This window comes from Rhodococcus sp. BE178 (genome assembly GCF_050433545.1).
Taxonomy (GTDB): domain Bacteria; phylum Actinomycetota; class Actinomycetes; order Mycobacteriales; family Mycobacteriaceae; genus Prescottella.
Window position 1 is genome coordinate 55907 of sequence record NZ_JBNPXA010000008.1, and the last position, 57671, is coordinate 113577.

Consider the following 57671-nt stretch of genomic DNA (forward strand, 5'->3'; position numbering starts at 1 on the left):
GGCGTACGACCTCGCGGTCCTCGCCGCCTCGGCGCAGCTGATCGGCGCCGGTCACGCGATGATCGAGACGGCCACCGAGTACGCCAAGAACCGTTCGCAGTTCGGCCGCGTCATCGGCAGCTTCCAGGCCATCAAGCACCACCTCTCGGACGCCCTCGTGGCCGTCGAGATGGCCACCCCGCTCGTGTACGGCGCGGCGATCTCCATCGCCGAAGGTTCCGACACCATCGCCCGCGACGTGTCGGCCGCGAAGGTCGCCGCCGCGAACGCCGCCTACGTGGCCTCGCGCAAGGCACTGCAGGTGCACGGCGCCATCGGCTACACGCTCGAGTGCGATCTGTCGCTGTGGCTGACCAAGACGCGGGCGCTGCAGTCCGCGTGGGGCACCGCCTCGGCCCACCGCGCACGGATTGCGAGCGCGCTGTGAGCGGCGTCGGAGTGTTCGCGGAGGAGCAGATCGAGCTCCGCAAGACGGTTGCCCAGCTGCTCGCCAAGCGCGCCGACCCGGCCGCGCTGCGCAAGACGCTCGAGTCGGGCGAGAGCTACGACCGTGGCCTGTGGGACGTGCTGTGCCAGCAGGTCGGTGTCGCGGCGCTGGCGATCCCGGAGGAGTTCGGCGGCTTCGGTGCCACGCTCGTCGAGCAGCACCTGGTGCTCGAGGAGCTCGGCGCCGCGCTGACGCCGTCACCGATGTTCGGTTCCGCAGTCCTGGCCGCGCAGGCGATCCTGGCGACCGGCAACACGGAAGCGTGCGAGCGCCTGCTACCCGGCATCGCCGAGGGCTCGTCGATCGCGGCACTGTGCTGGGTGGGCCCCGAGGGCCACTGGCGCAGTGACGAGGTCGCGTGCACCGCATCCGGCAGCGACGCCGACGGCTACACCGTCTCGGGCACCGCGCACTACGTGCTCGACGGCGCGCACGCCGACGTGCTCATCGTCGCCGCTGCGGTCGACGGCGCGATCGCGCTGTTCGAGGTGGACCCGTCCGCCGAGGGCGTCGCCCGCCGCGAGCTGCCGACGATGGACCTGACCCGGCCGATGTCGTTGGTGGAGTTCACCTCCGCCGCGGCGGTCCGGCTCACCGCCGACGATGCGACGGACGCGCTCGAGCGCGTCCGCACCATCGCGATCGTCGCGCTGTCCGCCGAGCAGGTCGGCGCCGCCGCGCGCTGCCTGCAGATGACGGTGGACTACAGCAAGGACCGCGTGCAGTTCGGTCGCGCGATCGGCAGCTTCCAGGCCCTCAAGCACCGCATGGCCGAGCTGTACTTCCAGGTCGAGACGGCCCGGTCCGCGTCGTACGCGGCGGTGTACTCGCTGAGCGAGGGCCTGCCCTCGGCCGCCGCCGACGCCGCGGTCGCGAAGGCGTACTGCTCGGAGGCGTTCAACATCGTCACCGGCGATTCGATCCAGCTGCACGGCGGCATCGCGATCACGTGGGAGCACGACGCGCACCTGTTCTTCAAGCGCGCCCACGGCAGCTCGCAGCTGTTCGGCCAGCCGGAGGAATACATCAAGGGCATGGAGTCGCTGGCGGGCCTGCCGGCCTGATTCCGTCCCCCATCAGCCGAGGGCCGGCCCGGAATTTCCGGTCCGGCCCTCGGCGTCATTCGGACCGCTCGTCTCAGTCCGCGGCCGGTGTCCAGCGGGCCGCCAGGGTCCGGTCGATCTCGCTCCGTCGATCCGGCGGAACGATCCCGGGAAGCAGCAGCGTGAGCATCTGGTCGATGCAGTCGTAGAGATCCGTCCGGGCAGTCAGCACATTCGAAACGATCTGCACGCCGGTGAAAGCCGAGACGATGAAGCGTCCGAGTTGGGCGGGAACGACCGTGTCGACCACGTCGCCCTGCGCGACGGCGTCCCGCGCGAGCCGCTCACAGCTGTCGATCCAGTCGAGGTAGGGCCGCTGGGGCCCACCGACGGCGCTCATCTCCAACGTGAGGCGGATCCCCGCTCGCACCACCGGATCCTCGACGATCGACCGGCCCATCTCGTAGCAGAGCATGACCAGTTGTTCGAGCGCGGGAGCACCGGTACGACCGATGGCCACGACCGCGTTCATCGAGATGGCGTGCTGTTCCTCGATGACGACACCGGCGAGGTCGTCCTTCGACCTGAAATGGAAATACAGCGCCCCTTTGGTGATTCCGGACAGGGCGACGATCTCGGCGAGACTGGCTCGTTCGTATCCCACGCGGTCGAACATCTCGGCGGCACCCTGGATGATCTGCTTCCGCGTGATCACCGCGCGCTCCTGTTTGAGCATTCAGCCGCACCCTTCGTCTCGCTTCTCCGACGGATTGCATCATTGCCGACGACAACGATTCGGGCCAGAGGCACCCCTGGCCGGGCGAAGCCGGTTCAGCCCCCGATCTCCTCGAGATACTGCGCGACGCCGTCGTCGTCGTTGCTCGGCAGCACCCGGTCGGCCAGCGCACGCACCTCCGGCAACGCATTCTCCGGGCACAGCGCGGTGCCGGCCCACAGCAGCATCGGCACATCGTTGACCGCGTCGCCGATCACCGCAACCTCATCGGCCGCAATGCCTCTCGCCGCGCAGAGCCGGGCGAGGGCGCTGGCCTTGGACACCCCGGACGCGGCCATCTCCACGTACGGCGCCCCCGAATGCGTCAGCTCCACGCCGTCGACGCCGGCCGCGACGGCGAGCCGGTACAGCTCGTGGCTGGGGACCTCCGGATGCCGGGCGACGATCTTGACCATCGGCTCCCCCATCCGCGGCAACTGCTCCTCGAGGATCATCTCGTCCAGGGTGCGGTGGTGGTCGGCGTAGTCGCAGAGCGCGGCGTACTCGGGTTCGGCGACGAACGTCGTCGGCCCGACGTTCGCGAACACCACGCCCGGTACGAGGGTGCGGACGCGGTCCATCGCGGCGAGTGCCTCGGTGACCTCGATCGAGACGGTGCCGGTGATCTCGGGGGTGCCGTCCGCCAGGTCGAGGGTGACCGCCCCGTTGGCGCAGATCGCCTCGCCGCGGAACCCGCACGAGCGGGCCAGTGTGTCCACCGAGTGGCGGGCGCGGGCCGTCGCCCACACCACCTCGATACCGGCGTCGCGTGCAGCGGTCATCGCGCGCGCCGTGCGCGGCGAGACCGTCCGGTCGGACCGCAGGAGGGTCCCGTCGAGGTCGGATGCCACCAGTCTGATTCGCGTCACCTGTGAATGATCCCAGCATCCCCACGGTGGTGGCCGCCCACGTCCGACCGCGCCTCTGTACACCCTTTTCTGAATACAGAATCGAATGTACTGTTGGGCCATGGAGACCCTCGTCCACCGTGACGCGCTGGCCCGGTTCGGCTACGCGTTGTCCGACCCCACGCGCGCACAGATCCTGCTGAGCCTGCGGTCGAGCCCCGGCTACCCGTCCGATCTCGCCGACACCATCGGGGTCTCCCGCCAGCTGGTGTCGAATCACCTTGCCTGCCTACGCGGTTGCGGACTGGTCGTCGCGGTACCCGAGGGCCGGCGCAGCCGGTACGAGCTCGCGGACCCGCGGATCGGGCACGCGCTCGGCGACCTCATCGGCCTCGTACTCGCCGTCGACCCGGCATGCTGCCCGGCCGCCGCGAGCGAGGGTTGCTGCTGATGGCGCCCGGCGTCGCGGTCTCGTCCGATCGACGGGCGGTCCTCGCGCGCCGCATCCGGTTCCTCGTCGCGGCCACCATCACCTACAACATGATCGAGGCGGCCGTCGCGCTCACCGAGGGCGCCCGGGTGTCGTCGGTGGCGCTGTTCGGCTTCGGACTGGACTCGGTGATCGAGGTGTCGTCGGCCGCCGCAGTGGCCTGGCAGTTCTCGGGACGCTTCCCGGAGGCACGGGAGAAGGTGGCGTTGCGGATCATCGCGTTCTCGTTCTTCGGTCTCGCCGTGTACGTCACCGTCGACGCCGTCCGCTCGCTGCTCGGTGTGGGCGAGCCACAGCATTCGACGGTAGGCATCGCGCTGGCCGCGGCGAGCCTGGCGATCATGCCGGTGCTGTCGTGGGCCCAGCGCCGGGCCGGCCGGGAGCTGGGGTCGCTGTCCGCGGTGGCGGATTCCAAGCAGACGCTGCTGTGCACCTACCTGTCCGCAGTCCTGCTGGTGGGGCTGCTGCTCAACAGCCTCGTCGGTTGGACCTGGGCGGACCCCGTCGCAGCGCTCGTCATCGCCGTCGTCGCGGTGCGTGAGGGCGTCGAGGCGTGGCGGGGCGACACATGTTGTCCCACACCGGCTGCCTCGCGCCCGGATTGCTGCGAATCGTGACGCGAATCGCCTGCGGCCGGCCGATGCGACGTGCCATGCTCCGCGCGTGAGCATCCGTTCCCTCGAAGAACTCGCCGCCCTCGAAGACCTCCGGCAGCTCAAGTACCGCTACTTCCGGACGTTGGATCTGAAGCGGTGGGACGAGTTCGCGGACACCCTGGCGGACGACGTCGTCGCCCGGTACGGGACGCACGCGCTGCGCGATCCACTGGTGTTCGAGGGCCGCGCCACGCTCGCCGGCTTCATGCGGGACTCGCTCGGTCCGGCGGTCACCACCGTCCACGTCGCGAACCACCCCGAGCTCACCGTCGACGGGTCGCGGGCGTCCGGCTCGTGGGCGTTCGAGGACACCGTCATCGTCCCGGACGCCAAGAGCGTCATCCGCGGCGCGGGCTACTACACCGACCGGTACCGGTGCGACGACGACGGCCGCTGGCGGATCGTCGAGACGTCGTACGACCGCATCTACGAGTCGATCACCTCGCTCGACGACACCCCGAGCTTCAAGTTGCTCTCCCACATGTGGGAGGCCGGTTCCCAGCAGGGCTGAGCCGGAGCTCCTAGCCTGGATCCATGACCACTCCAGAGATCACCCTGAATTCCGGAACAGTCATCCCCCAGCTCGGCCTCGGTGTGTGGCAAGCGACCAACGACGAGACCGAGCACGCCGTCCGCTTCGCCTTGGACGACGCCGGATACCGCCACATCGACACCGCCGCCGCGTACGGCAACGAGGAGGGCGTCGGACGCGGCATCGCGAACGCGTCGGTTCCCCGCGAGGACATCTTCGTCACCACCAAGCTGTGGAACTCCGACCAGGGGTACCAACCGGCCCTCGACGCATTCGACGCGAGCCTCGCGCGCCTGGGCGTCGACTACGTAGACCTGTACCTCGTCCACTGGCCGCTGCGCGACCGGAACACCCGCCTGCGCACGTGGGACGCGATGGAGAAGATCGCCGAATCGGGCCGCGCGAAGGCCGTCGGCGTGTGCAACTTCGAACCGCACCACCTGCAGGAACTCGTCGACCGCGGCGGCCTGCTGCCGGCCGTCGACCAGGTGGAGTTGCACCCGCACCTGCCGCAGCACGCGATCCGGGACTTCTCCGCCCTGCACGGCATCGCGGTGGAGTCGTGGAGCCCGCTCGGCGGCACCAGCAACTCCGGCTGGGGCAACGCGTCCAAGCCCAACACCCTGCTCGACGACCCGGTCATCACCCGTATCGGCGAACGCCACGGCAAATCGGCCGCGCAGGTCCTCATCCGCTGGCACCTGCAGAACGGACTGATCGTCATTCCGAAGTCCGTGCACGACAACCGGATCGCCCAGAACTTCGACGTCTTCGACTTCGAGCTCACCGACCGGGACCTCGCCGACATCGCCACCCTCGACGACGGCGTGCGCGTCGGCTTCCATCCGGACGAGATGAATCTCGGGGCACCCGCGTAGGCGAAAACCCCACGGTCGAGGCCGACCGGCGCGCACGATGTTCTCGCACCTCCGCAGGTTCGGGAAGGAACAGCGATGCGCCGTCGGTACCGAATTGCACTGGCCGCCACCTCCGCCGCCCTCGTACTCGGCCTGGCACCGGCAACCGCCGCCGCGACCCCCAGCGAGGGCGTCACCGGCGAGATCCTGGCCCAGGCCACGGTCGGCGGGCAGGACTACATCCTGCGCCGGATCACGATCGCACCCGGCGGCACCACGGGCTGGCACTTCCACGACGGCATGCTGTACGGCCTCGTCACGGAGGGCACGCTCACGCACTACAAGTCGGACTGCACCACCGACGGCATCTACAACGCCGGCGGAACCATCGTCGAGCCGAGCGGGCACGGATACGTCCACATGGGCCGCAATCTCGGCCCGACGCCGATGGTCCTGCACGTGCTGTACGTGAACCCGGTCGGCAGTCCGCTGTCCGAGGACGCACCCGCCCCGAGCTGCGCTTAGTCTTTCCGACTGCTCACCGACTGGCGGACAAACAGTCGGTTTCGATCGGGAGGGAAATCGTGAACGTAGGCTGCCCGATATGGGGGCTTCAAGGATTTTCGTGGGGATGACTGCGGTCGTACTACTGGCCGGTTGTGGATCGTCGGGCGACAACGCCACCACCGCGGCGCCGCAACCGACCACGCCGACGACCGTGCCCGACCTGGTGGAACCAACCTGTCTGGCCGGCAATCTCCTCGGATTCTCGGGTCTGCCCCAGACCGCGCCGCCCGTGCCCGACCCGATGCCGATCCCGGACGACTTCGCCCCGGTCCGCGTCGTCACGTGCGGAGACGACGGGGATGCCAGCGTCGCCGACGACCACACCGTCTCGTGGGTCGAGGAGCGTCGCGGGGGCGACATGACGGCGATCATCGCCGGCTACCGGCTCCCCTCCGAACCGCCCGACGAACAACCCTGCCGTATCGATCAGCCGACGCCACCGATCGTCTGGCTCGTCAACGAGAACGGACTCGGCCTGCGGGCACCGGGTCTGCCGACCGGCGAGTGCGGCGCGTTCAAGTGGGACGCGATCACCGCGATCCGTGCGCTGCCGCTCACCGAGCGGATCGTGCACCGGATCCCGCTGTCCCCGACGATGGAGGCCCGTTTCAACGGCGAACCGGGATGACCCGCCACGACCTCAACTATGCTGCGCTGCAGTAAATTTCACCGGCATCGCCTCGAGCCCTGACACGAAGTTCGCCGGCCGCCGCGACAGTGGCTCGCTCGTCGCCAGGGCAATGTCGGGCAGCCGGGCCAGGAGTCGCTCGAACATCATGTTCCCCTCGAGCCGGGCCAACTGGTTGCCGAGGCAGAAGTGGGTACCGAAGCCGAAGGCCACGTGCGGGTTCGGGGAGCGTCCGATGTCGAAGCGGTCCGGGTCGTCGAACACGGCCCCGTCGAAGTTGGCGGATTCGAAGAGCAGCAGCATCTTCTCGCCTTCCTTCAGGTCGGTTCCGAGGAACGTGGTGTCGCGGGTGAGCGTGCGGGCCATGTTCTTGATCGGCGACACCCAGCGCAGCATCTCCTCGATCGCCAGCGGAATGCCCGACGGATCGGCCACCAGTCGGTCGCGCTGATCCTCGTGCCGCATCAGCTGTTCCATGCCGCCGCTGAGGACATGCCGGGTGGTCTCGTCACCGCCGATGAGGATCAGCAGCGACTCGTTCACGATCTCCTGGTCGTCGAGTCGCCGGCCGTCGATCTCGGCGTGCACGAGGATGCTGATCAGGTCGTCGGTGGGGTTCTCCCGCCGCTCCGCGATGGTGCGGAACGTGAACTCGTTGAACGCGATGTACGCGTCCATCATCGCCTTCAGCTGTTCCTCGGTCGCGTTGCTGCCCAATGCCTTCACCAGATCGTCGGACCAGCGCAGGAACGTCTCGCGCTCCTCGGGCCGAACCCCGAGCATGTCGCCGATGACCGCCATCGGCAGCGGCGCCGCGAGGTCGGCGACGAAGTCGCACTCCCCCTTCTCGCACACCGCGTCGATCAACTGATCGCAGATCTCACGGATCCGCCCGATCTTCGCCTCCACCTTCTTGCGGGTGAAGCCGGTGTTCACGAGCCGCCGACGCTGCAGGTGTGCGGGGTCGTCCATGTCGATCATCTGCGGCAACGGGCCGGTCTCGGGGCGGATCCCGCCCGCGTTGGAGAACAGGCCCGGATCGCGCTCGGCGGCGATCAGCGCCGCATACGTCGTCGCGGCCGCCATCCCGTTCCGGTCCCGGAACACCGGTTGATGCGCCCGCATCCACGCGTACGCCGCGCGGGGGTCACCCAGTTCGCCGGCGTAGAAACGCCCGTCGAGCAGATCCGTGTCCTTCACGTTGTTCACGATCGTCATCCGGTGCTCCTCGGTCCGTACGGACAAACTGGAAGGCCTCGACAATCACCCAAACCTGCCCCGATAGTAGAACTTGTTCCTACTATCGGCGGGGTATCGGACACACGAGGGGAGACGTGATGAGTTCGGACGGCGTATCCGGGACCTTCACCGGACGATCGATCCTGGTCACAGGAGGTGGCAGCGGCATCGGCCTGGGCATCGCGCAGGCTCTCGTCGCCGAGGGTGCCCACGTCACGATCTGCGGCCGCAGCGCGGACAAGCTGTCGACCGCGGCCGAGAAGATCGCCGCGACCGGTGCGTTCGCGTCGGGCGGGTCGATCTCCACCGTCGCGGCGGACGTCACCGACGAGGCCGACGTCGCCCGTGCCGTGGCCCGCGCGATGGAGACCACCGGGCGACTGGACGGCGTCGTCGCGTGCGCCGGCGGCAACGAGACCATCGCACCCGTCACGCAGCTCGACGCCGACGCGTGGCGCCGCACCGTCGACCTCAACGTCACCGGCACGATGCTCACCATCAAGCATGGGGCCCGCGCGCTCGTCGCGGCCGGCGGCGGCGCGATCGTCGCGATCTCGTCGATCGCCGCCAGCAACACGCACCGCTGGTTCGGCGCCTACGGCGTCTCCAAGTCCGGCGTCGATCATCTCGTCCAGCTCGCCGCGGACGAACTGGGCGCCAGCGGGGTTCGCGTCAACGGCATCCGTCCGGGACTGACCCGGACCGATCTGGTCGCGATGATCACCGACGGCGGACCGATCCTCGACGACTACATGGCGTGCACTCCCCTCGCGCGAGTCGGCGAGGTGGACGACATCGCCGGGCTCGCCAAGTTCCTGCTCGGTCCGGAGTCCACGTGGATCACCGGGCAGGTGATCAACGTCGACGGCGGCCAGATGCTGCGCCGCGGACCCGACTTCACGTCGATGCTCGAACAGGTCTACGGCGCCGACGGACTGCGCGGGGTGGTGTCGGAGTGAGTGCGCATGAGGTGCTCGGCCGACGGGTCGACATGCCCGTCGAGATCCGCGCCGCCACCGCGTTCATGGCGATGTACTCGGTCCCGACCGCGGCCGCCCAGGCGCTCATCGACTACACCGGGCTCGAGATCCTGCAGTTCCGCCCCGGGCGCGGCCTGTGTGGCCTGGTGTTCGTCGACTACGTGGACGGAGACCTCGGCCCGTACAACGAATTCGGCGTCACGTTCATGGTCCGCAACCACCGCGGTCGGGGACGGTCGTCGGTGCTCGGCGACCTGCGGGCACTGGTCACGGGGCAGGCCGGCGCCCTCATTCACCAACTGCCCGTCGACGGCGAGTTCACCCTGGCCGCGGGCCGTGGGATCTGGGGATTCCCCAAGATCCTGGCCGACTTCGAGGCCGACCACACCAGTGACGTCCGCCGTGGCAAGGTCAGCCAGGACGGCCGGCTCATCGCCGAACTCACCGTCAAGCAGGGCATCCCGACACCCGGCGGCGGCGCCAACACCTCACTCGAGGCGTACTCGCACATCGACGGCGTCACCCGGCACACGGCCTGGGACATGAATCCAAGCGGCGTCCGGTCGCGGCTCGGTGGCGCCGAACTGCGTCTGGGTAACCACCCGATCGCCACCGAACTCCGGTCCCTCGGCCTGCCGCGGCGAGCGTTGATGACCACCACGATCCCCGACCTGCAGATGACCTTCGGGGACGCGGCGAAGGTCTGAACCGGGACGACACTCGACGGAAGAACCCTTGCGAAACGAGACCGACTGGTGTGTGCTTGAAGACTTGGACGTTTGATCAAGTAATGATTCTCGACCTCGCGCAAAGGACTTCGTCGTGACGATCAGTCGACGCACCGTGCTGGCCGGAGCCGCCGCCGCACCGGCGCTCGCAGCGGTTGCCGGTGCCACCGCACACGCTCTGCCCAGAACCACCGCCGCACCCGCGCGTCGCGCCGCCGACAGCCAGGGATTCCGGGTGGGCGTCGGCCTGTCCGACATGACGGGCCCTGTCGCCGAGAACGGCATGATGGGCTACTCGAGCTTCGAGCAGCGCGCGGAGGGTCTGCATCAGCGGACCCGGGTCCGCGCGTACATCTTCGCCGATGCCGACGACAACCGCGTCGTCTACGCATGCGCCGATACCTGCATGGTGTTCCAGGCCGTGCACGACGCGGTCCTGGCCCGGCTGGCCGCGAAGTTCGGTGGCCTCTACACCGAGAAGAACGTGATGCTCACGGCCGTGCACTCGCACGCGGCGTGTGGCGGTGCGTCGCAGGACTACGCGTACAGCCTCGCGACTCTCGGCTTCCAGCCGCAGGTGTTCGGCGCCGAGGTCGACGGCATGGTCGAGGCGATCGTCGCCGCGCACGACAACCTGGCCGCGGGTGTCGTCTCCTACGGACGCAGCGAGCTGAAGGACGCGAGCGTGAATCGTTCGCGTGCAGCATTCGATCGGAACCCGCAGCGCGACAAGGACTACTACCCGCTCGGAATCGACACCTCGATGCGGGTGCTCAAGATCAGCCAGGGCGGCGACAACGTCGGCGGCATCGGCTGGTTCCCCACGCATGGCGCATCGCTCACCAACAAGAACCACCTGATCTCGGGCGACAACAAGGGTGCGGCCGCGTACTTCTGGGAGCACGACGTCGCCGGCGTGCGCTACCTCGACGGTGCGCCCGGGTTCGTCGCCTGCTTCCCGCAGACCAACACCGGCGACATGTCCCCCAATCTCGACCTCGAGCCCGGACACGGCCCCACCGCCGACGAGTTCGAGAACGCGCGGCTCATCGGTGAACGTCAGGTGACCGCGGCCCGGACGGCGTTCAAGGCTGCGTCACCGCTGGCGTCGACCACCGTCGACAGCCGAATCATCTACCTGGACATGGCCGACCAGCTGGTGGACGGCAAGTACACGTCCGACGGGCAGCCGCGCCGCACCGCACCCGCGTGCGTGGGCGCCGCGATGGCTGCGGGTAGCACCGAGGACGGCCCCGCGATCGAGATCTTCACCGAGGGCACCCGCAACCCGCTGATCGACGCCCTCGGCGGCATCGACACCCCCACCCCGCAGTGGCTCGCCGACGCGCAGGCCCCCAAGCTGGTGCTGGTGCCCGTCGGCCTGCTGCCTCCGGACGGCTGGGTGCCGCACGTGCTCAAGATCCAGATCATCCGGATCGGCGACATCTACGTGGTCGGCGGACCGGCCGAGTTCACCATCGTCTCGGGCCTGCGGATTCGCCGCACCGTCGCCGAGGAACTCGGAGTCCCTTTGGAGAACGTCATCTTCCAGGGCTACGCCAACGCGTACTCGAGCTACTGCACGACGCCCGAGGAGTACGACGCCCAGCAGTACGAGGGTGGTTCGACGCTGTTCGGCCGCAACACCCTGCCCGCCTACCAGCAGGGGTTCGCGAAGTTGGCCGCGGCGATGAAGACCGGTGCCCAGGTCCCCCGCGGCCCGGCACCGCGCGACCTGTCCGGTTTCCAGCCCGGCTTCGGGCAGGACTTCCCGGTCGACGAGCCACTGCCCGGACGCGCGTTCGGTGACGTGGTGGTCCAGCCCGCCGGCAGCGCCGGGGTGGGCGATCAGGTGGCCGTCGAGTTCGTCACCGGACATCCCAAGAACGACCTGCACCGCCGCGGAACGTATTTCGAGGTGCAGCGCCGCGACGGCGGCCGCTGGGTGCGGCACGCCGACGACGGCGACTGGGCCACCAAGTACCGGTGGCGCCGCGAAGTCCTGGGCGCATCGATCGCGCGCATCACCTGGGACGTCCCGACCGGAACTCCGTCGGGCACGTACCGGATCCAGCACTTCGGCGACCGCAAGGCCCAGGACGGCGCGGTGTCCCCCTTCACCGGCACATCCGCGGAGTTCACCGTCCGCTGAGCCGCCTGTCGAAAGCTGAAGGGCCCCTTCGTGCGCTGTCGGCGCGTGAAGGGATCCTTCAGCCGTTCGGGGTCTCGAGAATCGTCTTGGCGTTCTCCAGATTGCCGTGCACGTCGCGGGCGTACAGCTTCATCGCGACCGAGTCGGCGAACTTGAACAGTCCCGGACTGGGCTTGGCGTCCACCTTGAACGTCACCCGCGTCGCCCCGTCGCCGTCCCCGTCGAAGTCGAGCTCGCGGGTGTACTCGACGCGCGAGTCGCGCGACTCGAACCCGATCCGCTTGTTCTCCTCGTACGCGGTGATCTCCTCCGTCGCCTCGACCTTCACGCCGGCAACCTTGAGAGTGGTCGACGCGACCGAACCCACCTCGTCGGGAGCACCGGAGACCATCCGGTAATCGACGACGTCGCTCGACCATTCGGTGGCCTTGTCCGGATCGGAGAGGTAGCTGAACACATCCGCGATCGGTCGGTCGATGACAACGGAATCGCTCATACTGAGCGTCTTGGCCATGGATCTCACATCCTCAACTGGAGGCGACCGTCGACGCGTCACGCAAGTCGTGAACACACCCGCGCCGATCAGGCACTCGGGTAATGGATTTCGCGGTACGCATACTGTTTCAGGAATGCGGTGACCGCCGGATCACGCGGCGCCCAGGGAGGCTACCTCACGTGTACCAATCCCAATCCTAGACCCGCACACCGCCCCGATGAAGGCCCCCAACGAGTTGGAGGGTCCCTTCACGCGCTGCGCGCGCATGAAGGGACCCTCCAACTCAACTCAGTGCGACGCCGCCACCTCGGCGCCGATTCCGGTTTCCGCGCGGACCAACATCTCCGCAAACTTCTCGTCGGCATCTTCGCGCGACTCGACCCGCCGCTCCCCCAGAAACGAGCCGACGACACAGGCCACCAGGCCGAGCGGCAGTGTGATGATCACCGGAAGCTGGATGTGCAGCGGCGCCGGACCACTGCCCATCCACAGGGCCTCGGTGAACATGAGGCTCACGATCGTCGACACCAGTCCGACGACAATGCCCCACACCGCGCCGGTGCTGTTGAACCTGCGCCAGTTCAAGCTCAGCAGCAGGCTCGGCAGGTGCGCACTCCCCGCGACCATGAACGCCATGCCCATGAAGTACGTGATGTTGGTGGTGTCGCCGATCGCCATAGTCAGCAGGATCGCGATGACACTGAAGCCGACCGCGCCGAATCTGGCGACCTTCGCATCCCGTGCGTCGCCGGCAGCAGTATCGGCGACGACATCCGTAGTGTTCCCGCGATCGCGGCGGGTCAGCGTCGGCCACACGTCGCGCGCGAAGGTACCGGCAGCCGAGATGACCACGCCTGCGACGACAGCCACGATGCTGGCGAATGCCACGGCGGAGACCAAGGCCAATGCAATGGAGCCGCCGACCGTTCCGACGCCTCCTCCGAGCTCGGTCACCAGGACCGGTGCGGCGAGATTGCCTCCTGCGCCGACACGTTCGGCACCACCGTCACCGAGCACGGCGGCGGCACCGAACCCCATCAGCACCACGACGAGGTAGAAGCCACTGCACAGTGCGACGGTCCAGCCCAGCGAGCGCCGAGCCGTCGCCGCCTCGGGCACGGTGAAGAATCGAATGAGGATGTGCGCCATACCGGCTGTGCCGAGCGCGAAGGTGAGGCCGTACGAGATGAGGTTGACGGCGCCACCCGACGCGAAGATCAGCCCGGGTGACAGGACCGCGTCACCGGCAACAGCGTGCTCGGTGGCATTCGACAGCACCTTCGGGAAGCTGAAGCCGAACTTCGACAGGATGCCCAGGCCGACGATCAGCGCCAGCACCGAGAGGATCGAGGACTTGATCACCTGCACCCACGTGGTGGCGAGCATACCTCCAACGAAAACGTATATGCCCATGAGGCTTCCAGCGACGATCACCGACAGCCAGAACGGGATCCCCGACACGGACTCGAGCAGCACTCCGGCTGCCACGAGCTGCGCGAGCAACACGAACATGCCGGTCGCGATGGTGCTGAACGCGACGACCACGCGGACCCGCCGTGCCTGTGTGCGGAACACCAGCACGTCCGCGAGCGTGTACTTGCCGACGTTGCGCATCTTCTCGGCGAGCAGAAACAGCACCGGAAGGAACGACACCACCGATGCACACAGGATCACCGTGCCGTCGACACCCTTGTAGAAGATCAGGCCGGTGGTTCCGAGGAAGCTCCCCGCCGAGATGAATTCGCCGGCGATGGCAAATCCGTTCTGCCACCCGGTGATCGAGCGGCCGGCGGCGAAGAAGCCGTCTGCGCTACGACTGCGACGTGAGGCCGCGAAGGTGACCCACAGGGTCAGCGAGATCACCGCCGCGCAGATGGCGATGGCGAGGAAGTCGGGTTCGCCAGTCATGCCGAACGCTCCTGTCGGTACGGGTCGATGGCCGCGAGTGCAGCGTCAGCCGCAGGCTGGATGTAGGTCCGGGTGAGGCGGAAGTACAGGTAGACCAGCACCCAGGTGCCGGCGAACTGGGAGAACATGAGCCACAGCGACAGCGGAACGCCCGCGATCGTACTACTCCCGAGCAGGTCGGGGAGGAATGCGAACCCCAGCAAGAAGACTGCGAGCATCACGATCGCCGCAGCACCGAGACTGTTCGTCACCACACTCCGGCGACGGCGCAGTTCGACGAACTCGGCGACGCTGAGTATGTCCGACCACCGCACGGACGCGGGCGCCCCCGGACGGTCGCCGTGGACAGGCGCGCTCACGGGTTGACCGCCGCGCGCCGGGCGGTGTCGAGCGCGAAGAGGTTCTCGTCCCAACCTTCGACGAGCGGGCCGAAGAAGTGGAAGCGCACCTGCTTGACGCGGTAAACCCAGCGGCCGTCGATACGAACCACCTGGTCCTCGTAGCGGCCGGCCGCGATCGACGGAGCGCCGTCAGTGACGCACGGCTGCCAGAGGAAAGATCGCACAGTTGCGCGGTCTCCGTCCAACTCGACTTCCATGTTGGTGATGAAGTGCCAGAACGACGTGAGACCGCCCGCGGCCAGACCGGCGAAGAACTCGCGCATCTCGGAGCGACCCTTGGGGTGCGACAGTCCGTCGAACTCGCCATCCTCGGTGAACAGGTCCATCAACTCGTCCCAATTGCCGTCGTCCAGGTGCCGGCAGTACCGAGCATCGAGCTGCCGAATAGCCTCGATGTCCTCCAGTCTGCGGATCCGGTCTTCGAGTCGGTCTTCGGAAGTGCTCATGGGGTAAGCCTCCTCGTGAGGGGTATGAGCATGGGATGGGGCAGATACCGACGCCCGTTGGTTAACGTGCGTTCATGTGAGGCAGACCATAAGACCCGTGGCCCGAGTTGGTCAAGACCCACACGACTGCCCTTGATCAGCGCGGGCGCACCGCTCTACCCTCCGAGACATGAACACTCGATCGGGCGCGAACGCCCTGACCAGGACACGCACCGCGGCACACGAGGGCGTCCGTGAGCGCATCCTGGAGACCGCGCTCGACGAGTTCTATGCGGCAGGCTTCCACGGCGCGACCATGCGAAACATCGCAACGCACGCCGGCTGCAGCGCCGCCAACGTCTATAACCACTTCGAGAACAAAGCCGAACTGCTGGTCGAGATCCTGAGGGCCGCCAGCGACGAACAGTTCACCGCCACCCGTAACGCACTACGAAAAGCCGGCCCCGAGCCGGCCGACCAGTGGCGCGCGGCTGTCACCGCCCACGCCCTCTACACCGCCCGCAACCAGCGGGCCTGCGTCGTCGCGAACACCGAGCTGCGCTATCTCGAAGAGGTCGACCGCAAACGCGTCGTCGGCTCTCGCGACGCACAGGAGCACCTGTTCGTGTCAATCGCCGAAGCGGGCGTTGCCCAGGGCGTATTCGAAGTTCCCCACGTTCACCAAGCAGTCACCGCGGTACTGACCATGTGCGCGGGAATCGCGCTGTGGTTCCGGATCGATGGAGCACTCTCGGCACAGGAAGTCGCCGACACGCACGGCGTTTACGCCCTCAACCTGGTCGGATACCGAACCAGCTGACGGACCGCCCGATCCTCCCGCCGAATTCGCCTGAGTTCGGGTCCGTTGACGCCTCATGCAGCCACATGCTCTACTTGGTTAACAAGCGTTAATCTTGACTAGGAGAGCGCATGACTCACCGACCTTCACAACCGCGTGTCGATTCCCCGCGGTACCTCACCGAAGAACGCCTGGCGATCAGGGACCTGGCGCGCGAGTTCGCCATGAAGCAGGTGCTTCCGATCGCGAACGAACTCGACCCGGTTCAGGGCACGATCCCTGACTCGCTGAAGCAAGCGATGGCCGAGATCGGTTTCTTCGGGATCATGATCCCCGAGGAGCATGGTGGACTGGGCCTCGGCGTATTCGAGTACTGCCTGGTCGCCGAGGAACTCTCCCGCGCCTGGATGAGTGTGTCGGGTCTGCTGGCCCGCGGCAACGGCATGGGCGGCGGGTTCACCCCGGAACAGGAGGCGGCGCTACTGCCCCGGGTCGCCCGTGGCGAGTACCTCGGCGCGTACGCGCTGTCAGAGGCCGAGGCCGGTTCGGACGTCGCGAACATCTCGTGCCGCGCGGTACGCGACGGCAACGAGTGGGTCGTCAACGGCACCAAGATGTGGTGCACGTACGCCGACGATGCCGACTACCTCGTGCTGTTCGTCCGCACGGATCCGAACAAGGATGTCGCCAAGCCGCACACCGGCATCAGCGCCTTCCTCATCGAGAAGGAACGCGGATCGTTTCCCCGAGGTGTCTCCGGGAACAAGGTCCGCAAGATCGGCTACTTCGGTTGGAGCACATGGGAGTTGGCATTCGACAACTTCCGCATTCCGGCCGACAAGATGCTCGGCGAGGAAGGCAAGGGGTTCTACCTCGCCGTCAGCGGCCTCGAGGTCGGTCGCGCACACACGGCAGCCCGCGCGATCGGCCTGGCCCGCGCCGCGCTCGAGGACTCGCTCGAGTACGTACGCACCCGGCACCAGTTCGGCAAGCCGATCGGCGACTTCCAGCACCTGCGTTTCAAGATCGCCAAGATGGCCGCCGACATCGAGGCAGCCCGCCAGCTGATGTACTCCGTGGCCACCGACATCGACACGGGCCGGCGCTGCTCGCTCGAGGCGTCGATGGCGAAGCTCGTCGCCACCGAGATGGCCGAACGAGTAACCAGCGAGGCGGTGCAGATCCACGGAGGCGCCGGCTACACCACCGACTTCCAGGTCGAGCGGCACTGGCGTGACGCCCGCCTGACGAAGATCTTCGAGGGCACCAGCGAGATCCAGATGCGGATCATCTCCGACGAACTCCTCGGCCGGGCCACGTCATGAGCGTCGGCGCACCCTCACGTTCGACGCTCCGGGTAGGCGACCGCGAACAGAGCCGGTACGCCCGGGTCGCCTCGCTGCTCACCGAGTCCGGCATCGCACTGCCCGCGGGCACATCCCTCCTGGGACCGACCGTCGCCGAACTGCTGGCACCGTCACCGACCATCGCGCCTGCGGTGCGTGAGCGCTTGTCCTGGAGCACGCGCGATCCGGTCCGGCTCGACGACAGTGTCCGCAGCGAATCCGTGATCACCCGGGTGGTAACGGAAGGGGACACCACGGTCCTCGTCCGACGGGTTGTCCTGTGCGACAACGTGAGCGCGGTACGCGAGGAGTCCGTGGAGACGTGGCGACTTCGCGACGGAGGGTCCACTCCAGGCGTGCCCGCCACCGACTTCTGCACCACCCGATGGGGTGCGCTCGTGCGCGACTCGCTCGGTGCGGACCCAGGCTTCGCGTCCTCGCTCGCGACGTGGGACGGGACGATCGGACTACGCTGCGACGACCGCGAGGTCCACCTGCGCGTGTACAGGGGCCGGATCATCGACGTCAGCCCCCGCACGCCTGGAGGTGCGACCTTCACCTTCGTCGCGCCCGGGCACACCTGGGTGGACGTGGTTCTGGGCGACCGCGACGACTTCATGCGCCGCGCCATCACCGGTGAGTTCTCCTCCACGGGAAGCGGTTACGAGTACCTGCGACTGACCAAGCCCCTCAACATCCTCATCGCGCACGCGCGAACGATCGCTCGGGAGGCACAGCTGTGATCGAGGCCCGCTATCTGCTCATCGACTCGGCTCTGGGCTTCGTCGAGATCGTCCACCCGGCCAACGGATCCACCGCGACCGACGACGCCACTCCTACGGTGCTGTGCATCCACACCGCTGGCCAGAACGGTGTGCAGTGGCGTCATGTCGCGTCCTCTCTCGCGGACAAGGGGTATCGAGTGGTCGTGCCGGACCTACCCGGGCACGGCCGGTCCGAGCCCGCCGCCAACGGTCCGGTCACCGATCTCACGGCGTACGGCGACTGGCTGTGGAAGCTGCTCGACGCTCTCGGCATCGGACGCCCGTACGTGATCGGCTGCTCGATCGGGGGGAAGCTGACGCTCGACCTCGCCACGCGCCCGGAGCGCCCCCTGGCGGGCGCGATCGCGATGGCCGCCGAGGCGGGGCCCGGCCGCGTGAATGTGGCAGGCCTGCGCCGCGAACTCGAGGATGTTGCCGGACCGTCACGCGGTGAACGGACATACCTCGGCACCCTGGCCTCGGTGGGCGATACCGTTCCCGCCGACCGGGCGGATCTGATTGCCACCATGCACCGTCGTGAGGATCCGGTGATCTCGTCGTCCGACCTCATCGGCTGGGGCGGGCACGACGTGCGTGAGCGACTGTGCCTGACGACATGTCCCGTGCACATGATTGCGGGAGAACAGGATCCATGGATCACTCCCGACACGGTCAGGGCCGACGCGTCCCGCATCCGCGGTGCCCGGTTCACGATGTTGGCGGGGATCGGCCACTATCCGATGGAGGAAGTCGAGGACTTCGCCGACGTCGCGGCCACGTGGCTGGGCGAACTGGCGGGCGTCCCCCGCTCGACACGAGCGGAGGCAGCATCATGACTCGCGAGACTCTCGCATCGTTCCTCGACAAGTTCGTCGCCGCAGCCCCCGAGGCGACCGCAGCCATCGACCTGGTCGGTCCGGGCATCGTCACCACCACAAGAACCCGGCTTCGCGACCGAGTGCGGTTGCTGGCGACCGAACTGGCCGAGGTCGGTCTCCGACGCGGGCAGTGTGTCGCGGTGTTCCTTCCGAACTGGTCGGACGCGGTCGTCTGGCAGTTCGCGGCATCGGCACTCGGCGCCCACGTCATCGGCATCAACACCCGCTACAACGTCGGCGAGATCGAGCACGTGCTCCGCTCGGCACGGCCTGCCGTAGTGGCCGTCGCCGACAGCTTCCACGGACTCGATCTGTTCGGCATGCTCCGCCAGGCCGTCTCGGCCACCGACGGCAATGCCGATGCCCCGACACTGGCGGTGGTGCGGACTCCTGGTCTCGGCCCCACGGCCGATTTCGACGCCGCGGCATTCGATCTCGGCTCCGGATCATGGCAAGCCGGCAGCGGCGATACGGGCGGGGCGTCGGCACCGCGCACGCCGGTGACCGCAACCCAGACTGTGGCAGGGGATCTCGGCGATCCCGATGACCCGCTCGCCGTTGCCTTCACGACATCCGGATCGACGGGTACCCCCAAGCTGGCCGCGCACCGGGAATCGGCCGTCGTACAGCATGCCCGGGCGGATGCGGCCGGAATGGCCATCGTGCCCGGTGACGTGACGTTGTGCGTGCTCCCACTGTCCGGTGTGTTCGGCTTCAACACCGCGATGGCGACCTTGGCGGGCGGTGGAACCGTGCTCATGGTTCCGGTGTTCGATCCCGTCACCACGCTGCGCGCGATGGAATCCGAGCGGGTGTCGCACATCGTCGGCGGCGACGATCTCTACGGCAGGATCCACGACACCTGGCAGGACGTCCGCGGGGACCTCTCGTCCTTGAAGTGGCTCGGCATCGCGGACTTCCTCGGTCGCTCGCACGAGATTGCGCGCTGGGCGCGAGACGAGTTCGACGCGTTCACCACCGGAGTGTTCGGATCGTCGGAGGTGTTCTCGCTCATGCTCTTCTGGAACGCCGACGATCCCGAGGCGGTGCGGTGGAACGGTGGCGGACGACCCGTAGGCCCTGCGATCTCGATCCGAATCGCGGACCCATACGACGACTCCGTGGTGCCCGACGGCGAACAGGGTGAACTCCAGGTTCGCGGACCGAACGTCACGGACGCATACCTGGGTAATCCGGACGCCGCAGCACAGGCATTCACCGCCGACGGGTGGTTCCACAGCGGTGATCTGGCGGTCGCGACCGGCGATGGTGGGTTCACCTACGTGTGTCGTGCCGGGGATGCGTTGCGGCTGCGCGGGTTCCTCGTCGACCCCGCCGAGATCGAGACGCGCCTCGCGACGCACTCGGATGTGCAGACCGCGAAGGTCGTCGGCATCACCGGGCCCGGTGGTTACACCCAGGCCGTCGGGTTCATCGTTCCCGTCGAGAATGCCACGATCGCATCCGCCGCCCTACGGCAGTGGTGTGCGGATTCGCTGGCGGCGTTCAAGGTGCCGTCGGCCATCCACGTGATCGAGAAGATGCCCACCACGGTGGGCGGCAACGGCACCAAGATCCGGGCCGTGGAACTGCGCGACTGGGCACAGCAATGGACGGATCGTGAAAGGGATTTCCGCAGTGAGTAACTCACCGTCAGCAACCGATGTCGTAGTCTGCGAGCCGCTGCGCACGCCTGTCGGGCGGTACGGCGGGGTGTTCCGCGACGTTCCCGCCGCCGATCTGGGCGCCCGGGTGATCGCCGAGCTGATTCGGCGCACGGGCGTCGCACCCGAGGCGATCGACGACGTCATCTTCGGACAGTGCTATCCCAACGGCGAGGCCCCCGCAATCGGCCGGGTAGCCGCACTCGATGCCGGACTGCCGGTCACCGTGCCGGGCCAGCAGTTGGACCGGCGCTGCGGCTCCGGTCTGCAGGCGGTGCTCGACGCTGCCATGCGAGTCCAGACCGGCGTCGCCGATCTCATCATCGCGGGTGGCGTCGAATCCATGAGCCGCGCCGAGTACTACACCGAGTCCATGCGCTTTGGCGCCAAGGGGGCACCAGCGGCCCTGCACGACCGCCTGGCCCGCGGACGCGTCACCGCGGGGGGACGGAACTACCCGGTTCCCGGCGGCATGCTCGAGACCGCCGAGAATCTGCGACGTACGTTCGGCATCAGCCGCCAAGAGCAGGACGAACTCGCCGTCGCCTCGCACCGGCGCGCGGTGACGGCGATCCGGACAGGCAAGTTCGCGGAGGAGATCGTGCCGGTCGAGGTCCCGGTCAAAGGTGGTGGCACCGAGACGATCAAGCGGGACGAGCATCCCCGAGCCGACACCACCGTCGAATCCCTCGGCCGACTGCGGCCGATGATGGCGCGGACCGACCCGGACGCAACCGTCACCGCCGGCAATGCGAGCGGCCAGAACGACGGCGCTGCAGCCTGTCTCGTAACCACACGGGAAAATGCGGACCGGCTGGGGCTGAACCCGCTCGCCCGTGTCGTCACGTGGGCAGTCGCAGGTGTGGACCCGTCGATCATGGGCATCGGTCCGGTTCCTTCGACGGCACGAGCTCTCGAGCGCGCCGGACTGGACCTGTCCCGGATCGATCTGATCGAACTCAACGAGGCCTTCGCCGCGCAGGCACTGGCCTGCATGCGGGAGTGGAACTTCGGTGCCGCCGACCGTGAGCGAACCAACGTCAATGGATCGGGAATCTCGCTGGGGCACCCCGTAGGTGCCACCGGCGTGCGTATCCTCACGACACTGCTGCGAGAGATGCAGCGCCGCGACGTGCGCTACGGGCTGGAGACGATGTGCATCGGCGGCGGGCAGGGACTGACGGCGATCTTCGAGAGGGTGTCATGACCGCACGACCGCTGAACGGCATCCGCGTCGTCGACATGTCGTCGTTCGTCGCCGGGCCGACTGCCGGACGCGTCCTCGCCGAACTCGGCGCCGAGGTGATCCGCGTCGATCCGATCTCCGGTGCCGTCGACGGCAACCGCTGGCCCGTCACCGATGACGGTGCCAGCCTCTACTGGGCCGGCCTCAACCAGGCGAAGAAGTCGGTGACCGTGGACCTGCGCAGCGAAGCCGGTCGGCGCTTCGTCACCGATCTGGTTGCCGACTCCGGGATTCTGCTCGAGAACGCCGCACACGCACCGTGGCTGGACAACACCGTCCTCACCCGGCACCGCCCCGACCTGATCCATCTGCACGTCGAGGGCCACGCCGACGGAACTCCCGCCGTCGACTACACCGTCAACGCGGAAGTCGGGTTGCCTCTCATGACGGGAGCCCCGAGTTCAGACACCCCGGTCAATCATGTTCTGCCGGCGTGGGATCTTCTCACCGGGCTGTACGCCGCACTCGGACTGGTGACGGCGCTGCGTCGTCGCGACCAGACCGGTCAGGGCTCGTATCTACAACTGGCACTGGGTGATGTCGCGCTGTCCGCGGTCGCGAGCATGGGGTGGGTCGCGGAAGCCGACCGCAGCGGTGCAGCGCGGGGACGTCAGGGCAATGCGCTGTTCGGTAGCTACGGCGCAGACTTCCCCACCGCCGACGGTCGGGCCGTCATGATCGTCGGGCTGACGACCGGTCAGTGGCGGGCACTCGTCGATGTCACCGGCACCGCCGACATCTTCTCCGCACTCGAACGACACCGCGGACTGGACCTGAGTGTGGAGGCCGACCGGTACGCGGCCCGGGATGCCATCACGGCTGTGCTGCAACCGTGGTTCGCGGCCCGCTCCCTCGCACAGCTGGAGGCCGAATTCGATGGGACCCGCGTGCTGTGGAGCGCCTACCGCACGCTCGCCGAGGTCGCCGCCGATATCCGCTGCCGCGAGGGCGACGGTGTCGTGCAGGAAGTTGTTCAGCCGGGAATCGGCACCATGCTCACCTCGCGTTCCCCGCTCCGCTGGTCCGGCGTGTACACCGATGCCACCGCGGCGCCGGTGTCCGGAGCACACACCCGCGACGTTGCGACGGCAGCCGGTCTGGATTCAAGAACCATCGACGACCTCGTCGAATCAGGCGTTCTCGGGGAAGCCGAGGCGAAATGAGCAGCACCACAACACCGAACCGCCGACGCTGTGTGCTGATCGCCCCTGGATCGGACGAACGCAAGATCCTCAAGGCCCTCGCATCGACCGCCGACGAGGTGGTGCTCGATCTCGAGGACGCCGTCACGGCTGCGCGCAAGGACGAGGCACGCACCTCGGTGTGCCGACTCCTCGGGGAACACCGACCTGACCGAATGGTCACCGTCCGTGTCAACGGACTGGGCACCCCGTGGGGCGCCGACGACCTGGGGGCGATCGGTGCGCTCGACAACGTCGGAATCGTGCTGCCGAAGGTCGACACCGCGACCGACCTGGTCGCAGCCGACCGGGTGCTCACCGAACTGGGCTCGCCCGCCCGGCTGCAGGCCCTCGTGGAGACTCCTCAGGGTGTCTCGTCGATCGACGAGATCTGCGCCGCAACCGCGCGACTCGACAGCGTCGTGATCGGATACGCCGACCTGGGCGCCGCGCTCGGCCGAGGCGGCGGGTTCGCGCCCGAACTCTGGGTGCACGTCCAGGACCGCATCCTGATCGCCGCCCGAACCGCAGGTATCCAAGCGATCGACGGCCCACACCTGTCCATCGCCGACCACGCCGCCTTCCGCGCGGCGGCGCAGTGGACCCGAGACCTCGGTTTCGACGGAAAATGGGTCATCCACCCCGAACAGGTCGAGGCAACCATGGAAATCTTCACGCCCACAACCGAAGCTGTCGACCGGGCCCGTCGAATCCTCGACGCGATGGCCGAGGCCGCAACCGCCGGGGCCGGGGCGGCACAGCTGGACGGGCAGATGCTCGACGAGGCGGTCGCGGTCGCTGCCCGGCGCACACTTGCGCAGATCGGAGTCTGACGACATGACCGGAGCACACATCGTCGGGGGGCCCTACTTCGACGACCTGTCCGTCGGGACGGTGTTCGACACAGCCCCCGGCGTCACCCTCACAGACGGCCTCTCCGCAGCGCATCAGGCGATCCTCGGCGACCGGATCCGGCTCGCGCTCGACACCCACCTGTCGCGGGCGGTCACGGGGGCACCCACTGCGGTCGTCAACCCGGGTCTGGTGTGCGACATCGCGATCGGGCAGTCGACGTTGGCCACGCACCACGTGAAGGCCAACCTCTTCTATCGAGGACTCCGCTTCCACCGGTTCCCTCACCTCGCCGACACCCTGTACACGAGGACGGAGGTCGTCGGCCTACGCGAGAACTCAGCTCGTCCAGGTCGCCCACCCACCGGGCTGGCCGCGCTCCGGATGACCACCACCGACCAGGACGGGCGGACTGTCCTCGACTTCTACCGGTGCGCGATGCTCCCGCTGAGCGACGCCCCCGACCCGACACGCGTCGTTCACGCGGACGACCTGTCCTCGATCGGACCGTCGGACGCCCCCGCGTGGTCGGTCCCCGACAACTGGAACCTGAACACTTATCGAGACCGAGTTCCCGGCGAGCGCTTCTCCCCCGACCTTGTGGGTACGGAGTTCGCCAACAGTGGCGACGTCGTCACCAGTGCACCCGAACTGGCACGGCTCAGCCTGAACATCGCCGCCGTCCATCACGACGAGCGCGTCGGCGGATCCCGGTTGGTCTACGGCGGGCACACGATCGGTATCGCGCTTGCACAGGCGGTGCGGGCGCTACCGAACCTGGTGACCGTGCTGGGTTGGGAATCCTGTGACCACACCGGCCCGGTCCGGGAGAGCGACACGCTCACCAGCACCCTCGAGGTGGTGGCGGCCGACCCGATCGGTGACGCGTGGGGCGTGCACCTTCGCTCGATCGTCCACGCCCGCAGCGGCGGCGGCGCGGACCGCCCGGCGCTCGACTGGCGCTTCACCGCCCTGATGATCTGAACCCCTGCCCCAACGGCTGAAGGGTCCCTTCACACGCGGTGAGCGTGTGAAGGGACCCTTCAACTCTTTCCCCAATCCATCATCTGATGGAGCTATCCCCCGATGGGCGGAGCCTACAACCAGGTGTCCTCGCTGGCGGTCGTGAGGAACGCCTCGAGGTCGTCCCGCCACTTCGCCGGCACCGTCTTGTCCGGCTCGATCCCGGTGTACTGGCCGCGGTAGAACAGCAGCGGCCTCTCGGTCTTGATCTCACTCATCGAGTGGACCCGTCCGAAGACCACGTAGTGGTCGCCGCCGTCGTGCACCGTCTCGACCGTGCAGTCGATGTGCGCGAGCGAGCCGTCGAGGATCGGCGACCCCAACGGCGATGGAGTCCAGTCGATTCCGGCGAACTTGTCCGGTTCCCGCGACCCGAACCGGGCGCAGGTGGACTGCTGTTCCTCCGCGAGCACGTTGACGCAGAATCGCTCGGTCCGCTCGATCGCCGCCCACGACCGCGACCCCTTGGTGGGGCAGAACAGCACCAGAGGCGGTTCGAGCGACAATGCCGCGAACGACTGGCACGCGAACCCGACGGGCGCACCGTCGTCCATGGTCGTGATGATCGTGACGCCGGTGCAGAACTGACCGAGGACGGTCCGGAACTGTCGCGGATCGATCTCCGTTCCCGTTCCCACTCTGGACGTCTCATGGCCGGACATTTACTTGAACCCCACCGTGAAGTCGTGCCCCCACAGACTCACAGCGGTGCTCTCCTTCGCGATCCACTTCTCGTCCTCCACCTCGAGCCCCTCACAACCGAATTCGACATCGAATCCGCCCGGGGTCTTCATGTAGAACGAGAGCATCAGATCGTTGACGTGACGGCCGAGCGTCGCCGACATCTTCACGTTCTTGCGGAGCGCGCGATCGAGGCACAGTCCGACGTCGTCGGAGTTCTCGACCTCGACCATCAGGTGCACGATCCCGGTGGGGTTCGGCAGCGGCGCGAACGCGAGGCTGTGGTGACGCGGGTTGCAACCGAGGAAGCGCAGCCAGGCCGGCTCCCCGTCTGCCGGACGCCCGACGACCTGCGGAGGCAGTCGCATCGAGTCGCGCAGCTTGAACCCGAGGACGTCGCGGTAGAACTCGAGGTCCGCCTCGTCGTCCTTGGTCGCGAGCACGACGTGCCCGAGACCCTGCTCGCCGGTGACGAACTTGTGTCCGTACGGGCTCACGATGCGGCGGTGCTGCAGAGCGACGGTGTGGAAGATCTCCAGGCGGGAACCGGAGGCGTCACGGCACTTGATGAACTCGACGACGTTGCGTTCGGCCGCCTCCTCCTTGGTGCCCTCCTCGAACTCCCAGTCGGCCTTGGCCAGGCGCTCACGAATCTCCTGCAGGCCTTCGGCATTCGCACATTCCCAGCCGACGGAGTAGAGCCCGTCGCGCTCACCGGGAACGATGACGAGGCGAGCCGGGTAGTCGTCCATGCGCAGGTAGAGGGCGTCGGGGTTGGTGCCCTTGCCCTCGATCATCCCGAGAACCTTGAGACCGTACTCGCGCCACGCGGCCATGTCGGTGGCCTCGATGCGCATGTACGCCAGTGAACGAATACCCATCACTTACCTCCGTCGAGAAGGAAGTCCGCTGCGAGACGGTTGAACTCGTCGAACTTCTCGAGCTGAGCCCAGTGGCCGCACCCACCGAACACGTGCAGCTGCACGCGCGGGATCATCTTGAGCGCCACCAGGGCGCCGTCGATCGGATTGACCCGGTCCTCGCGACCCCAGATCAGCAGCACCCGCTGGCGCAGCTTGTAGGCGTCACGCCACAGCATGCCGAGTTCGAACTCGGAACTGGAGAACGACTTCCCCATCGCCTTCGCGGCCGCCAGCGATTCCGGAGCGCTCGCCGCGGCGAACCGCTCGTCGATCAACTCGTCGGTGATCAGCTTCTGGTCGAACACCATGATCCGCAGGAACGCCTCGAGGTTGTCCCGCGTCGGCTGGTAGCTGAACTTGCCGAGGTTCTTGACTCCCTCGGTGGGGTCCGGCGCGAACAGGTTGACGCTGAGGCCGCCCGGTCCCATGAGCACGAGCCGTCCGGCCCGCTCCGGGTAGTCCAGGGCGAATCGGACCGCAGCGCCACCGCCGAGCGAATTGCCCAGCAGGTGAACATGATCGGTGATGCCGAGCGTGTCGAGCAGGTCCTTCAACGCCGACGCACTGTGCCGGAAGTACTGCGGGTGCTCGGTGGGCTTGTCGGACTGGCCGTAGCCCGGCTGGTCGACGGCGATCACGTGGAACTGCTGCGCCAGAACGGGAATGTTCCTGGCGAAGTTGGACCAGGACGACGCACCCGGGCCGCCGCCGTGCAGCAGCACGATCGTGGGGCCGTTGCCGACCCCCGCCTCGTGGTAGTGCAGCTTCAGGTCCGGGCGGACCTGCGCGAACCGCGAGGTCGACTCGTAGGAGAGCTCGATGGCTTCGGTGGCTGTCATCGGTGCCCCCTAGACCATCGTGTCGGTGAGCGGCAGGCCGAACTCGGCGCCACCGAACATCACGTACGCACGCTCGGGGTCGTTCGCAGCATGCACGCGTCCGGCATGCGCGTCACGCCAGAAGCGCTGGATCGGAGTGCCGTTCGCGAGAGCGGTCGCACCCGAGTTCTCGAACAGCCGGTCCACCGAGGCGATCGCACGACCGGTGGCGCGCACCTGGTCGCGACGGGCCCGCAGGCGCAGCTCGATCGGTACCTCCTCACCCGCGAGCAGGTGGGCGTACTCGTCGGCGACGTTGCCCGACAGCTGACGCCACGCGGCGTCGATGTCGCTGGACGCCTCGGCGATCCGGATCTTGGCGAACGGGTCGTCCTTGGCCTTCTCGCCGGCGTAGGCCGCGCGCACGCGCTTGCCCTGGTGCTCGACGTGAGCCTCGTAGGCGCCGTAGGCCATTCCGACGATGGGGCTCGAGATCGTGGTGGGGTGGATGGTGCCCCACGGCATCTTGTACACCGGCGCGGTGTTGACCGCGAGGCCGGCGGCGGTGTGGTCGTTCATCGCCTTGAAGCTCAGCACGCGGTGCGTGGGGACGAAGACGTCCTCGACCACGATGTCGTTGCTACCGGTGCCGCGCAGGCCGACGACGTTCCACACGTCGTTGATCGTGTAGTCGCTGCGCGGGATCAGGAAGGTGACGAAGTCGACCGGACGGCCGTCCTTGATGACCGGTCCGCCGAGCATCGCCCAGTCGGCATGGTCGCAACCGGACGACCACGACCACTTGCCGTTGACCTTGTAGCCGCCGTCGACGACGACGCCGGCGCCCATCGGCGCGTACGACGAGGAGATCCGGACGTCGGTGTCCTGGCCCCACACGTCTTCCTGCGCCTGCTGGTCGAACAGTGCGAGGTGCCAGTTGTGGACACCGATGATGCCGGCGACCCAACCGGTGGATCCGCAGGCGCTCGCCAAAGTGCGGACCGCGGTGTAGAAGGTGACCGGATCGGCCTCGTAGCCGCCCCACTGCTTCGGCTGGAGCAGGCGGAAGAACCCGGTCTCCTGCAGCGCCTTGATGGACTCGTCGGGAATGCGACGCAGATCCTCGGTCTCCTGTGCGCGTTCACGCAGCACCGGCAGTAGCGCGTCGATCCGCCGCATCACCTCGCGGCTGTCATGGTCACCCACTGGACGCTCCCGTCTGTAAGAGATGTTCACTTGACCTGAGACTAGAACACGTTCTCTTCCGTGTCGAGAAAACCGGAATTCCACTGGTAACAGGATGTCGATGGGGATACCAAGCACGCGAAATCTAGCGGAATCCGACGAAGTTCTATAACGTGTTCTAGCAACAGCTAGAAGGGATGTGAGGTACTGATGGCGCAGATTCGTGAGATCGATGTGGGAGCTCCGCAGACGCGTTTCGCACGCGGTTGGCACTGCATCGGCCTGGAGAGCGAATTTCTCGACGGCAAGCCGCACGCGGTCGAGGCGTTCGGCACCAAGCTGGTGGTCTTCGCCGACAGCCAGAACAAGCTGCACGTGCTCGACGCATACTGCCGGCACATGGGTGGCGACCTGAGTCAGGGCGAGATCAAGGGTGACTCCGTCGCGTGCCCGTTCCACGACTGGCGCTGGGGCGGCAACGGCAAGTGCACGGACATCCCGTACGCCCGTCGCGTGCCGCCGATCGCGCGGACCCGTTCGTGGACCACGTTGCAGCGCAACAAGCAGCTGTTCATCTGGAACGACCCCGAGGGCAACCCCCCGCCGGACGACGTCACGATCCCGGAGCTGCCGCAGGTCATGACCGACGAGTGGACCGACTGGCAGTGGAACCGGATCCTCGTCGAGGGCTCCAACTGCCGCGAGATCGTCGACAACGTCGTGGACATGGCGCACTTCTTCTACGTCCACTTCGGTTTCCCGAAGTACTTCAAGAACGTCTTCGAGGGCCACGTCGCGACCCAGTACCTGCAGAACCACGGCCGGCCGGACGTCGGGAGCATGGGCACGCAGTACGGCGATTCGGTGCTCGACTCCGAGGCGTCCTACTTCGGCCCGTCGTACATGGTCAACTGGCTGCACAACAACTACAGCGGGTACAAGGTCGAGAGCGTCCTGATCAACTGCCACTACCCGGTCACGCAGGACTCGTTCATGCTCATGTACGGCGTGAGCGTGGAGAAGCCGAAGGGCCTCGACGACGCCACCAGCAACAAGCTCGCCCGCAAGTTCACCGAGGGCGTGGCAATGGGCTTCGAGCAGGACGTCGCGATCTGGAAGAACAAGACCAAGATCGAGAACCCGCTCCTGTGCGAGGAGGACGGCCCGGTCTACCAGCTGCGCCGCTGGTACGACCAGTTCTACGTCGACGTCGCCGACATCGACGAGAAGGCGACGCAGCGCTTCGAGTTCGAGATCGACACCACCAAGGCCGTCGAGGCCTGGCAGCGTGAGGTCGACGCGAACCTGGCGCGGCAGGCGGAGGAGAAGGCCGCCGCCGAGGCCGCGGAGAACGAGCACAAGACGGGAGTGTGACGATGACCTCGACCTGGGCCAAGTCCCCGAACTTCGCCGACAGTCCGGCCCGGGTCGAGGCTGTCCGCACCCAGACCGCCGTCGACCTGCAGACCTACCTCGAGGACGGTCTGCAGGAGGTGGAATGCCGCGCGTGCGGGACGTGCGTGCTGGTTCGCAAGAACAGCTACAAGCACACCAGCATCCAGTGGCAGGCCGATCCTGCCGAGGTGTGCCCGGAGTTCACCGGCGCCGGTGGGCAGACCGGGTCCCGGCAAACGTGCCCGCGCCTGCTCAGCAGCATCGATCACGCGGTGCTGGAGGGCATCCTCGAGGTGCGCGACACACTGTCGCAGTAGGCGATCACACGAGACGAGGGGCGCGCATCGACCAGGATGTGCGCCCCTCGTCTCGTCCCGTCCTCCCGCGCCGCCGGTGACGACGACGGCCCGATGTCACATCGGGTCAGTCCAACCGAACGCGTGTGACATCGGGCCGAACGGGCGTCCGACCTAACGGGCCGCGGACTCGCGCTGCAATTCGAGTGCGATGTCGATCAACTGGTCCTCCTGGCCGCCGACGAGCTTGCGCCTGCCGGCCCGGACCAGCAACTCCGCGGCGGAGACGCCGTAACGCTCGGCCTGGCGCTCGGCATGCTTGAGAAAGCTCGAGTACACCCCGGCATAGCCCATCATCAGCGCCTGCCGGTCGAGCAGGCACTCGGCCGGCATCGCCGGCCGCACGATGTCCTCGGCGGCGTCGGCGATCGCGAAGAAGTCGATGCCGGTCTTGACGCCGATTTTGTCGCACACCCCGACGAACGCCTCGACCGGCGTGTTACCCGCACCCGCGCCGAAACGCCGGGTGCTGCCGTCGATCTGCCTGGCACCGGCACGGACCGCGGCGATCGAGTTGGCGACGCCGAGCCCCATGTTCTCGTGGCCGTGGAAGCCGACCTGGGCGTCCTTGCCCAGTTCCTGCACCAGAGCCTCGACACGCTCGGAGACCTGTTCGAGCACGAGCGCACCGGCCGAGTCGACGACGTACACGCACTGGCAACCGGCATCGGCCATGATGCGGGCCTGCTGGGCCAACTGCCCGGGCGCGATGGTGTGCGCCATCATCAGGAAGCCGACGGTCTCGAGGCCCCGTTCACGGGCCAGGCCGAAGTGCTGGATCGAGACGTCCGCCTCGGTGCAGTGCGTCGCGATGCGGCAGATCGACGCGCCGTTGTCCTGCGCCTCGATGATGTCTTCCTTGACGCCGACACCCGGCAGCATGAGGAACGCGATCTTCGCCCGCTTCGCGGTGTCCACCGCAATCGTGATCAGTTCCTGCTCGGGCGTTTTCGAGAACCCGTAGTTGAACGAGGAACCACCGAGACCGTCACCGTGGGTGACCTCGATGACCGGGACGCCGGCGCCGTCGAGCGCGGCGACGATCGAGCGCACCTCGTCGCCGGTGAACTGGTGGCGCTTGTGGTGCGAGCCGTCACGGAGCGACGTGTCGGTGATCCGGATGTCCCACGAGCCGTCGAAGTGGAGATCGTCGGTCCAGTCGGCCCTGCTGTCGGTCCTGTCGCCCATGTCGCTCACGCCCTCACGCTGAGAAACTGCTGGGCGATCTCCTCGCCCACCTTGGTTGCCGCCGCGGTCATGATGTCGAGGTTCCCCGCGCACGGGGGCAGGAAGTCGCCCGCACCCTCGACCTCGACGAACGTGGTGACCGTCGCGTGCCCGCCGGAGACGACGCTCGGCTCGCCGAATTGCGGCTCGTTGAGCAGCCGGTACCCCGGCACGTACTGCTGTATGTCGGCGACCACCCGGTGGATCGATTCGATGATCGCGTTCCGGTCAGCATCCTCCGGGATGGCGCAGAAGATGGTGTCGCGCATGATCATCGGCGGATCGGCCGGGTTGAGGATGATGATCGCCTTGCCCTTGCGGGCGCCGCCGATCACCTCGACACCACGGCTGGTGGTCTTGGTGAACTCATCGATGTTGGCGCGGGTACCGGGTCCGGCGGAGACCGACGCGACCGAGGCGACGATCTCGGCGTAGGGGACGTCGACGACGCGCGAGACCGCGTACACGATCGGGATGGTCGCCTGCCCACCGCACGTGATCATGTTGACGTTGGGCGCGTCGAGGTGCTCGCGCAGGTTGACGGGCGGCACCACGGCCGGTCCGATCGCGGCCGGGGTGAGGTCCACTGCGCGGATGCCGTGTTCGGCGTACTTGGGCGCGGCCTCGCGGTGCACGTATGCCGACGTCGCCTCGAACACCATGTCCGGCTTCTCCGCCTGCTGCAACAGCCAGTCGACCCCATCCGCGGAGGTCTCCAGGCCCATCGCGCGGGCGCGCGCGAGACCCTCGCTGGCGGGGTCGATGCCGATCATCCAGCGCGGCTCGAGCCACGGGGATCGCTGCAGTTTGTAGAGGAGATCGGTGCTGATGTTGCCTGAACCCACAATTGCGACACTTGCCTTGGTCATGTGAACTCACCTCTTCGGCGTCGACTGCAACGTGTGTTCGTTTGTCAACATCACGATCGCGAGCTGCCAGCAATACTTCCTGGCAGAAAGCATGGACTGTCAGCCACCTCATTCTATAACGTGTTCTACATGAGCAAGCAGGAATACGACATCGTCGTCGTCGGCAGTGGCGCTGCCGGCATGACCGCCGCCCTTACCGCCGCACACCAGGGCCTGAGCGTGGTCGTCGTCGAGAAGGCAGCCCACTACGGCGGCTCGTCCGCACGATCGGGCGGAGGTGTCTGGATCCCGAACAACGAGGTGCTGCAGCGCGACGGCGTCACCGACACCACGGACGCGGCACGCACCTATCTGCACAGCATCATCGGCGACGTCGTCGCCCCGGAGAAGATCGACACCTACATCGACCGCGGCCCCGAGATGCTGTCGTTCGTCTTGAAGAACAGTGCGCTGGAACTGCAGTGGGTTCCGGAGTACTCGGACTACTACCCGGAGGCGCCGGGTGGACGCCTCGGTGGGCGTTCGGTCGAGCCCGTGCCGTTCGACGGCAACCGCCTCGGCGACGACCGCGACAACCTCGAGCCCGATTACGTCAAGGCCCCCAAGAACTTCGTCATCACACAGGCCGACTACCGCTGGCTCAATCTGCTGATGCGCAACCGCCGCGGACCGCTGCGGGCGATGAAGGTCGGCACCCGGTTCCTCGCCGCCAAGTTGCGGGGCAAGGACCTGCTGGTGCGCGGACAGGCCCTCATGGCCGGACTGCGTCTGGGCCTGCGCGACGCCGGGGTCCCGATCCTGCTGAACACCCCGCTCACCGATCTCTACACCGAGGACGGCGTCGTGCGCGGCGTGAAGGTTCTCGTCGACGGCCCCGACGGAGCCACCGAGCAGATCATCCACGCCCGCCACGGTGTCGTCCTGGGCTCGGGCGGTTTCGAGCACAACGACGAGATGCGCAAGAAGTACCAGCGCGGCCCGATCGGCACCGAGTGGACCGTCGGCGCCAAGGCCAACACCGGCGATGGCATCGTCGCCGGCCAGAAGCTGGGCGCGGCAGTCGACTTCATGGACGACGCGTGGTGGGGTCCGTCGATCCCGCTCACCGGTGGACCGTGGTTCGCGCTGTCCGAGCGGACGCTGCCCGGTTCGATGATGGTCAACACCCGCGGCAAGCGGTTCGGCAACGAGGCCGCGCCGTACGTCGAGGCCACCCACATGATGTACGGCGGCGAATACGGTCAGGGCGAGGGCCCGGGCGAGAACATCCCCACCTGGATGATCCTCGACCAGCGCTACCGCAACCGGTACACGTTCGCCGGCATCACGCCGCGCTCGCCCTTCCCGGGCCGCTGGCTCAAGGCCGGAGTCGTCGTCAAGGCGAACACGATTGCCGAACTCGCCGAGAAGACCGGCCTGCCGGTCGAGGCCCTCACCGAGACGGTGGAACGCTTCAACGGGTTCGCGCGCAACGGCAAGGACGAGGACTTCGGTCGCGGCGACAGCGGTTACGACCACTACTACGGTGATCCGCGTCTGAAGAACCCGAGCCTCGCCGAGATCGACAAGGCGCCGTTCTACGCCATCAAGATGGTCCCGGGCGACCTGGGCACCAAGGGCGGCATCGTCACCGACGTCAACGGACGTGCCGTCCGTGAGGACGGCTCGGTGATCGAGGGCCTGTACGCCGCGGGCAACTGCAGCTCCCCCGTCATGGGCCACACCTACGCCGGCCCCGGCGCAACCATCGGCCCCGCGATGACGTTCGCGTACCTGGCCGTGCTCGATATCGCCGACCGCGCCCGTGCCGCAGCGCAGTCCGTGACGAACTGACAGGAGAAGCCAGTGCCCATCGATCCGTCGATCGCGATCGGAGCCGAGCTCCCCGCACAGGAGTTCTCCTGGACCCCGTCGGATGTCCAGCTGTACCACCTGGGTATCGGCGCGGGCGCGCGTCCGCTCGATCCCCGCGAACTGAGGTACCTCGACGACGCCAAGCCTCAGGTCCTGCCGACGTTCGCGACGGTGGTCGCGAACATCCATGCGACCGAGGCGCCGCGCGTGTCGTTCCCGGGCGTCGAGATCGACCTGGCCAAGGTCGTGCACGGCAGCCAGGAAGTGACCGTCCACCAGCCGATTCCGGCGAGCGGCTCGGCTCGGACCACCACTCGGATCACCGAGGTGTGGGACAAGGGCAAGGCTGCGGTGATCGTCCAGGAGTCGTCGACCGTCGCACTCGACGGCTCTCCGCTCTGGACGGCCCGATCGTCGATCTTCGCGCGTGGTGAGGGTGATTTCGGGGGTGAACGTGGCCCGTCGGAGTCGGTCGCGCTACCCGATCGGGCCCCCGACGCCGAGGTTGTCTCGCAGGTCCTACCGCAGCAGGCCCTGCTGTATCGGATGTGCGGGGACCGCAATCCGCTCCATTCGGATCCCGAATTTGCCTCCGCTGCGGGCTTTCCTGCGCCTATCCTGCATGGACTGTGCACATACGGGACTATTTGCAAGGCTGCGACCGACACCGTCCTTGACGGAAATGCCGATCGTGTCAAGGGATTCCGGGCCCGTTTCGCGGGGGTAGTCTTTCCCGGCGAAACGCTTCGGACACGAGTCTGGCGAGAGGCCGACAGGCTACTCATCTCTGCAACTGTTCCCGAGCGGGACGACTCGCCGGCGCTGGCGGACGTCGTGCTCACCGTCGCGTAGCGAACACGAAGCTGTACCGGTCGGGTCGATGTGCTCGTCGACCCGGCCGGGCATATCTGCACCCGGACTTCATTCCCCCTCACACACCTTGGAGTACACGAATGACGCTCAACGACGAGCAGCCCCGGCTGTCGCGGCGAGGATTCCTCGCGGCGGGCGCCGGTGCCCTTGCCGCCGGTGCCGTGGTCGGCGGCTGGACGCCCGCCTTCGCGGTTCCCGCCGGATCCTCCGGGTCCCTGGGATCCCTCGGGTCCCTGGGATCCTCCGGCCCCGTCGCACCGCTCCCGACGCCGCCGAACTTCCCGCCGGGCATCGCACTGTTCCAGCAGGCGTACCAGAACTGGTCCAAGGAGATCATGCTGGACGCCACCTGGGTCTGCTCGCCGAAGTCGGCGGACGACGTGGTCACCCTCGTCAATTGGGCGCACGAGAACGGCTACAAGGTCCGTCCCCGCGGCGCGATGCACGGCTGGACCCCGCTGACCGTGGTGAAGGGCTCCAACGTCGAGAAGGTGATCCTCGCCGACACGATGACGCACCTGAACGACGTCACGGTGCACCCGGACGGGTCTCCTGCGACCGTCACCGCTGGTGCGGGCGCCAGCATCGAGGCGATCGTGACCGAGCTGCAGGAGCACGGCCTCGGTTGGGCCAACCTGCCGGCTCCCGGCGTGCTGTCCATCGGCGGCGCCCTCGCGGTGAACGCCCACGGCGCGGCCCTTCCCGCTGAAGGCGAAGAGACGCTGCCCGGCCACACATTCGGTTCGCTGAGCAACCTCGTCACCGAACTCACCGCGGTCGTGTGGGACGGCAGCAAGTACGCGCTGAAGACGTACCGGCGCAACGACCCCAAGATCACCCCGATGCTCACCAACCTCGGGCGTTGTTTCCTCACCTCGGTCACGATGCAGGCCGGCCCGAACGTGCGGCAGCGGTGCCAGAGCTTCACCGACATCACCTGGCAGGAGCTGTTCGCACCGAAGGGCACCTCGGGCCGGACGTTCGAGAGTTTCGTTGCCGCATCCGGTCGCGCGGAGGCGATCTGGTATCCCTTCACCGAGAAGCCGTGGATGAAGGTCTGGTCGAACTCGCCGACCAAGCCGGACGGGGCGTCCGGCAGCCTCGGCTCGCTCGGCTCGCTCGGCTCGCTCGCGGGCAAGCCCCCGCAGTCGCGTGAGGTCACCGGCCCGTACAACTACGTCTTCTCGGACAACCTGCCGGAGCCGCTCACCGACATGATCGGCGCGATCAACGCCGGAAACCCCTCGATTGCGGCGCAGTTCGGTCCGGCGATGTACGAGATCACCAAGCTCGGGCTGGCCGCGACGAACTCGTCCGACATCTGGGGCTGGTCGAAGGATGTCCAGTTCTACATCAAGGCCACGACGCTGCGGCTCACCGAGGGCGGCGGCGCCGTCGTCACGAGCCGCGCCAACATCGCGACCGTGATCCACGACTTCACCCAGTGGTTCAACGAGCGCATCGAGTTCTACCGCGCGAAGGGTCAGTATCCGCTGAACGGTCCGGTCGAGATCCGCTGCTGCGGCCTCGATCGGCCGGAGGACGTCAAGGTCGATTCGGCGGGCCCGCCGACCATCTCGGCGACTCGTGAGCGTCCCGATCATCCCGACTGGGACGTCGCCATCTGGCTGAACGTTCTCGGCGTTCCGGGCACCCCCGGCATGTTCGAGTTCTATCAGGAGATGGAGCAGTGGATGCGGTCGCACTACAACAACAACGCCGCCACGTTCCGTCCCGAGTGGTCGAAGGGCTGGGCGTTCGGCCCGGACCCGTACACCGACGAGGACATCGTCAAGAACAAGATGCGGGCCACCTACATGGACGGCGTGCCGGCCGACGAGAACTGGGACACGGCCCGGGCGCGGTACAACGAGATCGACCCGCACCGCGTCTTCAGCAACGACTTCATGGATCAGCTGCTGCCGTAAGGTTGCCGGATCCCGATCCACCGACGCCGGTGGTGCCTGGCCAGCTGCCAGGCACCACCGGCGTTCTCGTGGGCGGGGCCGAACCCGCATTCGGAGTACCGTCGAAGGTGATGCACGACAACCGATGGTGACCTGAGCCTAGGGAGCGCTGTCATGACCGCATCCACGCCGGATCCCACTCCGCCCCCGCCGGAGCCGACTCCTCCCGTGCCGTCGGCCCCCGCACAGCCGCCCGCGCCGCCCGCGCCGCCCCCGCCGCCCCCGCCGCCCCCGACCAATGCCGGCTGGGCCGTCGCGGCGCTCGTCGCGTTCTGGCCGCTCGCGTTCGCCGCGTTCAACAACGCGTTCGAGGTGTATCCGCGTTGGGCCCGGGGCGACTTCGCCGGAGCCCAGTACGCATCGGACCGCGTCCGCAAGCTCGGCCAACTCTCGCTGTGGATCCTCGCCGGAATCCTCGTGCTGATCGCCATCGCCTACATCGTGATGGCGGCGGTGTGGATCTCGCACGGCGGATACGACGACAACTGGCACCGCGGCCGGATGGACTGGTAGCCGCTCACCGCACCCGGACAGCGTCACCGTCCGAATCCACGACGACGCCCACCCGGGCGGTAGTGCGGTCGGTCCGGATCGGCACGCAGGTGACGACGAGCAGCGCCACCGCCGCCACCGCCGCTCCGAGCCAGAACAGCCGGTCCAACCCGATCTGAGCCGGAACCACGACGGCCCCCGCCATCACGGTCGACGCGGCGAGCACCGCCGCGCCCACCGCACTCGCGGCGGAGGTTCCGACGGCCCGAATCAGGCTGTTGACGCTGTTCGCCGACGCCGTCTGGTCGCGGGGCACCGCCGTCGTGATGAGCACCGGCATCGCCGCGAGCGCGAAAGCCACGCCCACCGACACGACGAAGGCACTGACGCCGATGACGAGGACGCCGGTGCCGAACACACCACGTTCGACGAACCCGAGAGCGATGGCCCCGCCGCCGACGGCGAGCGTCACCCGGGCACCCCAACCGCGGATCATCGCCGCCGACACCGGGGCCAGGACGATCATCACCAGGCCGCCCGGCAGCATCACCAGCCCGGCCGTCGCCGCGCTCAGGCCGAGGCCGTGCCCGGTCGACGCGGGCACCTGCAGTTCCTGCGTGGAGGCATACGAACTGAGGAACATCGCGAATCCGAGCAGCAGCGCGCACATGTTGGCCACCAACACGGGGCGCAGCATCGACGTCCGGAGATCGACGAGCGGGTGGGACATCCTCAGCTCCAACGGAACCCATACCGCCATCCCGACGATGCCGCCGACGGCCAGGCCGACGATCGGCCAGCTCCCCCATCCCCACGTGCCGCCCTTGGAGATCGCGAGCAGCACCGCGGTCAATGCTGCGGTCAACAGCACCGCGCCCCGATAGTCGAACCGTCCGGACGCGCGGGTGGTCGACTCCGGGACCACGAACGGCAACAGCGCCGCCATCACCACCGCGAACCCTGCCGGAAGCCAGAACAGCGACTGCCAGCCGGCGTGCTCGTAGAGGACACCGGACAGCGGCATTCCGAGCACACTGCCGACGCCGATCGTCGCGCTCATCAACGCGACACCGCTGCCGAGTCGTTCCGGCGGAAGCACGTCGCGCATCATGCTGATCCCGACCGGCAGCAACGCCATCGCGAAACCCTGCAGCCCACGCCCGGCGACCACCGTCGCGAAGCCCGGTCCCACGGCGGCGAGCACCGAGCCCGCCACCATCAGCCCGAGACACACCAGCATCATCGCGCGCTTGCCGAACATGTCGGCCAGCCGACCGATCAGCGGCGTGCCGACGGCACCGGTCAGCAACGTGATCGTGACCAGCCACGACGCGCTGGTGGGCGGCACGCCGAGATCGACGGCGAACGCCGGCAGAACCGGCACCACCAGCGTCTGCAGGAGCGCGACCAGGATCCCGCTCAGGCTCAGGGCCGCGATGACGACCCCGCTCCGGGCAGTACTCGGAGCGGGTGTCGGTACCGCGATCACCCGGTGACGCGTGCTGCGTTACCGGCGTCGATCGGAAGGACGGTGCCGCTGATGTGCGCGCTGGCCTCGGCGGCGAAGAAGAGGACGGCCCGGGTGATCTCGAACGGGTCGAGCCACGGCACCGGCTGCGCGTGCAGACTCTGGAACACGGGCGCGACGTCGTCCATCGTCGGCTCTGCGAGGTCCGGTCGCATCATCGAGTAGAGCGCCTTGTTGTGGATCATCCCGGTCGAGATGTTGCCGGGTGCGATCGCATTGACGGTGATGCCGTTCTGCGCCAGATCGAGCGCGGCACTCTTCGTCATGCCGATGACGCCCCACTTGGAGGCCGCGTAGGCGGCCATGTTGGTGTTGCCCGCGCGTCCGAGCATCGACGAGATCGTCACGATCCGGCCGTAGCCGCGTTCGATCATGCCGGGCGAGACGGCGCCGAGGGTGTTGAAGACGCCGGTGAGATTGGAGTTGATGGCCTCGTTCCACTGGGCCGAGGTCATCGACTGGATCGGCGCCGCCACGGACACGCCTGCGTTGGCGACCGCGATGTCCACGCGGCCGAACTCGGACTCGGCGCGGGCGACGAGGGCGTCCATCGCGTCGCGGTCGGCGGTGTCCGCCTTGACCGCGATGACGCGGCGGCCGGTGGCCTCGACGAGGCGCACGGTCTCGGCCAGGTCCTCCTCGGTCCCGAGGGGGTAGAACACCGAATCGCTGTCCTCGCAGCGGTCGCAGATGACCACGTCGGCGCCGCGCTCGGCGAACGCCACGGCGTGCGAGCGCCCCTGTCCCCGGGCGGCGCCCGTGATCAGTGCGACTCGGCCTTCGAAGCCTTCGAACTCCTCCATTGCTGCTCTCCTCGAGATCGGGGACCGCGAATCACGCAAGTCCGAAACTATCCCTACCTGCTACCGCTGTGACGACGCGCACAGATCCCGGCCAGTGGGAGGCGCAGACGTCCCCGTCCACACAACCACCGGCCACCGCGTGTGACAGCGGGATGCGACGGGATCGTCACCGACCGACGACGAGGATCACGACCGCCGACGCCGCCGCAAGCACGACGACCGTGACCGCCAGCCCCGCCATCAGCGCGAACGGATAGACCGCCCGCTCGTCCCCGAACGCGGTACTCATGCGCTCGTAGCGGCGCCGAGCGGTCACCACCACCACCGACGACGACACGATGGCCCACGTTCCGACCACCTGGACGACGACGGAGGATCCGGGTACATAGCGCAGACAGAGGAACGCGACCGCCGCCAGGCTCGCCGCGGTGCGTACCCACGCGAGCGTTGTCCGTTCCGGCTGAAGTCCCGGATCCCGGTGTGCGGCGGCCGCGGACATCACCTGCTCACCAACACGACGAGCAGCGTGACACCGGCACCCGCGATCAACCCCACCAGGAGCGCCGCGAGGGCCGGCACCGGCAGGCTCCGGCCCATCCGCATCGCCGCCTCGACACCCATCCAGCGTAGGAACGCGAACACCACGAGCAGGATCGCGCCGACGAGCAGGCCCACCACCAGCACCGTGTGGACGTTCGGGCCGACGACGTCGGCTCCGAACGCCTCGAGACCGACTGCCGCCGCAATCAGTCCGAGCGCGGTGCGAACCCAGGCCAGGAACGTGCGTTCGTTGGCCAATGTGAACCGCGGATCGGGATCATCCCCGTCCCGGAACGCTCTCGGACGCCAGCCGCGCAGTGTCACGTGACGGTCCCTTCTCACTCACTCTGTGGTTCAACGAAAGTAGCGTTTCAGCACCGCTGCACGCCGCCGACCGAGTACCTCGCGGCGCTCCCCCACCCCGACACGCGCGGTCGTGGCGGGCAGTGCTGCGAGCACGTCGTCGAACATCACCTTACGCACCGTCGGCGCCGGCAGATCCTGGGTGGACGCGAGCCACCACCGGTACACGCAGCGGGTGAAGGTGTTACCCGCCGTGTCGAGCCAGTTCGCGACGCCGGGATCGCGATGCGCCACGACGGCCCTGAACACCCCGTCCTCGTCGAGCACGGCTTGATGGCCGTTGAGCGAGGTCTGCCGATACGTGTAGTCGAGAGACTGACCCCAGTAGTCCCCGAGGTGGATGTTCCAGAAGTGGCAGTCCGGCGGCGTCACCTCGAGAATCAGGGCCTCGTCGGGACCGATCTCGAAAGATCCACCACCGTAAGCGATATCGCCACCGTCGCTCGCATACGTCGAACTGACCGTCGACTGCGTCCGCAGGACGTTGCGTTCGGCGTCGCGCAGGGTCCGCGGATCCATCGGCAGCCAGTTACCCTCGTGCGGCTGCGCGCTGATGACGACCTCGAAATCGCCGTTGTCCTGCAACGTGATTCCACCCGGGTTCGACGTCGCACCCAGCCCGGATCCGGTGGCCGCCTTGAACGCCGCCCGGTAGTCCTTCGGCCCGCCGTCGCCGGACTGCGCCTTCTCGTAGAGATCGTGGGTGTCGTACAGCGTCAGCCCGATGTACCGGACCCGGCCGCCGGTCCCGGTGAGCCGGTAGGTCCCCTCGGGGTCGAGGACGGCATGGCCGAAGAGACAGTCCGGCGACTCGGTCGCCTACCGCTTCGTATTGTCCTGCAGGTGAACAACTTCCGGATACTCCGGATCCGCACTGAAGACGACCTGCTCGAGTCCTGCATTGAGAAGGTTGAGCAGGTAGCGGTAGCCGGCGGCCCAGCTCGTCGAGAGGTCGAACCATATCCACACTCCTGGCGTTCGTCGGAGGACTCGAGATCAGGCGGGAACATCTCCGAGAATGGCCACGCGTTCCATGACCCGGCGGTGCGGGAAGTAGTCGCTGGCCGCATAGTGCTGCGTTGCGCGGTTGTCCCAGAAGGCGATCGAGTTGGGCTGCCACTTGAATCGGCACTGGAAGTCGGGGACCTTGGCCTGGTCGAAGAGGTGCCGCAACAGCGCCTCACCCTCGGCCGGATCCATGTCCGGGATGTGCGTCGTGAACAGGCTGTTGACGAACAGGGTCCTGCGCCCGGTCTCGGGATGGATCCGCACGATCGGGTGTGCGACCGGCGGATACGCCTCCTTCATCTGTGCAAGTTTCTCGGGACCCATCGAGCGGCCGAAGGACGGCACGAAATCGTGAATCGCGACCCGGCCCTCGATCTTCGCCTTGACCTCGTCGGACAGGCAGTCGTACGCGTTGCCCATGTCGGCCCACAGGGTGTCGCCGCCGGCGGGCGGGACCTCGAGCGCGCGCAGAACCGAACCGAGCGGGGGACGCTTCTGCCACGTCACGTCCACGTGCCAGATGTTCTCGGTGCCGGGGTTGTCCTCACCGCGCTCGAAATGAACCACCTCGGGGACCTCACCCTGCGGGAGAAGCGGGTGGATCTCGAGGTCGCCCCAGTGGCGAGCGAAGTCTCGGTGCTGCGCGCCCGTGATCTGCTGACCCCGGAAGAACACGACCTTCCACTCGAGCAGCGCGCGCCGCAAATCCTCGATGACGTCGATACTCGGATCGCGCAGATCCACGCCGCGAATCTCCGCGCCGATGTATGGCGTCACAGGCCGCAACTCGAATCGCTCATACGGTAATGACTCGAATCCATCTGCACACCTACGCATTCCGCGAGGTCCGAATTCGATCGAATGGCCACCGATCGCCACCGTGCGACTACTCGTCAGCGCTGTCATACAAGACTCCTGTTACTGAGGGTTCCCGCCCTGAACACACCACCGCCGACGTCCGCCGCCCGGTCGATCCGACGAGGGACATCCTCGGCAAACTATCAGTCAGTGACTTAACTCGTCAAGACACTGACTTAATTCTTTAAACTAGCTGCACAGGAACACTATTGAGTGGCCACTCGAACCCGTACCACGAAGGCGATCCTCCCGTTTCCACTGAGCGGGACCGCGATCACACGCGTCCCGACACTGTGACTAAGCCCCCCCTGGGGCGCCCACCCGCCCGCCCCATTCCTCATTGAACGCGCCGCCGCCTGGCACTATCACTCGACGACGAAACTATCTGCGCCCCAATATCACCGAGCGCATGCGTCGTCGATCTCTACCGACCCAAAGGACAACGATGGCGCTCGCTCTCACTTCAGTTCGAGGCAATGTTCCTCGAGCCCGAATGTCTCGATCGTCACGCTCACCGGGGCAACGCTCATGCCGCTCATCGGGAAGGCGTCGGACAAGATCGGCAAGAAGCGGGTGATCCTCGGCCTGGCCGGCGTCTTCGTGCTCGGCAGCGTTGTCTGTGCAACTGCAGACTCGTTTGCCGTCCTGCTCGCCGGTCGCGCACTGCAGGGAGTTCTCGTCGGGATCGTCGCGCTCTCGTACAGCCTCGTGCGCGACATCATGCCCCGCGACTTCGTCCCTGTCGCTCTGGGCATGGTCGCGACGGGTATCGGCATGTCCGCCGTCGCAGGACCGTTCATCGCCGGCTGGTTGATCGACGGGTTCGGTTTCCACGGGATCTTCTGGTTCATGGCGATCCACGCCGTCCTCTACGCGGACACGGCGCTCTCACGCGGCTTCCTGTACGCGGGAGCCGTCGGGCTCGTGGGCATCGCCGTCGCGCTCGTGATGAAGCACGGTCGCAAGCCTGCCACCGGTGGACTGGCGACCCCGGCCCCCGCCGGACTTCAGGCCGAGGCCGATTCCGGAGCCTCCAACGCCCCCACCGACATGTCGATCAGATGACGCACGGTCTCGTCGAAGTCGGTGTCCACGACCGGGTTCCCGCTGTTGCGCCGCTGCTCGAACACCGCGAGCGCCGACACCGCCATGTTGAGCATCAGGTCCACACGAACGACCGCGACACGGCGCGGCAGGTGACCGAGTGCTCGCATCAGCCTGGTGGACACCTCGCGGCTGACCTCCGTGACGTCGGACAGTTCCGTGTTCGCGATGTCCACCGACGGGGATACGCGAGCGATGAACTGTGCGTAGTACGAATCGGTCCCGGAGGTCCGGAGATAGTCGGCGAGCGGCACGACGACGGCCTCGACGAGTCCACGCACGTCGTGCCCGAGTCCCTCCTCGTCCAGTTTCGCCAGGAAGGCCGCGCGACTGAGATTGATTTCCCGCATGCGCCTACGGAAGACCTCGAGAACGAGACCGTCCCGCCCGCCGAAGTGGTACTGCACGGCCGAGTTGTTCTTCTGGCCGGCAGCGGCGGCGACGTCGCGCATCGACACGCCGTCGATGCCACGCTCGGCGAACATCCGCTCGGCGACCTCGATCATCGCGCTCTTCGCATTTCCGGGATTCGACACGCCGCGAGACTAGTAAGTCGGCGCTTTAACGGTCAAGGCGTGGCGGGTACGCTCCCCCGCATCTCCGGCACGACGGAGAACCGCTGCTCAACCTGCTGCCCACACACTCGAGACGAAACCAGCTTCGCCGCAACGAAACCGAACGCGTTTCCCCGTTCCATCATCCAGAGAGGCGCACCATGAATCGGCATTCGATTCCTATCGTCCGCACCGACCCGCATATCTCCGCCGCGGTCGACTACCGCGATCAGCAGGAACCGTTCACACGTCCGCAACCGGTGCGCCCACCGGAGGGCGCACCCAACGTCCTGCTGATCATGCTCGACGACGTCGGTTTCGGTACCGCGTCGGCATTCGGCGGTCCGTGCCGCACGCCCACCGCCGATCGACTGGCCGCGGACGGCGTCAAGTACACCCGCTTCCACACCACGGCGCTGTGCTCGCCGACCCGCGCGGCGACGCTCACCGGACGCAACCACCACAGCGTCGGCTTCGGCGTGATCGCCGAACAGGCCACGGCGGCACCGGGTTACAACGGGACCCGTCCGGCCTCGGCGGCGACGGTGGCGCGAATCCTGCAGGGCAACGGGTACGCGACCGGCGCCTTCGGCAAGATGCACCAGACGCCGACGTGGGAGATCAGTGAGGCGGGGCCGTTCGACCGATGGCCCACCCGTGAGGGTTTCGATCGCTTCTACGGCTTCCTCGGCGCCGAATCCGACCAGTTCTCCCCGGTTCTGTACCGCGACTTCACCGTCGTCGATCCGCCGTGCTCGCCCGAAGAGGGCTACCACATGTCGGAGGACCTGGTGGACCGCGCGATGGAGTGGATCGAGTCGGTCGGCACGATGGACCCGGACAAGCCGTGGTTCTGCTACCTGCCGTTCGGCGCGTGCCACGCCCCACTGCAGGTGCCGGACAGCTATCTCGACAAGTACCGCGGCGAGTTCGACCACGGCTGGGACCGCCAGCGGGAGATCACCCTCGAGCGGCAGAAGCAGCTCGGGGTGGTCGCGCCGGACACGGAGCTCGCCCCGTGGGCGCCGGACCTGCCGCACTGGGACGATCTGGACGCCGACCAGAAGAAGGTCTCGGCCCGGCTGATGGAGCTGTACGCGGCCTTCCTCGAGCACACCGACGACCAGGTCGGCCGGCTCGTCGACCGGCTGCAGGAGACGGGTGCACTCGACAACACCCTGGTGCTGTACATGCTCGGCGACAACGGCGCGTCCGCCGAGGGCGGCATGGAGGGCTCGTTCAACTACCTCGCCGGGCTCAACGGCTACAAGCAGACCACCGCCGAGGTGCTCGAGAAGTTCGACGAACTGGGCACCCCGACGAGCTACCCGCACTACCCGGCGTCGTGGGCGATGGCGCTCGACACCCCGTACCAGTGGACCAAGCAGGCCGCTTCCCACTACGGCGGCACCCGCAACGGGCTGATCGCGCACTGGCCCGAGGGGATCGCCGAGTCCGGCATCCGCGACCAGTGGCATCACTGCGTGGACATCACCCCGACGATCCTCGAGGCGGTGGGCGTGCCGGCGCCGGACACCGTCGACCGCGTGCCGCAGAAGCCCATGGAGGGTGTCGCGATGAACTACACGTTCGCCGACGCCGACGCCGAGGACCGGCACACCACGCAGTACTTCGAGATCTACGGCAACCGCGGCATCTACGACCACGGGTGGACGGCCGTGACGCTGCACCGGGCACCGTGGCTGATGGCGACGCACGGACTGCAGCTCCCTGCGTTCGACGAGGATCGATGGGAGCTGTATGACACCACCGTCGACTGGTCGCAGGCCCGCGACCTGGCGGCCGAGTACCCGGAGAAGCTCGAGGAACTCAAGCAGAAGTTCCTCGTCGAGGCGGCGCGCTACCAGGTGCTCCCCCTCGACGACCGCACCGTCACGAGGAACGCTGCACCCAAGGACCGCCCGCCGCATCCGCTGCGCGGACGGACGAGCATCACGTTGTACCCGCACATGAACGGCCTGCCGGAGAAGGCGGCACCGCCGTTCTTCAACCGCTCGTACACGATCACGGCCACGCTCGAGACCGGCGGAAACCCGTGCGAGGGAACGCTGGCGAGCGTGGGCGGCCGGTTCGGCGGCCTGGCCCTCTACGTTCTCGATTCGAAGCCCGTGTTCTGCTACAACTTCAGCGGCGGCGGCCTGACGTTCGTGCGCGGCGAGATACCCCTGACCGCCGAGAACCGCGAGGTGTCCGTCGCGTTCGAATACGACGGCGGTGGGATCGGGAAGGGCGGAACGGCAACGCTTTCCGTCGACGGTGTCGTCGTCGGTACCGGACGGATCGAGAAGACCACCCGCGCGATCTTCAGCATGAACGAGCAGCTCGACATCGGCGTCAACCGCGGCAGCCCGGTGTGCGACGAGGTCGCCGGCCGGTTCGCATTCAGCGGACGCCTCCACCACGTCCGCGTCGACCTGCCCGGTGAGGGCCGACCGGAGACAGCGGAGGAACAGCGCCGCGTCGCCCTCGCGACCCACTAGTCTCTTCGCGCCGTGCGCCCTTCCGGTAGTTCCGACTGCCGGAAGGGCGCACGGGCGCCGCAGGCGCCTACGCCGTGAGCACGAGTCCCGAGGTGGGAACACCGGTGCCGGCGGTGACGAGCACGTTCTCGACGTCTGGAACCTGGTTCACCGAGGTACCGCGGATCTGCCGCACGCCCTCCGCGATGCCGTTCATACCGTGGATGTACGCCTCACCCAGCTGGCCGCCATGGGTGTTGATCGGCAGGCGCCCGCCCAGCTCGATCGCGCCGTCGGCGATGAAGTCCCGGGCCTCGCCGCGACCGCAGAAGCCGAGTTCCTCGAGCTGCATCAGCACGTACGGCGTGAAGTGGTCGTACAGCACCGCGGTCTGCATGTCCGACGGCCGCAGCCCGGACTGCTCCCACAACTGGTCGGCGACCAGGCCCATCTCGGGCAGACCCGTCAGCCCGTCGCGGTAGTAGCTGGTCATGATGTACTGGTCCGGCCCACTGCCCTGTGCGGCCGCCGCGACGATCGCCGGCTTGTTCGGCAGGTCCTTCGCTCGCTCGGGCGACGTCACGACGACCGCGATACCGCCGTCGGTCTCCTGGCAGCAGTCCAGCAGGTGCAGCGGCTCCGCAATGAACCGCGAGTTCTGATGGTCCTCGAGCGTGATCGGCTTGCCGTAGAAGAACGCGGCGGGGTTGACCGCCGCGTGCTTGCGGTCCGCGACCGCGATACGGCCGAAATCCTCACTGGTGGCGCCGTACACGTGCATGTACCGCTGCGCGACCATCGCGACGAACGACGCCGGCGTCCCCAGCCCGTGCGGGTACGAGAAGGCGTTGTCGGTGCCCGACGAGTTCACCTGCTGCACCAGGCCGGCGTTGACCTGCCCGAAGCGTGCGCCCGAGCGCTCGTTGAACGCGCGGTACGCCACCACGACGTCGGCGACACCGGTGGCGACGGCCATGGCCGCCTGCTGGATGGTGGCGCACGCCGCGCCGCCGCCGTAGTGGATGCGGCTGAAGAACTTCAGGTTCGGGATACCGACCGAACGGGCCACCGCCGCTTCGGTGTTGGTGTCCATTGTGAACGAAGTCAGACCGTCCACGTCGGACGGCTTCAGACCCGCGTCGTCGAGTGCGGCCTGCACCGCCTCCGCCGCAAGCCGGAGCTCGCTGCGGCCCGAGTCCTTGGAGAAGTCGGTGGCGCCGATGCCGACAATCGCGGCCTTCCCGGACAACCCGCTCATGCTCGTGCTCCATCCGAGTCGTCGTTCATCACCAGGGTGACCGTGGACGTGATGTGGTCGCCGAGGCTGTCCTTGCCGACCACCTTGACGGTGATCAGCCCGTCCTCGGCGGCCACCACCTCACCCGAGAGATTCAGCGTGTCGTACGCGTACCACGGCACCCCGAGTCGCAGCTTGATCGACGTGATCCGCGCCCGCGGACCGGCCCAGTCCGTGACGAAGCGCTGCACCAAGCCGGTGTCGGTGAGGATGTTGACGAAGATGTCCTTCGACCCGCGCTGCTGCGCCTTGTCCCGGTCGTGGTGGACGTCCTGGAAGTCCCTGGTGGCCAACGCCGTCGAGACGATGAACGTGGGATCACCGTGGATCGAGAGACCCGGCAGCGTGTCGCCGACGGAGATGTCGAGTGCGCTGGTCATTTACGACTCCTTCACTGGACGCCACGCGTACAGCGTCCAGGGTTCGTTCCCGGTCTCGCCATCGCCCGGGAAGTCGAGGAACTGGGCCTGCACCGGCATGCCGACCGCGACCTCCGACGGGTCGACGTCGCGCAGCTCACCGAGCATGCGCACGCCCTCGTCGAGTTCGACCAGGGCCACCACGAACGGCAGCGACCGACCGGGCACCTTGGGCGCGTGGTGGACGACGAAGCTGAACACGGTTCCGCGGCCGGACGCGACGACATAGTCGGTGGTCTCGGTCTTGTCCTTCCACAGCGCCGGCACCGGCGGATGCTGCAGACTGCCGTCGGGGCGCTGCTGGATCCTCAACTCGTGCGCGGCGACACCGTCCCAGAAGAACTGGGTGTCGCGCGACGGCGTCGGGCGCAGCATCCGCGAGGGATCGAGATCCTCGGGAACGGAAGATGATTCCGGCACCTGCGGCGCCTTGGCGGGCGGCGCGAACTTGAGGATGCGGAAGAGCATCTCGGCGACGATCTCGTCGCCGACCTTCCAGAAGTTGCGGGTGGTGAAGAACCAGCCCTCGCCGAGCCCGGTCTTCTTGGGCCCGACCACGTCCTCGAGGGTCGACTCGATCGTCACCTCCTCGCCGGGACGGAGATAGCGGTGGTAGATCTGATCACAGTTGGTCGCGACCACCGACGTGAAACCGGCGTCGTCGAGGATCTGCGTCATCCGACCCAGCGGGTCGTCCTCCTCGCGCACCGCTCCGAGGCCGCGCATGGTCCATACCTGCGCCATCGCCGGAGGCGCGACGATTCCGTCGTAACCCGCTGCGACAGCCGCATTCTCGTCGACATAGATCGGGTTCTCGTCGCCGATCGCCTCGAGCCAGTTGCGGATCATCGGCATGTTCACCGGATCGCGCCCGGCGCGGGGCTTACTGGCACCCCCGGCCTTGACCTGCTCGGCCCCGGCCAGAATCTGTGCGGTCGAATCTGTCGTATCGGTCATCGCGGCACCCTCGGCAGTCCCAGACCGGCCACCGCGATCAACTCGCGCATGACCTCGTTGACACCGCCACCGAACGTGATGACGACATTGCGCTTGATCTGGACGTCCAGCCAGCGCATCAGCGCGGCGGTCTCGGGATCACCCGGGTCGCCGTGCGCGCCGACGATCTCGTCGGCGATCCGACCCACCCGCTGAATGCGCTCGGTGGCGAAGACCTTGGTGGCCGACGCGTCGGCGATGTCGACGTCACCGGTCGCGGCAGCGACCTGCCAGTTCAGCAGCTCGTTGAGGCGGTACGTCGCGTGGATCTCGCCGAGCCCACGTCGGACGTCCGGCAGCGACAACAGATCCCGCTTCGCGGCCCACTCGTACACCTTCTCGTACAGCCCGGCGACGCGGCCGGCCGGCCCGAGCATGACGCGCTCGTGATTGAGCTGGGTCGTGATGAGCTTCCAGCCCTTGTTCTCCTCGCCGACAAGCATGCTCGCCGGCACCCGGACGTCGGAGTAGTACGTGGCGTTGACGTGGTGCGCGCCGTCGGCGGTGATGATCGGCGTCCAGGTGAACCCGGGGTCCTTGGTGTCCACGATGAGGATCGAGATACCCCGGTGCCGCGATTCGGCGTCGCCGGTGCGGACCGCGAGCCAGATGTAGTCGGCGTCGTGGCCACCGGTCGTGAAGATCTTCTGCCCGTTGACGACATAGTCGTCGCCGTCGCGGACGGCGGTGGTGCGCAGGGCCGCAAGGTCGGTGCCGGCGTCGGGCTCCGAGTAGCCGATCGCGAAGTGCACCTCGCCGGCCAGGATCGCCGGCAGGAACTTGCGCTTCTGCTCCTCGGTGCCGTACGTCATCAGCGTCGGGCCGACGGTCTGCAACGTCACCGACGGCAACGGAACATCTGCTCGCACAGCCTCATTGACGAAGATCTGCTGCTCGATCTCACCGAAGCCGCGGCCGCCGAACTCCACGGGCCAGCCGACGCCCAGCCAGCCGTCCTTGCCCATGCGGCGGATCACGTCCCGGTAGGTGGGGCCGTGGCGTTCGGTGAGCATGATCTCGGCCTCGGCCGGCGAGATCAGTCCGGAGAAGTAGCGGCGCAGTTCCGCCTGCAGCTCACGCTGTTCGGGTGTCAGATCGATGAACACCGGGCCCCCACGAGGTCGAGTCGGTACGAGGCGCCGCCGACGAGACGGGCCAGATCCTTGGCAATGGAGAAGTAGCGGTGCATGGGATAGGTGACGTCGACACCGAGCCCACCGTGCAGGTGGTGCAACGTGCGCATCGCGGCGGGCACCTCGGCCGCGATCCAGTACGCCATCACGTCGAGATCGTCCTCGGAGTCCAGGTCCTCGGACACCCGCCACGTGGACGCCAGCGCCGAGACGTGCAGCGTACGGGACGTGACGTACACATCGGCGATCTGCTGGGCCACCGCCTGGAACGCGGCGAGCGGCTTGCCGAACTGCTCGCGGGTGGTCAGGTGGTCGGCCGCCAGGCCGGTGGCGCCGGCGAGGAGTCCGTCGGCGTACGCGCCGAGGCTCGCGAGCGCGATCCGGTTGAGGGTCGCGACACCGTCGAGTCCGTCACCGAGGACGTCGGCGGACGGCACCCGCACCCCGTCGAGCCGGACCGAGAACTCCGGTCCGCCCGCGGAAGTCGCGCTCTTGGTGAGCGTGACGCCGGGAGCGTCCGGGGCCACCACGACAACGCCGGCGTCGGTGGGCACCAGGATCCGGTATGCGATGTCCGCGAACGGCACCGCGACCTTGTGCCCGGTCACGACGACGTGATCGCCGTCCGCGACCGCGGTGGTGGACGGCTTCGCAGGGAACGCCGAACCCTGTTCCGCGACGGCCGCGGTGAGGATCCGTCCGCCCGCGATTCCGTCGAGCAGGGCGTCCTGCTGCTCGGTGGTCCCCAATGCGAGAACCGGGAGGAGGCCGAAGCCCAACGTGGCGAGCGCCGGAACCGGCGCCGCGCCGCGGCCGATCTCGGTGAGCATGGTCGCCACCTCGGCGACGCCCAACCCGTCACCGCCGAGCCGTTCCGGCACCGCGAGCGAAAGCAGGTCCGCCTTCGCGAGCGCCTGCCACAACTCGGCGTTGAAACCACCGGTGTCGGCGGGATCGGAGTGCTCGCGAGCCAACAGGCCCACGACTATCTCCGCCACCGTTTCCTGAGTCTGATCCTGAGAGAAGTCCACGCTGCCAATCCCGCCTGTGATCTAGAACGTGTTCCTGTTCTATCACCTGCAGGTGAATGACGAAAGGCCCGGCGTGGCGAGAACACGTTCATCACGTTCTCGCCACGCCGGGCCCGGACGGGGAACCGTCAGTCGCGCGGCAGCCCCAGCAGGCGTTCGGCAGCCACCGTGAGCAGGATCTGCGTCGTCCCGCCCGCAATGGACAGGCACCGTGTGTTCAGGAACTCGCGGGTGAGCGGCCCCTCGACCCACCCCGCCTCACCGGCGAGCTCGACGGCGAACTCCGCGACCGCCTGACGGTTGCGGACACCGACGAGCTTGCGGACGCTCGACGCGGGCCCCGGATCCTGGCCGTCGAGCTGGCGCAGCGTGGTACGCAGCTCCAGCAGGGACCCGACGAGCGCCTCGGCGATCAGCGCCCCCAGATGGTCGACGGTCACCGGATCGGGATCGCCGGCCAGCTCGAGCAGTTCCTCGACGGCCTTGCCGAGCGACGACCCACCACTCATCGCGACCCGCTCGTTCGCGAGCGTCGTGCGGGCCAGCTTCCAACCGCCGTTCACCTGCCCCACGACGCAGTCGTCCGGGACGAAGACGTCGTCGAGGAACACCTCGTTGAACAGCGCGTCACCGGTGATCTCTCGCAACGGCGAGATGTTGATCCCGGCGGTACGCATGTCGAGCACGAAGTACGTGATGCCCTTGTGCTTGGGCGCGTCCTTGTCGGTTCGGGCCAGGCAGATCGCCCAGTCCGCCTCGCGGGCCAACGACGTCCACACCTTCTGGCCGTTGAGCTTCCAGCCGCCGTCGACCTTCTCGGCCGTCGTCCGCAGTGACGCCAGGTCCGATCCCGCACCGGGCTCGCTGAACAGCTGGCACCACGTGATCTCACCGCGCAACGTCGGCAGTGCGAACCGCTCGATCTGCTCGGGGCTCCCGTGCTCGAGAACCGTCGGCACGGCCCACCAGCCGATCACGAGGTCGGGGCGTTCGATGCCGGCCGCGGCCATCTCCTCGCCGATGAGGATCTGCTGGGCCGCCGACGCGCCGCGTCCGTACGGGCGCGGCCAGTGCGGTGCCGCGTAGCCCGACTCGGCGAGCGCCACCCGACGCTCCGACTCCGGGACGGCGGCCAGCGCGGTCACCTCGTCGCGGATCGCGGCGCGCCCCGACTCGGCCTGCGGATCGAGCTCGGACAGGTCGATCGTGAGGTGCCGGCGGGCGCCCTCCCGCGTCAGGTCCGCGACCCGCGCGCGCCACACGTTGCTGCCGCCGAGGATCTGCTTGAGCGAGACCGCACGCCGCAGGTAGAAGTGCGCGTCGTGCTCCCACGTGAACCCGATGCCGCCGAGGACCTGGATGCAGTCCTTGGCCGTCTGCACCGCGGCGTCGAGCGCGATCGACGCCGCGACCGCGGCCGCGATCGGCAGTTCCGAGGTTCCGGCGCCGCCCGTGTCCGGGTCCGGCAGGGCGTCCTCGGCGGCGACGGCCGCGTCCCACGCGACCGCGCGCGCTTGCTCGACACGGCACAGCATCTCGGCGCACAGGTGCTTGATCGCCTGGAACGAGCCGATCGGCTTGCCGAACTGTTCGCGGATCTTCGCGTAGTCGACCGCGGTCCGCAGGCTCCAGCCCGCGACGCCGGCGGCCTCGGCGGCCGCGAGGGTCGCGGCGAGGTCGCGCACCAGTCCCGGAGCGACACCGCTGACGATGCGATCGGCGGAGACAGCCACACCCTCACAACGGACCCGGGCGGTGCCGCGGCTCTTGTCGAGGATGTCGAGCGGCTCGACGGTCAGCCCCGGTGCCTCGCCGTCGACGAGGCACCACACGGTGCCGTCGGCGGAGTCGCCGGAACGCGCCGACACCAGCACCGCGACACCCGGCTCGCCGCCCAGCGCGTTCCCGGCGTCGCCGGTCAGGACCAGACCGCCGTCGGCGTCCGGGACCGCGGAGACCGCGGGACCGTCGACGACGACCGCACACGGCAACTCGCCCTCGGCGATCTGCGCGGCCCACTGCTTCGCCACGGCGCCGTCGGCGCGCCCGAGGACCAGCCCCGCGAGCGCGGTCGGTAGAACAGGACCGCCCACCAGTTCCGTGGCCGCCTGCTCCAACATCGCGGCCAGGTCGACCACCTGTCCGCCGACCCCACCGACGGACTCCGGAACGCCCACGGCGAACAGCCCCAGGGATGCCACCGAGGGCCACGTACGACGCCAGAAATCCGCAGGTCCTTCACGTAAAATGGTCAGTGGGGCCGCGGAGCGGGCCCACGCCTGAATCGACTCCTGGACGGCCCTCTGCTCGTCGGTGGTGGCGATTGTCACAACGTCTACCCGCCTCTCATAGATGACATTTTCATCTAGAACGTGTTCTAATATGCTCGGCCGTCAAGAGTCAAGGCGTGAAGGAAACTGTCGATGACCACCTCATCCCGATCCCGTTCTACAGGGGGCACGGTCACGACCCTCAGCGAGGACGATCTCAGCTCCAACGCTCAGCGCGAGCGCCGCAAGAGGATCCTCGATGCGACCCTCGCACTCGCCTCCAAGGGCGGCTACGAGGCCGTGCAGATGCGTGCCGTCGCCGAACGCGCCGACGTCGCGGTGGGCACCCTTTACCGATACTTCCCGTCGAAGGTGCACCTGCTGGTGTCCGCCCTCGCGCGTGAGTTCGAGCGGATCGAGTCCAAGGGCAAGATCCCCCCGGGCCGCAGCCCGCTCGAGCGGATGCAGCTCATTCTCGGCCAGATCACCAAGGCGATGCAGCGCGACCCCCTCCTCACCGAGGCCATGACCCGGGCGTTCATGTTCGCCGACGCGTCGGCGGCCGCCGAGGTGGACCAGGTCGGCAAGCTCATGGACACGCTGTTCGCGCGGGCCATGACCGACGGCGAACCCACCGAGGACGAGCTGGCGATCTCCCGCGTCATAAGCGACGTGTGGCTGTCGAATCTGGTGGCCTGGCTCACCCGTCGCTCGTCGGCCACCGACGTCGCGAAGCGCCTGGAACTGACCGTCGAACTGCTCCTCGGCGACGGGTCCCGGACACCCGTGTGACCCGGTGTGGCAGCCGGCACTTCGAGGGCGGCGCGCCAGCGCGCCCGTAATCGCTTAGGTTTGAACCTGTGAGCGCTCTGGATCTGCCGATCGAACTCCGCCGAGCCCTGGCCACCGTGGCACGGACACCCCGCCTGTTGGTGGCGTCCGACTACGACGGCACGATGGCGCCCATCGTCTCGGATCCGGAGAAGGCGTACCCCCACGCCGAGTCCGTCCGGGCCCTGCGTGCGCTGGCCGGACTGGCCGCCACCACGGCCGCCGTGATCTCGGGTCGCGCGCTCAAGGACCTCGCGACGCTGTCCCGGCTGCCCGCCGAGGTCCAGCTGGTCGGCAGCCACGGCTCCGAGTTCGACGTCGGGTTCGTGCACGCGATCGACGCGAATGCCCGCAAGCTCCTGGGCGAGGTCACGTCCGAGCTGTCCCGCATCGCGGACCTGCACCCCGGCGTCACCATCGAGACCAAGCCGGCCAGCGCCGCCCTGCACGTACGCAACGCCAGCCCCGAGGCGGGCGCCAAGGCGCTCGCGGCCGTGCACGCCGAGGCCGCCCTGTGGACCGGCGTACAGGTCACCGAGGGCAAAGCCGTCATCGAACTCGCCGTCGTCGCGACCGACAAGGGCAACGCGCTCGACATCCTGCGTCACCAGGAGGCGGCGACGGCCGCCGTGTTCTTCGGCGACGACGTCACCGACGAGAAGGCGTTCGACCGCCTGCAGGGTCCCGACATCGGCATCAAGGTCGGCGAGGGCGACACGCTCGCCGAATACCGCGTCGACTCCACCGAGGACGTGGCCGCGGCGCTGGCGTTCCTGCTCGAGGAGCGCCGGACGTGGCTGTCGGGCGCGGACGCGCCGCCCATCGAGCGGCTGACGATGCTGGCGAGCCCCCGCTCGGTCGCGCTCATCACGCCCGACGCCAACATGACGTGGCTGTGCCACCCCGAACCGGATTCGGCCGCGGTGTTCGCACACCTGCTCGGCGGCACCGAGGCCGGCCACTTCAGCGTGGGCCCCCAGCGCGAGGCGCTGCCGCTGAGCCAGCAGTACCTCGACGGCACCATGACCGTGCAGACCCGCTGGGCCAGCCTCACGGTCACCGACTACCTGCCGCACGACGTCCAGCCGAGCCGCACCGACCTCACCCGCGTCATCACGGGCCGCGCGAAGGCGGTCGTCAGCTTCGCACCCCGGCCGGAGTTCGGTCAGGTTCCCGTGCAGCTGGAGCCGGACGCCGACGGGCTCCGGGTCTCCGGCACGAGCGAGCCGATGGTGCTGCGCTCCCCCGGCGTGCACTGGGACATCACCACCGACGGCACCCAGCAGACCGCGCTCGCGGTCGTCGACCCGTCGCAGGGCCCCATCGTTCTCGAACTACGTTGCGGCACCGAAGATCTGGGACCCTCACTGCTGTCGGAGCCGGAGCGCCGGGAGATCGCCGAATCGTACTGGCGAGACTGGGTGAACACGCTCGACCTGCCGCCGCTCAAGCCGGATCTGATGAAGCGATCGGCGCTCACCCTCCGCGGGCTGGTGCACGCGCCGAGCGGGTCGATCCTCGCCGCCGCGACAACGTCGTTGCCCGAGGAGATCGGCGGCGTCCGCAACTGGGACTACCGCTACTGCTGGCTGCGCGACGCGGCGCTGACCGCGTCTGCGCTGGTGAGCCTCGGGTCGCTCGAGGAGGCCGAGAACTATCTCGAGTGGGTGCACGGAGTGCTCGAGACGCTGCACGGCCCGGAGCGGCTGCACCCGCTCTACACGCTGTACGGAACCGGCCTGCCGCCGGAGGCGGTCATCGACTCACTGCCCGGCTATGCCGGATCCCGTCCGGTGCGCGTCGGCAACGCCGCGAATCAGCAAGTGCAACTGGACGTGTTCGGCCCGATCGTCGATCTGGTCTCCAACCTGGCGCTGGCCAGGCAGAGGAAGGGCATCACCGGGGACGACGCACTCACCGACCGCGACTGGGAACTCGTGTCCGCGATGGTCGAGGCGGTCGAGCGGCGCTGGAGCGAACCCGACCACGGCATCTGGGAGATCCGCGACAACCCCCGGCACCACGTGTACTCGAAGGTGATGGGCTGGCTCACCATCGACCGCGCGCTCACGCTGGCCGAGAACTTCGGCCGGGAACCCGGCAAGAACTGGGTGGCGCTGCGCAGCGAGATCTGTGAGGAAGTGACCGAGAAGGGGTGGAACGCGGACGTCGAGTCGTACACCGCCGCCTACGACGGCACCGACCTGGATGCGGCCACGTTGTTCATCGGACTGTCCGGGCTGATCGACCCGAAGGACGAGCGGTTCGCCGCGACGGTCGTCGCGACGGAGGCCGAACTGCGCAGCGGCTCGACCGTGTACCGCTACCACCACGACGACGGGCTGCCCGGCACCGAGGGCGGCTTCCACCTGTGCGCCGCGTGGCTGGTGGAGGCGTACCTGCTGATCGGTCAGCGGTCGGACGCCGAGGCCCTGTTCAAGCAGTTGGTGAACGCCGCGGGACCGACCGGACTGCTGGCCGAGGAGTACGACCCCGTCGCCGAACGCTCACTGGGCAACCATCCGCAGGCGTACAGCCACCTGGGGCTGCTGCGGTGCGCGCAGCTGCTCAGCGCGGACATCACGGGCTGAGCACCGGTCAGGGCTCGGGCGGGGAGGCCGCGGTGTGGCCGCGCAACAGCTCCGTCTCGAGCATCTCGACCGTGGTGACGCCCGAGTCCGAGCCGGACAGCAGCAGCGCTCCCGCGCGCCTGCCCTTGTCCTCACCCGGCTGGCGCACCGTCGTCAGACCCTCCCGGAGTGCATCCTCGACACCGTCGAATCCGGTGATCGACAGGCGTCCGGGGACGTCCACACCCTCGCAGCGCGCCCAGTCGAGTGCGCCGAGGGCG

Annotated in this window: 58 protein-coding genes (2 of these 58 running past the window's edge); 30 read left to right on the plus strand and 28 right to left on the minus strand. The window is 67.8% G+C overall.

Annotated features, from left to right (window positions below):
- Together J2X34_RS15645 and J2X34_RS15650 are read left to right on the plus strand one after the other, a co-directional pair.
- A protein-coding gene (locus tag J2X34_RS15645; protein ID WP_429518236.1) for an acyl-CoA dehydrogenase family protein crosses the window boundary here: on the plus strand, positions 1-427 show its 3' portion. Its footprint begins 563 nt before the window's first position; the window shows 427 of its 990 coding nt (coding positions 564-990); its start codon lies beyond the left edge, outside the window; its stop codon occupies positions 425-427.
- Positions 424-1551 (plus strand): acyl-CoA dehydrogenase family protein, encoded by a 1128-nt coding sequence (locus J2X34_RS15650; protein WP_429518238.1) that lies wholly within the window; start codon positions 424-426, stop codon positions 1549-1551. Before J2X34_RS15645 ends, J2X34_RS15650 begins: the two co-directional genes overlap by 4 nt.
- Before the next feature lie 73 nt (positions 1552-1624).
- Here J2X34_RS15650 and J2X34_RS15655 read toward each other — a convergent pair whose 3' ends face one another.
- On the minus strand, positions 1625-2266 hold the full coding sequence (locus J2X34_RS15655; protein WP_114723627.1) for a ScbR family autoregulator-binding transcription factor: 642 nt from the start codon (positions 2264-2266) through the stop codon (positions 1625-1627).
- A gap of 95 nt (positions 2267-2361) precedes the next feature.
- Positions 2362-3174 (minus strand): HAD-IIB family hydrolase, encoded by an 813-nt coding sequence (locus J2X34_RS15660; protein WP_114723628.1) that lies wholly within the window; start codon positions 3172-3174, stop codon positions 2362-2364.
- Positions 3175-3274: 100 nt separating this feature from the next.
- Between J2X34_RS15660 and J2X34_RS15665 the strand changes: the two genes are divergently transcribed.
- The 6 genes from J2X34_RS15665 (at position 3275) to J2X34_RS15690 (ending at position 6883) form a co-directional block, all read left to right on the plus strand.
- Positions 3275-3604 carry an ArsR/SmtB family transcription factor gene (locus tag J2X34_RS15665; protein WP_114723629.1) on the plus strand — a complete coding sequence of 110 codons (330 nt, stop codon included), beginning with the start codon at positions 3275-3277 and terminating at the stop codon, positions 3602-3604.
- Entirely contained in the window at positions 3604-4260 is a 657-nt protein-coding gene (locus tag J2X34_RS15670) for a cation transporter (protein ID WP_258558113.1), read from the plus strand. The genes J2X34_RS15665 and J2X34_RS15670 overlap by 1 nt, the downstream gene beginning before the upstream one ends.
- A 46-nt stretch (positions 4261-4306) precedes the next feature.
- Positions 4307-4810: a nuclear transport factor 2 family protein gene (locus J2X34_RS15675; RefSeq protein WP_429518241.1), complete on the plus strand. Its 504-nt coding sequence runs from the start codon at positions 4307-4309 to the stop codon at positions 4808-4810.
- Between the two features lie 23 nt (positions 4811-4833).
- Positions 4834-5709, plus strand: coding sequence for an aldo/keto reductase (locus J2X34_RS15680; RefSeq protein WP_114723631.1), 876 nt, complete (start codon positions 4834-4836; stop codon positions 5707-5709).
- Positions 5710-5784: 75 nt separating this feature from the next.
- Positions 5785-6213: a cupin domain-containing protein gene (locus J2X34_RS15685; protein WP_114723632.1), complete on the plus strand. Its 429-nt coding sequence runs from the start codon at positions 5785-5787 to the stop codon at positions 6211-6213.
- Positions 6214-6319: 106 nt separating this feature from the next.
- Positions 6320-6883 carry a hypothetical protein gene (locus J2X34_RS15690; RefSeq protein ID WP_429518244.1) on the plus strand — a complete coding sequence of 188 codons (564 nt, stop codon included), beginning with the start codon at positions 6320-6322 and terminating at the stop codon, positions 6881-6883.
- A 12-nt stretch (positions 6884-6895) separates the two neighbouring features.
- Here the strand turns inward: J2X34_RS15690 and J2X34_RS15695 are convergent, their stop codons facing one another.
- Positions 6896-8101, minus strand: coding sequence for a cytochrome P450 (locus J2X34_RS15695; protein ID WP_429518246.1), 1206 nt, complete (start codon positions 8099-8101; stop codon positions 6896-6898).
- A 119-nt stretch (positions 8102-8220) separates the two neighbouring features.
- On the opposite strand from J2X34_RS15695, the gene J2X34_RS15700 reads away from it, so the two are divergent.
- From J2X34_RS15700 to J2X34_RS15710, 3 genes are all read left to right on the plus strand, one after another.
- The gene (locus tag J2X34_RS15700; protein ID WP_429518248.1) at positions 8221-9081 is read left to right on the plus strand and encodes an SDR family oxidoreductase; all 861 of its coding nucleotides are present in this window, start codon (positions 8221-8223) and stop codon (positions 9079-9081) included.
- On the plus strand, positions 9078-9809 hold the full coding sequence (locus J2X34_RS15705) for an acetoacetate decarboxylase family protein (protein WP_429518250.1): 732 nt from the start codon (positions 9078-9080) through the stop codon (positions 9807-9809). Before J2X34_RS15700 ends, J2X34_RS15705 begins: the two co-directional genes overlap by 4 nt.
- 115 nt (positions 9810-9924) lie before the next feature.
- Positions 9925-11982, plus strand: coding sequence for a neutral/alkaline ceramidase (locus J2X34_RS15710; RefSeq protein WP_429518252.1), 2058 nt, complete (start codon positions 9925-9927; stop codon positions 11980-11982).
- Between the two features lie 58 nt (positions 11983-12040).
- Here the strand turns inward: J2X34_RS15710 and J2X34_RS15715 are convergent, their stop codons facing one another.
- From J2X34_RS15715 to J2X34_RS15730, 4 genes are all read right to left on the minus strand, one after another.
- The gene (locus J2X34_RS15715) at positions 12041-12496 is read right to left on the minus strand and encodes an SRPBCC family protein (RefSeq protein ID WP_114723637.1); all 456 of its coding nucleotides are present in this window, start codon (positions 12494-12496) and stop codon (positions 12041-12043) included.
- 270 nt (positions 12497-12766) lie between these two features.
- The gene (locus J2X34_RS15720; protein WP_174908077.1) at positions 12767-14386 is read right to left on the minus strand and encodes a solute symporter family protein; all 1620 of its coding nucleotides are present in this window, start codon (positions 14384-14386) and stop codon (positions 12767-12769) included.
- Positions 14383-14745: a DUF485 domain-containing protein gene (locus tag J2X34_RS15725; protein ID WP_254622792.1), complete on the minus strand. Its 363-nt coding sequence runs from the start codon at positions 14743-14745 to the stop codon at positions 14383-14385. Before J2X34_RS15725 ends, J2X34_RS15720 begins: the two co-directional genes overlap by 4 nt.
- The gene (locus J2X34_RS15730) at positions 14742-15233 is read right to left on the minus strand and encodes a nuclear transport factor 2 family protein (RefSeq protein WP_174908076.1); all 492 of its coding nucleotides are present in this window, start codon (positions 15231-15233) and stop codon (positions 14742-14744) included. Before J2X34_RS15730 ends, J2X34_RS15725 begins: the two co-directional genes overlap by 4 nt.
- A 169-nt stretch (positions 15234-15402) precedes the next feature.
- Here J2X34_RS15730 and J2X34_RS15735 point away from each other — a divergent pair, with 169 nt between their 5' ends.
- From J2X34_RS15735 to J2X34_RS15775, 9 genes are all read left to right on the plus strand, one after another.
- A complete protein-coding gene (locus J2X34_RS15735; RefSeq protein WP_174908074.1) occupies positions 15403-16032 on the plus strand; it encodes a TetR/AcrR family transcriptional regulator in 630 nt (209 codons plus the stop codon).
- A gap of 110 nt (positions 16033-16142) precedes the next feature.
- Positions 16143-17336, plus strand: a complete 1194-nt coding sequence (locus tag J2X34_RS15740; RefSeq protein WP_429518256.1) for an acyl-CoA dehydrogenase family protein — start codon at positions 16143-16145, stop codon at positions 17334-17336.
- Positions 17333-18100 carry a hypothetical protein gene (locus J2X34_RS15745; RefSeq protein WP_174908070.1) on the plus strand — a complete coding sequence of 256 codons (768 nt, stop codon included), beginning with the start codon at positions 17333-17335 and terminating at the stop codon, positions 18098-18100. Before J2X34_RS15740 ends, J2X34_RS15745 begins: the two co-directional genes overlap by 4 nt.
- Positions 18097-18957, plus strand: coding sequence for an alpha/beta fold hydrolase (locus tag J2X34_RS15750; protein WP_429518258.1), 861 nt, complete (start codon positions 18097-18099; stop codon positions 18955-18957). Before J2X34_RS15745 ends, J2X34_RS15750 begins: the two co-directional genes overlap by 4 nt.
- The gene (locus tag J2X34_RS15755) at positions 18954-20645 is read left to right on the plus strand and encodes an AMP-binding protein (protein WP_429518260.1); all 1692 of its coding nucleotides are present in this window, start codon (positions 18954-18956) and stop codon (positions 20643-20645) included. Before J2X34_RS15750 ends, J2X34_RS15755 begins: the two co-directional genes overlap by 4 nt.
- Positions 20638-21870, plus strand: a complete 1233-nt coding sequence (locus J2X34_RS15760; RefSeq protein WP_429518262.1) for an acetyl-CoA C-acetyltransferase — start codon at positions 20638-20640, stop codon at positions 21868-21870. Before J2X34_RS15755 ends, J2X34_RS15760 begins: the two co-directional genes overlap by 8 nt.
- Positions 21867-23072, plus strand: coding sequence for a CoA transferase (locus J2X34_RS15765; RefSeq protein WP_429518264.1), 1206 nt, complete (start codon positions 21867-21869; stop codon positions 23070-23072). Before J2X34_RS15760 ends, J2X34_RS15765 begins: the two co-directional genes overlap by 4 nt.
- A complete protein-coding gene (locus tag J2X34_RS15770) occupies positions 23069-23923 on the plus strand; it encodes an HpcH/HpaI aldolase/citrate lyase family protein (protein ID WP_429518266.1) in 855 nt (284 codons plus the stop codon). Before J2X34_RS15765 ends, J2X34_RS15770 begins: the two co-directional genes overlap by 4 nt.
- Positions 23924-23927: 4 nt before the next feature.
- Positions 23928-24926, plus strand: a complete 999-nt coding sequence (locus J2X34_RS15775; protein ID WP_429518268.1) for a MaoC family dehydratase — start codon at positions 23928-23930, stop codon at positions 24924-24926.
- Positions 24927-25039: 113 nt separating this feature from the next.
- Here J2X34_RS15775 and hsaB read toward each other — a convergent pair whose 3' ends face one another.
- The 4 genes from hsaB to hsaA are packed head-to-tail and all read right to left on the minus strand — an operon-like array spanning position 25040 to position 28566.
- A complete protein-coding gene (hsaB, locus tag J2X34_RS15780; RefSeq protein ID WP_174908058.1) occupies positions 25040-25627 on the minus strand; it encodes a 3-hydroxy-9,10-secoandrosta-1,3,5(10)-triene-9,17-dione monooxygenase reductase subunit in 588 nt (195 codons plus the stop codon).
- Positions 25628-26527: an iron-dependent extradiol dioxygenase HsaC gene (gene hsaC / locus J2X34_RS15785; RefSeq protein WP_114723639.1), complete on the minus strand. Its 900-nt coding sequence runs from the start codon at positions 26525-26527 to the stop codon at positions 25628-25630. It lies immediately after the preceding gene.
- Complete coding sequence (gene hsaD, locus J2X34_RS15790; RefSeq protein WP_429518270.1) at positions 26527-27408, minus strand: 4,5:9,10-diseco-3-hydroxy-5,9,17-trioxoandrosta-1(10),2-diene-4-oate hydrolase; 882 nt, start codon at positions 27406-27408, stop codon at positions 26527-26529. The genes hsaC and hsaD overlap by 1 nt, the downstream gene beginning before the upstream one ends.
- Before the next feature lie 9 nt (positions 27409-27417).
- A complete protein-coding gene (hsaA, locus tag J2X34_RS15795) occupies positions 27418-28566 on the minus strand; it encodes a 3-hydroxy-9,10-secoandrosta-1,3,5(10)-triene-9,17-dione monooxygenase oxygenase subunit (RefSeq protein WP_429518413.1) in 1149 nt (382 codons plus the stop codon).
- 216 nt (positions 28567-28782) lie between these two features.
- Between hsaA and J2X34_RS15800 the strand changes: the two genes are divergently transcribed.
- The gene (locus J2X34_RS15800; RefSeq protein ID WP_174908054.1) at positions 28783-29946 is read left to right on the plus strand and encodes a Rieske 2Fe-2S domain-containing protein; all 1164 of its coding nucleotides are present in this window, start codon (positions 28783-28785) and stop codon (positions 29944-29946) included.
- Entirely contained in the window at positions 29943-30284 is a 342-nt protein-coding gene (locus J2X34_RS15805) for a hypothetical protein (protein ID WP_114723643.1), read from the plus strand. The genes J2X34_RS15800 and J2X34_RS15805 overlap by 4 nt, the downstream gene beginning before the upstream one ends.
- Before the next feature lie 153 nt (positions 30285-30437).
- Here J2X34_RS15805 and dmpG read toward each other — a convergent pair whose 3' ends face one another.
- Complete coding sequence (gene dmpG / locus J2X34_RS15810; RefSeq protein ID WP_429518415.1) at positions 30438-31511, minus strand: 4-hydroxy-2-oxovalerate aldolase; 1074 nt, start codon at positions 31509-31511, stop codon at positions 30438-30440.
- Positions 31512-31516: 5 nt separating this feature from the next.
- Positions 31517-32419, minus strand: a complete 903-nt coding sequence (locus J2X34_RS15815; RefSeq protein WP_429518273.1) for an acetaldehyde dehydrogenase (acetylating) — start codon at positions 32417-32419, stop codon at positions 31517-31519.
- Positions 32420-32548: 129 nt separating this feature from the next.
- Here J2X34_RS15815 and kstD point away from each other — a divergent pair, with 129 nt between their 5' ends.
- The 4 genes from kstD to J2X34_RS15835 all read left to right on the plus strand — a co-directional run bounded on the left by kstD (position 32549) and on the right by J2X34_RS15835 (position 37626).
- Positions 32549-34252 carry a 3-oxosteroid 1-dehydrogenase gene (gene kstD / locus J2X34_RS15820; protein ID WP_174908050.1) on the plus strand — a complete coding sequence of 568 codons (1704 nt, stop codon included), beginning with the start codon at positions 32549-32551 and terminating at the stop codon, positions 34250-34252.
- Between the two features lie 12 nt (positions 34253-34264).
- A complete protein-coding gene (locus J2X34_RS15825) occupies positions 34265-35125 on the plus strand; it encodes a MaoC/PaaZ C-terminal domain-containing protein (protein WP_429518276.1) in 861 nt (286 codons plus the stop codon).
- Positions 35126-35226: 101 nt separating this feature from the next.
- Positions 35227-37074: a cholesterol oxidase substrate-binding domain-containing protein gene (locus tag J2X34_RS15830; RefSeq protein ID WP_429518278.1), complete on the plus strand. Its 1848-nt coding sequence runs from the start codon at positions 35227-35229 to the stop codon at positions 37072-37074.
- Between the two features lie 153 nt (positions 37075-37227).
- Positions 37228-37626 carry a CD225/dispanin family protein gene (locus J2X34_RS15835; protein WP_429518280.1) on the plus strand — a complete coding sequence of 133 codons (399 nt, stop codon included), beginning with the start codon at positions 37228-37230 and terminating at the stop codon, positions 37624-37626.
- A gap of 4 nt (positions 37627-37630) precedes the next feature.
- Here J2X34_RS15835 and J2X34_RS15840 read toward each other — a convergent pair whose 3' ends face one another.
- From J2X34_RS15840 to J2X34_RS15870, 7 genes are all read right to left on the minus strand, one after another.
- Positions 37631-39094, minus strand: a complete 1464-nt coding sequence (locus J2X34_RS15840; protein ID WP_114723649.1) for an MFS transporter — start codon at positions 39092-39094, stop codon at positions 37631-37633.
- Positions 39091-39936 carry a mycofactocin-coupled SDR family oxidoreductase gene (locus J2X34_RS15845; RefSeq protein ID WP_114723650.1) on the minus strand — a complete coding sequence of 282 codons (846 nt, stop codon included), beginning with the start codon at positions 39934-39936 and terminating at the stop codon, positions 39091-39093. The genes J2X34_RS15840 and J2X34_RS15845 overlap by 4 nt, the downstream gene beginning before the upstream one ends.
- A 166-nt stretch (positions 39937-40102) precedes the next feature.
- Positions 40103-40435, minus strand: a complete 333-nt coding sequence (locus tag J2X34_RS15850; RefSeq protein WP_254622791.1) for a DUF202 domain-containing protein — start codon at positions 40433-40435, stop codon at positions 40103-40105.
- Positions 40435-40800 carry a YidH family protein gene (locus J2X34_RS15855; protein ID WP_114723652.1) on the minus strand — a complete coding sequence of 122 codons (366 nt, stop codon included), beginning with the start codon at positions 40798-40800 and terminating at the stop codon, positions 40435-40437. Before J2X34_RS15855 ends, J2X34_RS15850 begins: the two co-directional genes overlap by 1 nt.
- A gap of 30 nt (positions 40801-40830) precedes the next feature.
- Positions 40831-41424, minus strand: a complete 594-nt coding sequence (locus tag J2X34_RS15860; protein ID WP_258558109.1) for a DUF1214 domain-containing protein — start codon at positions 41422-41424, stop codon at positions 40831-40833.
- Positions 41425-41658: 234 nt separating this feature from the next.
- Positions 41659-41808, minus strand: a complete 150-nt coding sequence (locus tag J2X34_RS15865; protein ID WP_258558110.1) for a hypothetical protein — start codon at positions 41806-41808, stop codon at positions 41659-41661.
- A gap of 27 nt (positions 41809-41835) precedes the next feature.
- Entirely contained in the window at positions 41836-42753 is a 918-nt protein-coding gene (locus J2X34_RS15870; protein ID WP_114723653.1) for a TauD/TfdA dioxygenase family protein, read from the minus strand.
- A 480-nt stretch (positions 42754-43233) separates the two neighbouring features.
- Between J2X34_RS15870 and J2X34_RS15875 the strand changes: the two genes are divergently transcribed.
- Positions 43234-43770, plus strand: coding sequence for an MFS transporter (locus J2X34_RS15875; protein ID WP_254622788.1), 537 nt, complete (start codon positions 43234-43236; stop codon positions 43768-43770).
- Here the strand turns inward: J2X34_RS15875 and J2X34_RS15880 are convergent.
- Positions 43713-44345: a TetR/AcrR family transcriptional regulator gene (locus J2X34_RS15880; protein WP_254622787.1), complete on the minus strand. Its 633-nt coding sequence runs from the start codon at positions 44343-44345 to the stop codon at positions 43713-43715. The two genes, J2X34_RS15875 and J2X34_RS15880, sit on opposite strands and share 58 nt — an antisense overlap.
- Before the next feature lie 179 nt (positions 44346-44524).
- On the opposite strand from J2X34_RS15880, the gene J2X34_RS15885 reads away from it, so the two are divergent.
- Positions 44525-46864 (plus strand): arylsulfatase, encoded by a 2340-nt coding sequence (locus J2X34_RS15885; protein ID WP_429518284.1) that lies wholly within the window; start codon positions 44525-44527, stop codon positions 46862-46864.
- 67 nt (positions 46865-46931) lie between these two features.
- Here the strand turns inward: J2X34_RS15885 and J2X34_RS15890 are convergent, their stop codons facing one another.
- The 6 genes from J2X34_RS15890 to J2X34_RS15915 all read right to left on the minus strand — a co-directional run bounded on the left by J2X34_RS15890 (position 46932) and on the right by J2X34_RS15915 (position 54049).
- Entirely contained in the window at positions 46932-48101 is a 1170-nt protein-coding gene (locus J2X34_RS15890; protein ID WP_114723656.1) for a lipid-transfer protein, read from the minus strand.
- On the minus strand, positions 48098-48520 hold the full coding sequence (locus tag J2X34_RS15895) for a MaoC family dehydratase (protein ID WP_114723657.1): 423 nt from the start codon (positions 48518-48520) through the stop codon (positions 48098-48100). The genes J2X34_RS15890 and J2X34_RS15895 overlap by 4 nt, the downstream gene beginning before the upstream one ends.
- Entirely contained in the window at positions 48521-49516 is a 996-nt protein-coding gene (locus J2X34_RS15900) for a bifunctional MaoC family dehydratase N-terminal/OB-fold nucleic acid binding domain-containing protein (RefSeq protein ID WP_429518287.1), read from the minus strand.
- Entirely contained in the window at positions 49513-50661 is a 1149-nt protein-coding gene (locus tag J2X34_RS15905; RefSeq protein ID WP_114723659.1) for an acyl-CoA dehydrogenase family protein, read from the minus strand. Before J2X34_RS15905 ends, J2X34_RS15900 begins: the two co-directional genes overlap by 4 nt.
- Entirely contained in the window at positions 50646-51719 is a 1074-nt protein-coding gene (locus J2X34_RS15910; protein WP_114723660.1) for an acyl-CoA dehydrogenase family protein, read from the minus strand. The genes J2X34_RS15905 and J2X34_RS15910 overlap by 16 nt, the downstream gene beginning before the upstream one ends.
- A gap of 128 nt (positions 51720-51847) precedes the next feature.
- Positions 51848-54049: an acyl-CoA dehydrogenase gene (locus J2X34_RS15915; protein ID WP_114723661.1), complete on the minus strand. Its 2202-nt coding sequence runs from the start codon at positions 54047-54049 to the stop codon at positions 51848-51850.
- Positions 54050-54142: 93 nt separating this feature from the next.
- On the opposite strand from J2X34_RS15915, the gene kstR reads away from it, so the two are divergent.
- Both kstR and otsB read left to right on the plus strand, forming a co-directional pair.
- Complete coding sequence (kstR, locus tag J2X34_RS15920) at positions 54143-54781, plus strand: cholesterol catabolism transcriptional regulator KstR (RefSeq protein ID WP_114723662.1); 639 nt, start codon at positions 54143-54145, stop codon at positions 54779-54781.
- A gap of 68 nt (positions 54782-54849) precedes the next feature.
- A complete protein-coding gene (gene otsB / locus J2X34_RS15925) occupies positions 54850-57411 on the plus strand; it encodes a trehalose-phosphatase (protein WP_429518290.1) in 2562 nt (853 codons plus the stop codon).
- Between the two features lie 7 nt (positions 57412-57418).
- On the opposite strand, the gene J2X34_RS15930 is transcribed toward otsB, so the two are convergent.
- On the minus strand, positions 57419-57671 hold the end of the coding sequence (locus tag J2X34_RS15930) for a LacI family DNA-binding transcriptional regulator (RefSeq protein WP_114723664.1). The gene runs 839 nt beyond the window's last position; 253 of the gene's 1092 nt are visible here — the last part of the coding sequence; its start codon lies beyond the right edge, outside the window; its stop codon occupies positions 57419-57421.

Coding starts and splice junctions, on each gene's coding strand:
- J2X34_RS15695 (WP_429518246.1), bottom strand. CDS start 8,101: ATGACGATCGTGAACAACGTGAAGGACACGGATCTGCTCGACGGGCGT.
- J2X34_RS15770 (WP_429518266.1), top strand. CDS start 23,069: ATGAGCAGCACCACAACACCGAACCGCCGACGCTGTGTGCTGATCGCC.
- J2X34_RS15900 (WP_429518287.1), bottom strand. CDS start 49,516: ATGACCGATACGACAGATTCGACCGCACAGATTCTGGCCGGGGCCGAG.
- J2X34_RS15680 (WP_114723631.1), top strand. CDS start 4,834: ATGACCACTCCAGAGATCACCCTGAATTCCGGAACAGTCATCCCCCAG.
- J2X34_RS15700 (WP_429518248.1), top strand. CDS start 8,221: ATGAGTTCGGACGGCGTATCCGGGACCTTCACCGGACGATCGATCCTG.
- J2X34_RS15720 (WP_174908077.1), bottom strand. CDS start 14,386: ATGACTGGCGAACCCGACTTCCTCGCCATCGCCATCTGCGCGGCGGTG.
- J2X34_RS15775 (WP_429518268.1), top strand. CDS start 23,928: ATGACCGGAGCACACATCGTCGGGGGGCCCTACTTCGACGACCTGTCC.
- J2X34_RS15715 (WP_114723637.1), bottom strand. CDS start 12,496: ATGGCCAAGACGCTCAGTATGAGCGATTCCGTTGTCATCGACCGACCG.
- J2X34_RS15830 (WP_429518278.1), top strand. CDS start 35,227: ATGACGCTCAACGACGAGCAGCCCCGGCTGTCGCGGCGAGGATTCCTC.
- J2X34_RS15845 (WP_114723650.1), bottom strand. CDS start 39,936: ATGGAGGAGTTCGAAGGCTTCGAAGGCCGAGTCGCACTGATCACGGGC.
- dmpG (WP_429518415.1), bottom strand. CDS start 31,511: ATGGGCGACAGGACCGACAGCAGGGCCGACTGGACCGACGATCTCCAC.
- J2X34_RS15850 (WP_254622791.1), bottom strand. CDS start 40,435: ATGTCCGCGGCCGCCGCACACCGGGATCCGGGACTTCAGCCGGAACGG.
- hsaC (WP_114723639.1), bottom strand. CDS start 26,527: ATGGGTATTCGTTCACTGGCGTACATGCGCATCGAGGCCACCGACATG.
- J2X34_RS15890 (WP_114723656.1), bottom strand. CDS start 48,101: ATGAGCGGGTTGTCCGGGAAGGCCGCGATTGTCGGCATCGGCGCCACC.
- J2X34_RS15670 (WP_258558113.1), top strand. CDS start 3,604: ATGGCGCCCGGCGTCGCGGTCTCGTCCGATCGACGGGCGGTCCTCGCG.
- J2X34_RS15885 (WP_429518284.1), top strand. CDS start 44,525: ATGAATCGGCATTCGATTCCTATCGTCCGCACCGACCCGCATATCTCC.
- J2X34_RS15690 (WP_429518244.1), top strand. CDS start 6,320: ATGACTGCGGTCGTACTACTGGCCGGTTGTGGATCGTCGGGCGACAAC.
- J2X34_RS15870 (WP_114723653.1), bottom strand. CDS start 42,753: ATGACAGCGCTGACGAGTAGTCGCACGGTGGCGATCGGTGGCCATTCG.
- hsaD (WP_429518270.1), bottom strand. CDS start 27,408: ATGACAGCCACCGAAGCCATCGAGCTCTCCTACGAGTCGACCTCGCGG.
- J2X34_RS15815 (WP_429518273.1), bottom strand. CDS start 32,419: ATGACCAAGGCAAGTGTCGCAATTGTGGGTTCAGGCAACATCAGCACC.
- J2X34_RS15755 (WP_429518260.1), top strand. CDS start 18,954: ATGACTCGCGAGACTCTCGCATCGTTCCTCGACAAGTTCGTCGCCGCA.
- J2X34_RS15765 (WP_429518264.1), top strand. CDS start 21,867: ATGACCGCACGACCGCTGAACGGCATCCGCGTCGTCGACATGTCGTCG.
- J2X34_RS15655 (WP_114723627.1), bottom strand. CDS start 2,266: ATGCTCAAACAGGAGCGCGCGGTGATCACGCGGAAGCAGATCATCCAG.
- hsaA (WP_429518413.1), bottom strand. CDS start 28,566: ATGCGGCGGATCGACGCGCTACTGCCGGTGCTGCGTGAACGCGCACAG.
- J2X34_RS15745 (WP_174908070.1), top strand. CDS start 17,333: ATGAGCGTCGGCGCACCCTCACGTTCGACGCTCCGGGTAGGCGACCGC.
- hsaB (WP_174908058.1), bottom strand. CDS start 25,627: ATGTCCGGCCATGAGACGTCCAGAGTGGGAACGGGAACGGAGATCGAT.
- J2X34_RS15895 (WP_114723657.1), bottom strand. CDS start 48,520: ATGACCAGCGCACTCGACATCTCCGTCGGCGACACGCTGCCGGGTCTC.
- J2X34_RS15665 (WP_114723629.1), top strand. CDS start 3,275: ATGGAGACCCTCGTCCACCGTGACGCGCTGGCCCGGTTCGGCTACGCG.
- J2X34_RS15730 (WP_174908076.1), bottom strand. CDS start 15,233: ATGAGCACTTCCGAAGACCGACTCGAAGACCGGATCCGCAGACTGGAG.
- J2X34_RS15875 (WP_254622788.1), top strand. CDS start 43,234: ATGCCGCTCATCGGGAAGGCGTCGGACAAGATCGGCAAGAAGCGGGTG.
- kstR (WP_114723662.1), top strand. CDS start 54,143: ATGACCACCTCATCCCGATCCCGTTCTACAGGGGGCACGGTCACGACC.
- J2X34_RS15735 (WP_174908074.1), top strand. CDS start 15,403: ATGAACACTCGATCGGGCGCGAACGCCCTGACCAGGACACGCACCGCG.
- kstD (WP_174908050.1), top strand. CDS start 32,549: ATGAGCAAGCAGGAATACGACATCGTCGTCGTCGGCAGTGGCGCTGCC.
- J2X34_RS15740 (WP_429518256.1), top strand. CDS start 16,143: ATGACTCACCGACCTTCACAACCGCGTGTCGATTCCCCGCGGTACCTC.
- J2X34_RS15685 (WP_114723632.1), top strand. CDS start 5,785: ATGCGCCGTCGGTACCGAATTGCACTGGCCGCCACCTCCGCCGCCCTC.
- J2X34_RS15800 (WP_174908054.1), top strand. CDS start 28,783: ATGGCGCAGATTCGTGAGATCGATGTGGGAGCTCCGCAGACGCGTTTC.
- J2X34_RS15835 (WP_429518280.1), top strand. CDS start 37,228: ATGACCGCATCCACGCCGGATCCCACTCCGCCCCCGCCGGAGCCGACT.